This is a genomic window from Rhodanobacter sp. C05 (assembly GCF_002001165.1).
Taxonomy (GTDB): Bacteria; Pseudomonadota; Gammaproteobacteria; order Xanthomonadales; family Rhodanobacteraceae; genus Rhodanobacter.
Window position 1 is genome coordinate 171,202 of the sequence record NZ_MUNQ01000006.1, and the last position, 56,673, is coordinate 227,874.

52 protein-coding genes and 1 tRNA gene (2 of these 53 cut by a window edge) are annotated in these 56,673 nt (G+C 63.6%); 37 read left to right on the forward strand and 16 right to left on the reverse strand.

What is annotated here, in order from left to right:
* From B0E51_RS03405 to B0E51_RS03425, 5 genes are all read left to right on the forward strand, one after another.
* Positions 1-1,009, forward strand: the 3' portion of a protein-coding gene (locus B0E51_RS03405) for an ATP-binding protein (protein WP_077443439.1). 773 nt of this gene lie to the left of the window's left edge; only the last 1,009 of its 1,782 coding nucleotides appear in the window; its start codon lies beyond the left edge, outside the window; it ends in the stop codon at positions 1,007-1,009.
* Between the two features lie 7 nt (positions 1,010-1,016).
* The gene (locus tag B0E51_RS03410) at positions 1,017-1,463 is read left to right on the forward strand and encodes a response regulator (protein WP_077443440.1); all 447 of its coding nucleotides are present in this window, start codon (positions 1,017-1,019) and stop codon (positions 1,461-1,463) included.
* 120 nt (positions 1,464-1,583) lie between these two features.
* A complete protein-coding gene (locus tag B0E51_RS03415; RefSeq protein ID WP_077443651.1) occupies positions 1,584-3,122 on the forward strand; it encodes a response regulator in 1,539 nt (512 codons plus the stop codon).
* 46 nt (positions 3,123-3,168) lie between these two features.
* A complete protein-coding gene (locus B0E51_RS03420; RefSeq protein ID WP_077443652.1) occupies positions 3,169-4,500 on the forward strand; it encodes an ABC transporter permease in 1,332 nt (443 codons plus the stop codon).
* A gap of 10 nt (positions 4,501-4,510) precedes the next feature.
* The gene (locus B0E51_RS03425; protein WP_077443441.1) at positions 4,511-5,755 is read left to right on the forward strand and encodes an FtsX-like permease family protein; all 1,245 of its coding nucleotides are present in this window, start codon (positions 4,511-4,513) and stop codon (positions 5,753-5,755) included.
* Positions 5,756-5,787: 32 nt separating this feature from the next.
* On the opposite strand, the gene B0E51_RS03430 is transcribed toward B0E51_RS03425, so the two are convergent.
* Both B0E51_RS03430 and B0E51_RS03435 read right to left on the reverse strand, forming a co-directional pair.
* Complete coding sequence (locus tag B0E51_RS03430; RefSeq protein WP_077443442.1) at positions 5,788-7,185, reverse strand: sigma-54 dependent transcriptional regulator; 1,398 nt, start codon at positions 7,183-7,185, stop codon at positions 5,788-5,790.
* Between the two features lie 57 nt (positions 7,186-7,242).
* Positions 7,243-8,892, reverse strand: coding sequence for an ATP-binding protein (locus B0E51_RS03435; protein WP_077443443.1), 1,650 nt, complete (start codon positions 8,890-8,892; stop codon positions 7,243-7,245).
* Between the two features lie 284 nt (positions 8,893-9,176).
* On the opposite strand from B0E51_RS03435, the gene sucC reads away from it, so the two are divergent.
* From sucC to B0E51_RS03450, 3 genes are all read left to right on the forward strand, one after another.
* Positions 9,177-10,340, forward strand: a complete 1,164-nt coding sequence (sucC, locus tag B0E51_RS03440; RefSeq protein WP_077443444.1) for an ADP-forming succinate--CoA ligase subunit beta — start codon at positions 9,177-9,179, stop codon at positions 10,338-10,340.
* A gap of 11 nt (positions 10,341-10,351) precedes the next feature.
* Complete coding sequence (gene sucD, locus B0E51_RS03445; RefSeq protein ID WP_077443445.1) at positions 10,352-11,224, forward strand: succinate--CoA ligase subunit alpha; 873 nt, start codon at positions 10,352-10,354, stop codon at positions 11,222-11,224.
* 76 nt (positions 11,225-11,300) lie between these two features.
* Positions 11,301-12,932 carry an NAD+ synthase gene (locus B0E51_RS03450; RefSeq protein WP_077443446.1) on the forward strand — a complete coding sequence of 544 codons (1,632 nt, stop codon included), beginning with the start codon at positions 11,301-11,303 and terminating at the stop codon, positions 12,930-12,932.
* Between the two features lie 31 nt (positions 12,933-12,963).
* Here B0E51_RS03450 and yedA read toward each other — a convergent pair whose 3' ends face one another.
* Together yedA and B0E51_RS03460 are read right to left on the reverse strand one after the other, a co-directional pair.
* Positions 12,964-13,872 (reverse strand): drug/metabolite exporter YedA, encoded by a 909-nt coding sequence (gene yedA / locus B0E51_RS03455; RefSeq protein WP_077443447.1) that lies wholly within the window; start codon positions 13,870-13,872, stop codon positions 12,964-12,966.
* Positions 13,873-13,981: 109 nt separating this feature from the next.
* Complete coding sequence (locus tag B0E51_RS03460; RefSeq protein ID WP_077443448.1) at positions 13,982-14,257, reverse strand: hypothetical protein; 276 nt, start codon at positions 14,255-14,257, stop codon at positions 13,982-13,984.
* Positions 14,258-14,347: 90 nt separating this feature from the next.
* On the opposite strand from B0E51_RS03460, the gene B0E51_RS03465 reads away from it, so the two are divergent.
* From B0E51_RS03465 to cysN, 3 genes are all read left to right on the forward strand, one after another.
* Positions 14,348-14,698, forward strand: coding sequence for a Rieske 2Fe-2S domain-containing protein (locus B0E51_RS03465; protein WP_077443449.1), 351 nt, complete (start codon positions 14,348-14,350; stop codon positions 14,696-14,698).
* Between the two features lie 130 nt (positions 14,699-14,828).
* Positions 14,829-15,749 carry a sulfate adenylyltransferase subunit CysD gene (gene cysD, locus B0E51_RS03470; protein WP_077443450.1) on the forward strand — a complete coding sequence of 307 codons (921 nt, stop codon included), beginning with the start codon at positions 14,829-14,831 and terminating at the stop codon, positions 15,747-15,749.
* A complete protein-coding gene (gene cysN / locus B0E51_RS03475; protein ID WP_077443451.1) occupies positions 15,749-17,638 on the forward strand; it encodes a sulfate adenylyltransferase subunit CysN in 1,890 nt (629 codons plus the stop codon). The genes cysD and cysN overlap by 1 nt, the downstream gene beginning before the upstream one ends.
* An 82-nt stretch (positions 17,639-17,720) precedes the next feature.
* On the opposite strand, the gene B0E51_RS03480 is transcribed toward cysN, so the two are convergent.
* On the reverse strand, positions 17,721-19,103 hold the full coding sequence (locus tag B0E51_RS03480) for an L-serine ammonia-lyase (RefSeq protein WP_077443452.1): 1,383 nt from the start codon (positions 19,101-19,103) through the stop codon (positions 17,721-17,723).
* Between the two features lie 77 nt (positions 19,104-19,180).
* Here B0E51_RS03480 and B0E51_RS03485 point away from each other — a divergent pair, with 77 nt between their 5' ends.
* Complete coding sequence (locus B0E51_RS03485; RefSeq protein ID WP_077443453.1) at positions 19,181-19,417, forward strand: glutaredoxin family protein; 237 nt, start codon at positions 19,181-19,183, stop codon at positions 19,415-19,417.
* A gap of 126 nt (positions 19,418-19,543) precedes the next feature.
* Here the strand turns inward: B0E51_RS03485 and B0E51_RS03490 are convergent, their stop codons facing one another.
* The gene (locus B0E51_RS03490) at positions 19,544-20,902 is read right to left on the reverse strand and encodes a 3-oxoacid CoA-transferase (RefSeq protein ID WP_077443454.1); all 1,359 of its coding nucleotides are present in this window, start codon (positions 20,900-20,902) and stop codon (positions 19,544-19,546) included.
* Positions 20,903-21,069: 167 nt separating this feature from the next.
* Between B0E51_RS03490 and B0E51_RS03495 the strand changes: the two genes are divergently transcribed.
* From B0E51_RS03495 to B0E51_RS03505, 3 genes are read left to right on the forward strand one after another with little or no spacing between them, the layout of a single operon-like run.
* Positions 21,070-21,441 carry a BlaI/MecI/CopY family transcriptional regulator gene (locus B0E51_RS03495; protein WP_077442124.1) on the forward strand — a complete coding sequence of 124 codons (372 nt, stop codon included), beginning with the start codon at positions 21,070-21,072 and terminating at the stop codon, positions 21,439-21,441.
* Complete coding sequence (locus B0E51_RS19445) at positions 21,428-23,107, forward strand: M56 family metallopeptidase (protein WP_168172566.1); 1,680 nt, start codon at positions 21,428-21,430, stop codon at positions 23,105-23,107. The genes B0E51_RS03495 and B0E51_RS19445 overlap by 14 nt, the downstream gene beginning before the upstream one ends.
* Before the next feature lie 57 nt (positions 23,108-23,164).
* Entirely contained in the window at positions 23,165-24,208 is a 1,044-nt protein-coding gene (locus tag B0E51_RS03505; protein ID WP_174570592.1) for an isoaspartyl peptidase/L-asparaginase, read from the forward strand.
* A gap of 10 nt (positions 24,209-24,218) precedes the next feature.
* On the opposite strand, the gene B0E51_RS03510 is transcribed toward B0E51_RS03505, so the two are convergent.
* The 4 genes from B0E51_RS03510 to B0E51_RS03525 all read right to left on the reverse strand — a co-directional run bounded on the left by B0E51_RS03510 (position 24,219) and on the right by B0E51_RS03525 (position 29,212).
* Positions 24,219-24,680 carry a hypothetical protein gene (locus B0E51_RS03510; RefSeq protein ID WP_254424392.1) on the reverse strand — a complete coding sequence of 154 codons (462 nt, stop codon included), beginning with the start codon at positions 24,678-24,680 and terminating at the stop codon, positions 24,219-24,221.
* Positions 24,677-25,849: a sialidase family protein gene (locus B0E51_RS03515; RefSeq protein WP_077443455.1), complete on the reverse strand. Its 1,173-nt coding sequence runs from the start codon at positions 25,847-25,849 to the stop codon at positions 24,677-24,679. Before B0E51_RS03515 ends, B0E51_RS03510 begins: the two co-directional genes overlap by 4 nt.
* A gap of 35 nt (positions 25,850-25,884) precedes the next feature.
* Positions 25,885-28,044, reverse strand: coding sequence for a TonB-dependent receptor (locus B0E51_RS03520; protein ID WP_077443655.1), 2,160 nt, complete (start codon positions 28,042-28,044; stop codon positions 25,885-25,887).
* A gap of 310 nt (positions 28,045-28,354) precedes the next feature.
* Positions 28,355-29,212 carry an outer membrane protein assembly factor BamD gene (locus B0E51_RS03525; protein ID WP_254424393.1) on the reverse strand — a complete coding sequence of 286 codons (858 nt, stop codon included), beginning with the start codon at positions 29,210-29,212 and terminating at the stop codon, positions 28,355-28,357.
* 71 nt (positions 29,213-29,283) lie between these two features.
* Here B0E51_RS03525 and rluD point away from each other — a divergent pair, with 71 nt between their 5' ends.
* From rluD to clpB, 3 genes are all read left to right on the forward strand, one after another.
* Positions 29,284-30,258: a 23S rRNA pseudouridine(1911/1915/1917) synthase RluD gene (rluD, locus tag B0E51_RS03530; protein ID WP_077443456.1), complete on the forward strand. Its 975-nt coding sequence runs from the start codon at positions 29,284-29,286 to the stop codon at positions 30,256-30,258.
* 81 nt (positions 30,259-30,339) lie between these two features.
* Entirely contained in the window at positions 30,340-31,089 is a 750-nt protein-coding gene (gene pgeF, locus B0E51_RS03535) for a peptidoglycan editing factor PgeF (protein WP_077443457.1), read from the forward strand.
* A gap of 127 nt (positions 31,090-31,216) precedes the next feature.
* Positions 31,217-33,829 carry an ATP-dependent chaperone ClpB gene (gene clpB, locus B0E51_RS03540; protein WP_174570586.1) on the forward strand — a complete coding sequence of 871 codons (2,613 nt, stop codon included), beginning with the start codon at positions 31,217-31,219 and terminating at the stop codon, positions 33,827-33,829.
* A 237-nt stretch (positions 33,830-34,066) separates the two neighbouring features.
* Here the strand turns inward: clpB and B0E51_RS03545 are convergent, their stop codons facing one another.
* Both B0E51_RS03545 and B0E51_RS03550 read right to left on the reverse strand, forming a co-directional pair.
* On the reverse strand, positions 34,067-34,798 hold the full coding sequence (locus B0E51_RS03545; protein WP_077443459.1) for a CsgG/HfaB family protein: 732 nt from the start codon (positions 34,796-34,798) through the stop codon (positions 34,067-34,069).
* Between the two features lie 159 nt (positions 34,799-34,957).
* A complete protein-coding gene (locus B0E51_RS03550) occupies positions 34,958-35,347 on the reverse strand; it encodes a DUF805 domain-containing protein (RefSeq protein WP_254424394.1) in 390 nt (129 codons plus the stop codon).
* A 593-nt stretch (positions 35,348-35,940) separates the two neighbouring features.
* Here B0E51_RS03550 and B0E51_RS03555 point away from each other — a divergent pair.
* The 19 genes from B0E51_RS03555 (at position 35,941) to B0E51_RS03645 (ending at position 51,740) form a co-directional block, all read left to right on the forward strand.
* Positions 35,941-36,264: a zinc ribbon domain-containing protein gene (locus B0E51_RS03555; protein WP_077443460.1), complete on the forward strand. Its 324-nt coding sequence runs from the start codon at positions 35,941-35,943 to the stop codon at positions 36,262-36,264.
* Positions 36,265-36,366: 102 nt separating this feature from the next.
* Entirely contained in the window at positions 36,367-36,924 is a 558-nt protein-coding gene (locus B0E51_RS03560) for a DUF3011 domain-containing protein (RefSeq protein WP_077443461.1), read from the forward strand.
* Between the two features lie 114 nt (positions 36,925-37,038).
* Complete coding sequence (aspS, locus tag B0E51_RS03565) at positions 37,039-38,811, forward strand: aspartate--tRNA ligase (protein ID WP_077443462.1); 1,773 nt, start codon at positions 37,039-37,041, stop codon at positions 38,809-38,811.
* A gap of 105 nt (positions 38,812-38,916) precedes the next feature.
* Positions 38,917-39,546, forward strand: coding sequence for an alpha/beta fold hydrolase (locus tag B0E51_RS03570; protein WP_077443463.1), 630 nt, complete (start codon positions 38,917-38,919; stop codon positions 39,544-39,546).
* A gap of 105 nt (positions 39,547-39,651) precedes the next feature.
* The gene (locus B0E51_RS03575) at positions 39,652-40,386 is read left to right on the forward strand and encodes a YebC/PmpR family DNA-binding transcriptional regulator (protein WP_077443464.1); all 735 of its coding nucleotides are present in this window, start codon (positions 39,652-39,654) and stop codon (positions 40,384-40,386) included.
* Positions 40,387-40,431: 45 nt separating this feature from the next.
* On the forward strand, positions 40,432-40,953 hold the full coding sequence (gene ruvC, locus B0E51_RS03580; protein WP_077443465.1) for a crossover junction endodeoxyribonuclease RuvC: 522 nt from the start codon (positions 40,432-40,434) through the stop codon (positions 40,951-40,953).
* A 25-nt stretch (positions 40,954-40,978) separates the two neighbouring features.
* A complete protein-coding gene (gene ruvA / locus B0E51_RS03585; RefSeq protein ID WP_077443466.1) occupies positions 40,979-41,575 on the forward strand; it encodes a Holliday junction branch migration protein RuvA in 597 nt (198 codons plus the stop codon).
* A gap of 19 nt (positions 41,576-41,594) precedes the next feature.
* Positions 41,595-43,481 (forward strand): potassium transporter Kup, encoded by a 1,887-nt coding sequence (locus tag B0E51_RS03590; protein WP_077443467.1) that lies wholly within the window; start codon positions 41,595-41,597, stop codon positions 43,479-43,481.
* A gap of 70 nt (positions 43,482-43,551) precedes the next feature.
* Positions 43,552-44,601, forward strand: a complete 1,050-nt coding sequence (gene ruvB, locus B0E51_RS03595) for a Holliday junction branch migration DNA helicase RuvB (protein WP_077443468.1) — start codon at positions 43,552-43,554, stop codon at positions 44,599-44,601.
* Positions 44,594-45,013, forward strand: coding sequence for a tol-pal system-associated acyl-CoA thioesterase (ybgC, locus tag B0E51_RS03600; protein ID WP_077443469.1), 420 nt, complete (start codon positions 44,594-44,596; stop codon positions 45,011-45,013). Before ruvB ends, ybgC begins: the two co-directional genes overlap by 8 nt.
* A 33-nt stretch (positions 45,014-45,046) precedes the next feature.
* A complete protein-coding gene (gene tolQ, locus B0E51_RS03605; protein WP_077443470.1) occupies positions 45,047-45,733 on the forward strand; it encodes a protein TolQ in 687 nt (228 codons plus the stop codon).
* 14 nt (positions 45,734-45,747) lie between these two features.
* Positions 45,748-46,200 (forward strand): protein TolR, encoded by a 453-nt coding sequence (gene tolR / locus B0E51_RS03610; protein WP_077443471.1) that lies wholly within the window; start codon positions 45,748-45,750, stop codon positions 46,198-46,200.
* The gene (locus B0E51_RS03615) at positions 46,187-47,122 is read left to right on the forward strand and encodes a cell envelope integrity protein TolA (RefSeq protein ID WP_077443472.1); all 936 of its coding nucleotides are present in this window, start codon (positions 46,187-46,189) and stop codon (positions 47,120-47,122) included. Before tolR ends, B0E51_RS03615 begins: the two co-directional genes overlap by 14 nt.
* A complete protein-coding gene (tolB, locus tag B0E51_RS03620; protein WP_174570588.1) occupies positions 47,122-48,447 on the forward strand; it encodes a Tol-Pal system beta propeller repeat protein TolB in 1,326 nt (441 codons plus the stop codon). The genes B0E51_RS03615 and tolB overlap by 1 nt, the downstream gene beginning before the upstream one ends.
* A gap of 248 nt (positions 48,448-48,695) precedes the next feature.
* Positions 48,696-49,205 carry a peptidoglycan-associated lipoprotein Pal gene (pal, locus tag B0E51_RS03625; protein ID WP_077443473.1) on the forward strand — a complete coding sequence of 170 codons (510 nt, stop codon included), beginning with the start codon at positions 48,696-48,698 and terminating at the stop codon, positions 49,203-49,205.
* Between the two features lie 42 nt (positions 49,206-49,247).
* On the forward strand, positions 49,248-50,060 hold the full coding sequence (gene ybgF / locus B0E51_RS03630; RefSeq protein WP_077443474.1) for a tol-pal system protein YbgF: 813 nt from the start codon (positions 49,248-49,250) through the stop codon (positions 50,058-50,060).
* A gap of 31 nt (positions 50,061-50,091) precedes the next feature.
* Positions 50,092-50,763 carry a 7-carboxy-7-deazaguanine synthase QueE gene (queE, locus tag B0E51_RS03635; protein ID WP_143525788.1) on the forward strand — a complete coding sequence of 224 codons (672 nt, stop codon included), beginning with the start codon at positions 50,092-50,094 and terminating at the stop codon, positions 50,761-50,763.
* 163 nt (positions 50,764-50,926) lie between these two features.
* Positions 50,927-51,601, forward strand: a complete 675-nt coding sequence (gene queC / locus B0E51_RS03640) for a 7-cyano-7-deazaguanine synthase QueC (protein ID WP_174570594.1) — start codon at positions 50,927-50,929, stop codon at positions 51,599-51,601.
* A 63-nt stretch (positions 51,602-51,664) separates the two neighbouring features.
* A tRNA-Lys gene (locus tag B0E51_RS03645) sits at positions 51,665-51,740 on the forward strand.
* Between the two features lie 69 nt (positions 51,741-51,809).
* Here B0E51_RS03645 and B0E51_RS03650 read toward each other — a convergent pair.
* The 4 genes from B0E51_RS03650 to B0E51_RS03665 form a co-directional block, all read right to left on the reverse strand.
* Entirely contained in the window at positions 51,810-53,645 is a 1,836-nt protein-coding gene (locus B0E51_RS03650; RefSeq protein ID WP_254424395.1) for a hybrid sensor histidine kinase/response regulator, read from the reverse strand.
* A 210-nt stretch (positions 53,646-53,855) separates the two neighbouring features.
* Positions 53,856-54,572 (reverse strand): VTT domain-containing protein, encoded by a 717-nt coding sequence (locus B0E51_RS03655; RefSeq protein WP_077443477.1) that lies wholly within the window; start codon positions 54,570-54,572, stop codon positions 53,856-53,858.
* The gene (locus tag B0E51_RS03660; protein ID WP_077443478.1) at positions 54,569-55,126 is read right to left on the reverse strand and encodes a nucleoside deaminase; all 558 of its coding nucleotides are present in this window, start codon (positions 55,124-55,126) and stop codon (positions 54,569-54,571) included. Before B0E51_RS03660 ends, B0E51_RS03655 begins: the two co-directional genes overlap by 4 nt.
* Positions 55,127-55,138: 12 nt before the next feature.
* Positions 55,139-56,673: the 3' portion of a glutamine--tRNA ligase/YqeY domain fusion protein gene (locus B0E51_RS03665; protein ID WP_077443479.1), read on the reverse strand. The gene runs 226 nt beyond the window's last position; only the last 1,535 of its 1,761 coding nucleotides appear in the window; its start codon lies off the right edge, out of view — the gene reads right to left on this strand; it ends in the stop codon at positions 55,139-55,141.

The window sequence follows — 56,673 nt, forward strand, 5'->3', positions numbered from 1 at the left end:
GGATCAGCAACAGCGTTCGCAGCCGCTGGCGCAGATGGGTGAAGGTGCCTGGAGCGACAGCGTGTTGCTGCAGAAGCTTACCGATGTGTTGCTGCGCGACCGCGAATTGTGGGACTACGACATGATCCAGCGCACGGTCGACGGGGTCGATCGCCACGTGGTGATCAATGCGCGCCGTCTGCAGCAAAGGGAATCGGATGCGCCGGCATTGTTGCTGACGGTGAGCGATGTCACCGTGCGCGCGCTGGCCGAGCAGAAGGTGAATGAGCTCAATCGCCAGCTCGAGGGCAAGGTGACCCAGATTTCCGATGTCAATCGCGAGCTGGAGGCGTTCAGTTATTCGGTGTCGCACGATCTGCGTGCGCCGCTGCGCCATATCGCAGGATTTTCGCGCAAGCTCGAGCATCATCTGGGTGAGCGCGTCGATGACAAGGCGACTCACTATCTCGAGGTGATCTCGGGTTCCGCGCAGCGCATGGCCTTGCTGATCGATGATCTGCTGGTGTTCTCGCGACTCGGTCGTGGCGCGCTGCGCCTGCAGGCGGTTGACATGCAGTCGCTGGTCGACGAAGCGCGTGCCTTGGCCGAATCGGGGTTGCAGGAACGACGCATCGTGTGGACTGTTGCGCCGTTGCCGATGGTGATCGGCGACGAGAACATGCTGCGCACGGTATGGCAAAACCTGCTCGGCAATGCGGTCAAGTACACCGGCCACTGCGAGGTGGCCCGCATCGAAGTGAGCACGCAGCAGGGCCGCAATGGCGATTACGAATTCACCGTGGCCGACAATGGTGCGGGCTTCGACATGCAATATGCCGACAAATTGTTCGGTGTATTCCAGCGGCTGCATCGGGCCTCGGAGTTTCCCGGCAACGGCATCGGTCTGGCCAATGTGAGGCGAATCGTAGTGCGTCACGGTGGGCGCGTCTGGGCCGATGCCGAGCTTGGGAAGGGCGCCCGTTTCCATTTTTCGCTGCCGGCCACCGATCTGGCCGGGGCACGTACCTGAGACCGATATGATCAAGAAAGAGCTGCGCACCATCCTGCTGGTTGAAGACAGCCGTGCCGATGCCGAGATGGCGATCGACGCGCTGAACGAAGCTCACCTGGCCAATCCGGTCGTGCACGTGGAAGACGGCGTGGAATGTCTGGACTATCTTTACTCGCGTGGGACGTGGGCCACGCGCGAGCCCGGCGATCCGGCCGTGGTATTGCTGGACATCAAGATGCCGCGCATGAACGGGCTGGACGTGTTGACCCACATGCGCGAAGACGAGCGGATGCGACGGATTCCGGTGGTGATCCTGTCGTCCTCGCGCGAGGAAAGCGATCTGGCGCGCAGCTGGGATCTGGGTGCCAATGCGTATGTGATCAAGCCGGTTGACGTGGATCAGTTCTTCGAGGCGGTACGCACATTGGGGCAGTTCTGGGCGGTGTTGAATCAGGCACCCGAACAGGAGTGAAAAGGTTGCGAAGTTACAGGGGACGCGAGCGGCACAGGTGCAGCTCGCGACAGGCGCACAGCGCCGATGCAGGCAACTGAAGTCGTGAGAATTACCATGCCAAACCAGCAGCTTCGTACCATGCCGACTATTCGTGTGCTGCAGGTCGAGGACAGTCAGCTTGATGCCGAGCTTGTGCTGGCCGAGCTCGATAACGATGGCATCGCCTACGAGGTGCAGCTTGTCGATGATCAGGCGCATTTCGTCGCGGCGCTGGATGTGTTCAAGCCGCACATCGTGCTGTCCGATCTAAGCATGCCCGGCTTTTCCGGTGAGCACGCACTCGAGCTGCTGCGCCAACGTGACGAGGAACTGCCGTTCATCTTCGTCTCCGCCACGCTGGGCGAAGAGGCGGCGATCGAAGCATTGCGCAAGGGTGCTACCGATTACATCCTCAAGCAGAACCCGGCCCGGCTGGCTAGTGCTGTGCGCCGTGCTCTGGCTGAAGTCGAAGCGCGCAAGGCGAGCCGCCGCGCCGAGTCGGAGCTGATCCGCGCACAGCGTTTCGAGAGCCTGGCGATGCTGGCCGGCGGCCTCAGCCACGATTTGCGCAACCTGCTGCAGCCGTTGCTGCTGGCCGGCGACAGCCTGCAGGACTACCAGGACGATCCGCGCCTGGCACGACTGGGCAAGCTGGTGCGCGACTGCGGCAAGCGCGGCTTGGACATGGTGCACTCGATGCTGTCGTTCGCGCGCGGCGCGCGGCGCGCGGAGCAAGTGCGGCTGGGCGCGTTGTTCAGTGCATTCGATCTGCTGATGCAAGGCAGCGTGCCGCGCACGGTCGCGATGGAACTGGTGATCGACGATCCGGAACTGTCGTTCGAGGGTAACCATACCGAGCTGCAGCAATGCCTGCTCAACCTGTGCCTGAACGCGATCCAGGCGATGCCGGATGGCGGCAATCTGCGCATCGAGGCCGCGCAGACGCAACTGGCAGCGGACTTCTTTCTGCCGGAGGAGCAGCCGCGGCTGGGTCATTACCTGCGGATCAGCGTGGTCGACAGCGGCCCAGGCATGGATCAGTCCGTGCTGGAGCATCTGTTCGAGCCGTTCTTCACCACCAAGGAGGCCGGCACCGGGCTTGGTCTGCTGTCATGCAAGCGCATAGTCAGCAGCCACGGCGGCGTGATGCGTGTGGATAGCGCACCGGGCCGTGGCACCCGTTTCGACCTGTATATCCCGCTGGAGGAGCTGGCCGCCGACGCCGATCAGCTGGATGAACAGGACAGTCTGGAAGGTGCAGCCGAGCGCGTGCTGGTCGTGGTTGAAGAGGCCGGTCAGCTGTCCCTGCTGGCCGACATGCTGGATGCCTACGGCTATCAGGCGCACGCCAGCCAGAGCGGTACTGCGGCGCTGCAATGGATCGAGGCTGGTGGCCTGCCCGATCTGGTCCTGCTGGATGCGGACATGAACCTGTTCACAGGTGTGCGTACGCTGGCCGCGCTGATCGAGCAGGGTTATACCGGCGCCGTGATCCTGCTGGCGCGTCCAGGCGAGACACCCGATCTGCATGAACTGCCACCGCTGGAACATCTCTATGTAATGGACAAACCGGTCACCACCCTGGTGTTGTTGCGTACACTGCGCAAGGCGCTGCGGGCGGCCGACAGCGGCAGCTAGGCCAGCCGTTTCGTGCGCATGCGGGCGCGTCATCCGGGGGGTGTTCTTGCTGGCGTATTACTTCGACCTGGCCCTGCGCAGCTGTCGGCGCAGCAAGGCCTTGACGGCACTCGTGGTGCTGCTGATGGGCTGCGGTGTAGCCACCTGCATGATCACCTTCGCGGTGTTTCGCGTCACCGCGGCCGATCCGATCCCGTGGAAATCGAACCAGCTGTTCGTGCCGCAGATCGACAACTTCGGGCCGGTGCACGACTGGCAGGGCGAGCCACCGATCCTGCTCAGCTACACGGATGCCGAGGCGTTCCTGCACGCGCGGCAGGCGCGACGACAGACGCTGATCTACGGGAGCAAGTGGACCGTGCTGCCGGACGACGCGCGGCGGCAGCCGTTCTCGCAGGAAGGTGACGCGGTCGGTCGCGATTTCTTTGCGATGTTCGACGCGCCGTTCCGTTACGGCGGCGGCTGGTCGGCCAGCGATGACGATCAACGCGCGGCCGTGGTGGTGATCAGCAGTGCACTCAATCAGAAACTGTTCGGCGGCGCCAACAGCGTGGATCGCGAGATCAACCTGGACACGCACACCTATCGCATTGTCGGCGTGCTGGACGACTGGAATCCCAGCCCGCGCTTCTTCGATGTGAGCAGCACGTTCCATCCCTTCAGCCATCCGCGGCAGCTCTACCTCCCGTTCAGTCGCGCCATCGACTTGCAGAAGGCCACCAGCGGCAGCTTCTATTGCAGCGCGGACGCGCCCAACCCCGACCTGCCGAACTGGGACAGCGTGTTGCACAGCGAATGTGCATGGATCGATGCGTGGGTGGACCTGCCCACGCGCGCCGACGTCGAGAACTACCGCGAGTATCTGCACAACTATGCGGCCGAGCAGCAGCGTCTCGGTCGTTTCACGTGGCCGCCCAACGTGCGCTTGCCGAATGTCAGGCAGTGGCTTGGCTTGCACGACAACCATGTGGTGCCGAAGGCATCGGCGCTGTCCATGATTGTCTCGGTCAGTTTTCTGCTGATCTGCCTCGTCAACGTGGTGGGGCTGATGCTGGCCCGCTTCATGCGCCGCGCGCCGGAGATCGGCGTGCGCCGTGCACTGGGTGCGTCGCGCGGAGCGATCTATGGCCAGTTCCTGACCGAGGCGGCGGCCATCGGGCTGGCCGGTGGCGTGCTGGGACTGCTGCTGACGACGCTGGGCATGGCCGGCATCGGTTCGGTATTCGAGCCGGAGGTTGCCCGGCTGGCGCGACTGGATGCGTCGCTGTTGCTGCTGACGGTGCTGGTCGCGGTGGCTGCCACCTTGATTGCCGCGCTCTATCCCACCTGGCGCGCAGCCCAGGTGCAGCCGGCGTGGCAGCTGAAGTCGAACGGATGAGGGCATCCCGATGAATTCGTTTCGACAGATCCGACCGATCCTCGCCGCGCTGCGTCGGCACAAGACGGCCACGCTGCTCATCGTGCTGCAGATCGCGCTGACCCTGGCGGTGGTCAGCAACGCATTGTTCATCGTCCAGACGCGGATCGTGCATCTGTCGCGACCGACCGGTACGGACGAGGCGCATCTGTTCGTGATCAGGAACGAATGGATCGGGCAGCCGGATCTGCCGCATATCGATGCGCAGATGCGCGCCGACCTGACGACGTTGCGCAATCTGCCGGGCGTGCGCAATGCGTTTGCCAGCCAGGCTTATCCGTTCGGTGGCTGGGGCGGATTGGCCCGCATCAAGCTTCGAGTCGAGCAGACGGTGAAGCCGCAATTGGCGATCACCTATTTTGCCGATCAACACGCACTCGACACGTTCGGCCTCGCGCTGGTGGCCGGCCGCAACTTCCGCGCCGACGAGATCGGCAGCCTCGGCCCGTACGACAAGTCGATGCCGGCGGTGGTCATCATCACGCGCGATCTGGCTCACAAGCTTTTTCCCGACGGCACGGCCGTGGGCAAGGCGATCTATCTGACCGATGACGGCCCGAGCACGGTCATCGGCGTCGTCGATCGCCTGGAAGGTGCTTACATCGGCAGCACGACGCGCTCGATCGACGAGGACACCATCCTGGTGCCTGCGCGCTACGCGAATCCTGAAGGCGTGGTCTATCTGGTGCGCACGCAACCGGGCGAGCTGGCCGCCGTATTGCACGCGGCGCCGGCCGCATTGTCGGCGCAGAATCGCCTGCACCTGATCAGTCCGGAGGATGGTGTGATCACGCTGGGGCAGGCACGTGCGCAGGGTTATGCCACCGATCGCGGGGTGGCGATCATGATGGCCGTGGTCTGCGTGCTGCTGTTGCTGGCGACCGCTGGCGGCATTGTCGGCTTGAGCAGCTTCTGGGTCAGCCAGCGCCGTCGGCAGATCGGTATCCGACGGGCGCTTGGCGCGACGCAGGACGATATCCTGCGCTATTTCCAGGTCGAGAATTTCCTGATCGTCGGTATCGGCGTCGCATGCGGTGCCATGCTTGGCATCGTGTCCAACCTGCAGCTGATGAAGCGCTACGAATTGCCGCGGATGCCGGTGTGGATGCTGATGCTTGGTGCCGTGCTGCTCTGGCTGCTCGGACAACTGGCCGTGCTCGGGCCGGCGCGGCGTGCTGCTGCCGTGTCGCCGGTGGAGGCGACACGGCAGCTGTGACGAAGTCGTCGCGCGCAGCTCACTGCCGCGCGTCAGTCGATGCCGAGCTTCTTCAGCTTGTAGCGCAGCGCGCGGAACGTGATACCGAGTTTCCGGGCGGCGGCGGTCTTGTTGTAGCGCGATTCTTCCAGCGCCTTGACGATGGCGGTGCGCTCGATATTGCTGATGTAGTCGTCGAGGCCGCCATCGGCGCCGGCGGCTGCGGGCTGCGGCGCAGCCGGGGCTTCGCGGCCTGGTACCGGCAGGTCCGGACTGGCTGCGCGCGCGTTGCGTTGCGGGAGCATCAGGTCCGGTGCATCGATGCTGTTGCCGTCGCACATGGCCATGGCGCGTTCGAGGATGTTTTCGAGTTCGCGCACGTTGCCCGGGAAGTCATACCCTTCCAGTGCATCGCGTGCGGCCTGCGACAGCTGGCCGACGCTGTCGCCGCTCTTGCCGGCCAGTGCCTTGAGAATGAAGCTGGACAACAGCGGCACATCGCCACGGCGCTCGCGCAGCGGCGGCACGCGCAGCTCGATCACGTTGATCCGGTAGAAAAGGTCCTGGCGGAACTGGCCTTGTTCGACCAGCGCGCCGAGGTTCTTGTGGGTGGCGGATAGAATGCGCACGTCGACCGGAATCTCCTCGCGTCCACCAATCGGGCGCACGGCTTTTTCCTGGATCGCGCGCAGCAGTTTCACCTGCATGTGCAGCGGCAGTTCGGCCACTTCGTCAAGAAACAGCGTGCCGCCCTGAGCGGATTGAAACAGGCCTTCCTTGTCGGCGCTGGCGCCCGTGAAGCTGCCCTTGCGATGGCCGAAGAACTCGCTTTCCATCAACTCGGAGGGAATCGCGCCGCAGTTGACCGGCACGAACGGGCCGCTCGCGCGCGGGCCCTGCTCGTGGATCAGTCGCGCCACCAGCTCCTTGCCCACGCCGGACTCACCAGCAATGTAGACCGGCGCCTGATTGCGGGCGAGTTTGCTGATCGTGGCGCGAACCTGCTGCATCGCGGTTGAGTCGCCGATCAAACGCTCGCCGGAACCACCTGCCTTGGCTGCGCCACCGCCATTGCGCTTTTCCTCGGCCAGCCGCAGTGCGGTGCGTACCAGGCCGCGCAGCATCTGGATGTCGACCGGTTTGGAGACGAAATCGAACGCGCCGGCCTTCAGCGCATTGACTGCCGCATCGACATTGCCATATGCAGTGATCATTGCGACCGGGGTGTCCGGGCAGGTTTCGGCAATCAGTTCGATGATCTCCTGACCATTGCCGTCGGGCAGCCGCATGTCGGTGAAGCACAAGTCGTAGCTGCGATCGGTCAGCGCGCGGCGCGCTTCGGCCACGGTGCCCACGGCGTCGACCTGCAGATCCATCCGGCCCAGCGTGATGGTCAGCAGCTCACGGATATCGCGTTCGTCGTCGATGACCAGGACGGTCTGTGCAGTCATGAGGGGTCTTTGATCCGCAGGTAATTCAGCTGAAGGTTACTAGGGCAGGCCGAAACGTCAACGCGTGGCGACCTGGTCGGTTTCGGCTGCCTCGGCGGGGCTGCGTGCCGGCGGCGTCAGCACCAGCCGGAAACAGCTGCCGCCGCCGGCCACGCGGACATATTCCAGCGCGGCCTGGTTGGCCTCGCTCATCTGCCGGGCCAGGTACAGACCCAGCCCGGTGCCGTATTCGTGGGTGGTGTAGAACGGCTCGAAGATCTGTGCGGCCACTTTCGGCGCGATGCCGGGGCCTCGGTCGATCACTTCGAGGATCGGCACGCCGTGCTCGCCCTGCCGGGTCACCACCATCACCCGCGCCGGCTCACCCGGCAGGCGGCCGTAGCGCAGGGCATTCTGCACCAGGTTCCACACCACCTGCTGCAGCTGCTGCGGATCGGCGACCGCTGCCACCGGCGCGCCATTGCTGGCGATGGCACGCAGCGAATCGATGCCGAGGTCATTGCCCTGGGAGTATTCCTCGACGAAGGCCTGCGCCCAGTGGCCGAGATCCAGCGTTTCCGGCCGCGAACGCTCACGCCGGGAGAGCTGCAGGATGTTTTCGATGATCTCGTTGAGCCGGATGCAATGGTTGTTGATGATCTCGACCATGCGCTGGTCGGTGCTGTCCATGCTCTTCGACTCGGCCAGCAGCTGGGCCGAGTAGCGGATCGCTGCCAGCGGATTGCGGATCTCATGGGCGATCGAGGCAGACAGCCGACCCAACGAGCTGAGCGTGAGCTCCTCCGCGCGGCGCGACAGCAGCGAGGTGTCGTCCAGGAAGATCAGCACGTGTGAATCGTCGTTCGGCGCCAGCCGGCTGAAGCGTGGCACCACCTCGGGCACGCCGTCGGCGAGCTGGGTGGCGGTTTCGTCCAGCTTTCCCGAGGTCATCCAGTGGTACAGCCGGCGCGACAGCTCCGGTGCCAGCTGGCCCAGGTCGCGCTGGTCGGCACGGGGGTTGCCCAGCAGCATCCAGGCCGACTCGTTGATCTGTTGAATGCGGTTGGCGTCGTCCACCAGCAGCACGCCGGTCTTCATGCGACGGATGATCAGTTCGTTGACCTGCGCGAGGTTGGCCAGGTCGGTGCTGCGCTGCTCGGCCAGTGCCTCGGTGGCGCGCAGCTGGCGGCCCAGCACATGGCACAGCGTGCTGCTGGCGAAATAGGCCAGGCCGAACAGTGCCGCTTCCAGCAGGTCGCGGTCGGCGGGATTGCTCGCCGATGAGCCGATCAGGGTGTGGCCGAGGATGCCGAGGGTGGCCAGCGAGGCAAAGAAGCTCGACAGCCGCAGAGGCAGGATCAGCGCGCCCGCACTCAGGTTCACCGCCAGCATCATGGCGATGCCGATGCGCGCATCGTGCATTGCACCGATCGCCAGCACGGCGGCGATGATGTCCACTGCCAGGGTCACCGAGACGGCGGTGCTGACGTAGGCCATGCTGCGCCGGTTGAACAGCAGTGCGATCAGCGCGAACAGCAGATAGGCCGAGGTCACGCCGCGGGCAAGCCCGGGTTTGGCCAGTTCCGGCCAGCCCATCCCGCCCGGACTGAAGGCCAGCCCGGCGTAGACCAGCGCCTGCACCAGCCGGAACGCATTGAGGAAGGTCAACTCGTGGCGAATCGTCGCGGTACCCGCGCGGGTGGCGATGAAGGGCGGTGTGCTGGACACGTGGCGGGCACTCCCTGGCGGTTCCGGTCGAGTATAGACGGGCTGATCGGTGTTGGAACGGGATCGCAAGGCGCATGAAACCGCGCTGCCAGGCGGTCCGGGCACGCCGCTCTTTCCATTACTGCCCGCTTCCGTGAAAATAGGCGGCCGTATTGCACGGTTTTGCCGGTTCACTGGCATGCGCACTGCATTCGGCAGCGCGTCACTCCGCCGTCCGACCTTCCTGACCCACGTCGTGTTCAAGCGTGCGGCCGCCATGTTTTCCCGTTCGCTCGAGGTATCGAATGAATTTCCACGAATACCAGGCCAAAGAACTGTTCGCGCAGTACGGCATCGCCGTTCCGCCGGGCAAGATCGCCAACTCTCCCGACGCCGCCGTCGATGCCGCCAAGCACCTTGGTGGTACGCAGTGGATGGTCAAGGCGCAGATTCACGCAGGCGGCCGTGGCAAGGCCGGTGGCGTGAAGTTCTGCAGGAGCTTCGATGACGTCCGTGCTGCTGCCAAGGGCATGCTCGGCACCCATATGGAAACCTACCAGTCCGCCGGTCGTGCGCTGCCGGTGAACCTGGTGCTGGTCACCGATGCCACCAATATCGCCAAGGAGCTGTACCTGTCGATCCTGGTCGATCGCGACAGCAAGGCGATCTCGTTCATCGCCTCCAAGCACGGTGGCGTGGACATCGAGCAGGTCGCCAAGGAAACACCTGAAGACATCCACACCATCGTGATCGACTTCGTCGAAGGGCTGCAGCCGTACCAGTGCCGCCAGCTCGGTTTCGCGATGGATCTGAACGGCAAGCAGGTCAATCAGCTGACCAAGATCATGCTGGGCCTGTACAAGCTGTTCAACGAGCAGGACCTGGCCCTGGTCGAGCTGAACCCGCTGGCGATCCTCGAGGACGGCAACCTCGCCGCGCTCGACGGCAAGGTCAATTCCGACGACAACGCCGAGTTCCGTCATCCGAACCTGGCCGCGATGCGCGACCTGACCCAGGAAGACGCCGCCGAAGCGGCCGCGCTGCAGAACAACCTCAACTACGTGACGATGGACGGCACCATCGGCTGCATGGTCAACGGCGCCGGACTGGCGATGGCCACGATGGACGTGATCAAGCTGGCAGGCGGCGAGCCGGCGAACTTCCTCGACGTCGGCGGCGGCGCCACCAAGGAGCGCGTGACCGAGGCATTCAAGCTGATCCTGTCCTCGGACAAGGTGCGCTGCATCCTGGTCAACATCTTCGGCGGCATCGTGCGTTGCGACCTGATCGCCGAGGGCATCATCGCCGCGGTCAAGGAAGTGGGCCTGAAGATTCCCGTGGTGGTGCGCCTGCAGGGCACCAATGTCGATCAGGGCCGCGAACTGCTGGCCAATTCCGGCCTGGCGATCACGCCGGCCGATGATCTCAACGACGCGGCGCAGAAAGCCGTGGCTGCGGCCAAGGGCTGAGGAGCAAACGAATGAGCGTTCTCGTCAACAAGAACACCAAGGTGATCGTGCAGGGCTTCACCGGCCAGCAGGGCACCTTCCATGCACAGCAGTGCCTCGACTACGGCACCAAAGTGGTCGGCGGTGTGACCCCGGGCAAGGGCGGTTCCGAGCATATCGGGCTGCCAGTCTTCAACTCGGTCGATGAAGCCGTGCTCGAAACCGGCGCCGACGCGTCGGTGATCTTCGTGCCGCCGCCGTTCGCGGCCGACTCGATCCTCGAAGCGATCGATGCCGGCATCAAGGTGATCGTGGCGATCACCGAAGGCATCCCGGTGCTCGACATGCTGCGCGTGAAGAACGTGCTGCAGCAGCATCCGGAGATCGTGCTGATCGGGCCGAACTGCCCCGGCATCATCACCCCGGACGAGTGCAAGATCGGCATCATGCCGGGTCACATCCACAAGAAGGGCAAGGTCGGCATCGTCTCGCGTTCCGGCACGCTGACCTATGAGGCCGTGTTCCAGACCACCAACGAAGGCCTGGGCCAGTCCACCTGCATCGGCATCGGCGGCGATCCGATCAATGGCCTGAGCTTCATCGATTGCCTGAAGCTGTTCCAGGATGATCCGCAGACCGAAGGCATCATCATGGTTGGCGAGATCGGCGGCAGCGCCGAGGAAGACGCCGCCGAGTTCATCGGCGAATACGTCAAGAAACCGGTGGTCTCGTTCATCGCCGGCGCCTCGGCGCCGGCCGGCAAGCGCATGGGCCATGCCGGCGCGATCATCTCCGGCGGCAAGGGCACGGCGGCAGCGAAGTTCGCTGCGCTGGAGAAGGCGGGCGTCACCACGGTGAAGTCGCCGGCCGATCTGGGCAAGACGCTCGCGAAGCTGATGAAGTAAGTCGGCTGCAGCGCGTAAAATACGAAGGCCGCGACCCCTCTCAGGGTCGCGGCCTTCGTATTTCTGGAGCATGACCATGGCAAGGCTGCGGCTGGCACTGGCCCAACACGATTTCCCGGTGGGTGCGGTGGCGGCGAATGCCGCGAAGACCGGCGACCTGATTGCACAGGCACGTACCGGCGGTGCCGGACTGGTGGTGTTTCCCGAACTCACCCTGAGCGGCTATCCGCCTGAGGATCTGCTGCTGCGGCCGAGTTTCCTGGCGGCCTGCGAGAGTGAGCTCAATGCGCTGGCGCAGGCCACCCATGGCGTTGCCGCACTGGTTGGCCATCCGCAGAGCGAGGGCGAGGTGTACAACGCCGCCAGCCTGCTGCGCGCTGGTCGCATCGAGGCTACGGCACACAAGCAGGCGTTGCCGAACTACGGCGTGTTTGACGACAAGCGCTATTTCCGTCCAGGTCATGCGACGGTCACCACGATGATCGACAGCGTCTGTATCGGGCTGTTGATCTGCGAGGACATCTGGCAGCCCGAGCCTGCGGCGCAGGCGGCGGCGGCAGGTGCCGAACTGATCGTGGTAGTCAATGCCTCGCCATGGGATGACGCCAAGCAGGCTGAACGTGAAGCCGTGCTGATCGAGCGTGCGCGTGAAACCGGGTGTGCGATTGTCTATCTCAACCTGGTCGGCGGTCAGGACGAGGTGGTCTACGACGGTGCTTCGTTGCTGGTCAACGGCGACAGTTCGATCGCCGCGCGTGCGCCGGCCTTTGTCGACGCACTGCTGTGGGCCGAGTTCGATCCGACGACGCGCACGCTGCACGCCGAGGACTGGCCGGTGTCCGCCGATGCCTGCGTCGAGGCTACGCTGTACGCCGCTTTGGTGCGCGGCACCCGCGACTACATCGACAAGAACGGTTTCGGCGGTGTGCTGCTCGGGTTATCCGGCGGCATCGACTCGGCCCTGACCCTGGCGTTGGCCGTCGACGCACTGGGCGCTGACCGCGTCACCGCGGTCATGATGCCCACGCGCTACACCTCGCAGCTGTCGCTGGATGGCGCTCGCGCGCAGGCCGAAAAGCTCGGCGTGGATTACCACGTGATCTCGATCGAGGCGACCTATGAGTCGTTCATCGGTGCGTTGACGCCGGCGTTCGCCGGCAAGGGCGCCGATACCACCGAGGAGAACCTGCAATCCCGCACTCGCGGCGTGATGCTGATGGCGCTCAGCAACAAGCATGGCCGCCTGCTGCTGGCAACCGGCAACAAGAGCGAGATGGCGGTTGGTTACGCCACCCTCTACGGCGACATGTGCGGCGCCTACGCGCCGTTGAAGGATGTCTACAAGACCGTGGTCTACAAGCTGTCGCGTTGGCGCAACGCGCAGGCAGCACGTGCAGGTGAGGGCGACATGATTCCCGCCGCGGTGATCGAGCGTCCTCCGTCGGCCGAGCTGCGCGACAACCAGACCGACCAGGATTCACTGCCACCGTACGATGAGCTGGACGCAATCCTTGCGCGCTTCATCGAGGGTGAACAGTCGCAGGCAGAGATTGCCGAGCAGGGTTTTCACGCCGACACCGTGCGCAGGGTGGTGCGGCTGGTGCTGCTGAACGAGTTCAAACGCCGGCAGTCGGCGCCGGGGCCGCGCGTGACCACGCGTGCGTTTGGCCGCGAGCGGCGTTATCCGATCACGTCCGGCTGGCGTTGAGGCAATGCCTTCGTGAATCGACGGGCTGGCATCAGTGCGCCCGTTTCTGCTTCGCCAACGTGATCACCACCACACCGAGCAGGATGATGGCCATGCCGGCGAGGTCATAGGGACCGACGTGCTCACCAGCCAGCAGCAGGCCGAACAACACGGCCACCGGCGGATTCACATACGCATAGCTGGTGCTCAGTGCCGGTCGCGCATGTTTCAGTACATACAGGTAGGCGCTGAACGCGATAAGCGAACCGAACACTGCCAGATAGACCACCGCCAGAGTGGCGCGCGTGGTGGGATGCGCCGGAAGATGTTCACCGCTGGCAAAGCCGAAGGTCAGCAAGGCAACGCTGGCGCAGAGCATCTGTGCGGCAGTGTTCATCGGCCCTGGCGGCATTTCGCGGCGGCGGCTCCAGGCCGAACCGAACGCCCAGCACATCGCGGCCACCAGCAGCGCCATCGCGCCAAACCGTGACCCGGACAGGCTGCTGCCGAGATTCAGCACGATCACACCGGCGAAGCCGATCGCCAGGCCGATGCTTTCGCGCCGGTTGGGCCATTCGCCATACATGCCGGAGAACAGCGCGGCGAACAGCGGCATGCTGGCCACCGCCACGGCGGCGATGCCGGAGCTCACCCGCTCCTCGGCAAAACAGACCAGGCCGTTGCCGAAACCGAGCAGCAATAAGCCGGTGAATCCGGCATTGCGCCATTGCAGGCGTGTTGGCGGCGCCATGCCGCGCAGGCGCAAGACGCCATACAACGCCATGCCGGCGCACAGGAAGCGGACGCCAGCGAGCAGGAACGGCGGATAGCTTTCCAGCGCGTAGCGGATACCCAGATAGGTCGAACCCCAGATCACGTACAACGCGAACAGCGCCAGCGGTATCAGGATGCGAGGGTCACGGAAGTGATGCGGCGCGGTGGCCACAGAATGGTCGGACATGGAGGCAGATCGTGAGGGGACGGCGCATTATCCGCGAGCTTGGCGGATTTGGTGAGCACGATCTGTGGCGTAATGCGGCGCTGGCCGTGGCGGCCTGCGTGTCGTGCGTTCAGTGCGTGACGGGGCGACCCTGCTGGATCACCACGAACTCGCCTTCCAGCACGTCAGGCTGGTGCGTGGCGCGCGCTGCAGCTGGGCTGGCAGGAGACTTCGCGTGGTGCCATCGACGCCAGGCCAGCAGCAGGCTGCCGCCCACTAGCAAGACGCCGGCGACCATCAGACCGAACACGAGCAGCACGCCGATCAACGCCACGCCGACCAGCAGCGACAGGACGCGAACCAGTGGATGGCGGGAGCGACGGAGGGAAGGCATGGTGACGTACATGTGTTAAAAATCCGTGTGGTAAAATCAACGACTTACGCTTGAAATCGTGCGTACAACCATGGGGCCATCCAGCCCGCGAGGCAAGTGCCGATGGATACAGTGACCTCCGTCCAGTTGTTGTGCCGACTGGACGATATTCCGGACGGCGGAGCCATCGCCGTCGATGCGCTGCTGCCCGGTGGCGAGGAGAGCCTGATCCTGTTGCGGCAGGGTGACCAGGTGCGTGGTTATCTCAATGTCTGCCCGCACACGGGTCGCCGGCTGGACTACGCACCTGGCAAGTTCCTGTTGAAGAACGACACGCTGATCTGCGCCGTGCACGGCGCCACCTTCAATCAAGGCGATGGATTGTGCATCGCTGGTCCGTGCCGGGGCGAGCACCTGCGCGAAGTGAGCATGCGGGTGGAGGGCGGCACCGTTCACCTGACTGCCGGCGCGTAGCCACCTCCGTCATCGGCATGCGGGAAGCATGGGCGTGTCCTGCCGGCTGCCGCATATGGATAAATCCGCTGGTCATTACGCAAACGGTGCGGCCCCGACTAGAATCCGGACGGATATCAACGGCAGCAACATGACAAACTTCGACGCTCTTGCGCACGCCTCGCACCTGAAGCACCTGGAATCGGAAAGCATCCACATCCTGCGCGAGGTGGCGGCGGAGTTCCGCAACCCGGTGATGATGTATTCCATCGGCAAGGACTCCTCGGTGCTGCTGCACCTGCTGCAGAAGGCGTTTTATCCGGCGCCGCCACCGATCCCGCTGCTGCACGTGGACACCACGTGGAAATTCCGCGAGATGATCGCGTTCCGCGATCGCCGTGCGCAGGAAACCGGCTGCCGCCTGATCGTGCATATCAATCAGGACGGCGTGGCGCAGGGCATCGGCCCGTTCGCTCACGGCGCCACCGTGCATACCGACGTGATGAAGACCCAGGCGCTGAAGCAGGCGCTGGACAAGTACAAGTTCGACGCCGCGATCGGCGGCGCACGGCGCGACGAGGAGAAGTCGCGTGCCAAGGAACGTGTGTTCTCGTTCCGAAACGCACAGCACCGCTGGGATCCGAAGAGTCAGCGGCCGGAGTTGTGGAACCTCTACAACGCGCGTATTGCCAAGGGCGAAAGCGTGCGCGTGTTTCCGTTGTCGAACTGGACCGAGCTGGATATCTGGCTGTACATCTATCGCGAGAAGATCGAAGTGCCGTCGCTGTACCTCGCCGCCGAGCGGCCGGTGGTCGAGCGTGATGGCGCGTTGATCATGGTCGACGACGAGCGCATGCCGCTGCGGCCGGGCGAGATCCCGCAAATGCGCAAGGTGCGTTTCCGCACGCTGGGGTGTTATCCGCTGACCGGTGCGATCGAGTCCGAGGCCGATACCTTGCCGGCAGTCATCCAGGAAATGCTGGTGGCCCGCACCTCCGAGCGCCAGGGCCGGGTGATCGACCATGATCCGTCCGCATCGATGGAGAAGAAGAAGCAGGAGGGTTATTTCTGATGCGCACGGAGCATGACGCGAGCACGGCAATCGATACCTACCTGCAGCAGCACGAAACCAAGAGCCTGCTGCGTTTCATCACCTGCGGCAGCGTGGACGACGGCAAGAGCACCTTGCTTGGACGCCTGCTGTACGACAGCAAGCTGCTGTTCGACGACCAGCTGGCGGCGCTGAAAGGCGACAGCCTGCGCCATGGCACACAGAACGGCGAGCTGGATTTCGCCTTGCTGGTCGACGGACTCTCGGCCGAGCGCGAGCAGGGCATCACCATCGATGTCGCCTACCGCTTCTTCAGCACGGAGCGGCGCAAGTTCATCGTGGCCGATTGCCCCGGCCATGAGCAGTACACACGCAACATGGCCACCGGTGCTTCCACTGCAGATCTCGCCGTGGTGCTGGTCGATGCGCGCAAGGGCTTGCTGACGCAGACGCGTCGGCATACCTATATCTGTGGATTGCTCGGCATCCGTCATGTGTTGCTGGCGGTGAACAAGATGGACCTGGTCGATTATTCCGAGGACGTGTTCCACGCGATCGAGGCGGATTATCGCGAGCTGGCTGACTCGATGGGTATCGCGCAGGTCAGCGCGGTGCCGCTGTCGGCGCTGCGTGGCGAGAATGTCAGCAGCCGTTCGGACTGCATCGACTGGTACGACGGCCCCAGCCTGCTGGAACATCTGGAGACGGTACAGGTCGCGCATGTAGCCGATGACGTCGGCTTCCGTTTGCCGGTGCAGTGGGTGTGCCGACCCGATCAGAACTTCCGCGGCTACGCGGGCCATGTCGTCGCCGGTTCAATTGCGCCGGGCGACGAAGTGGTGGTGTTGCCGAGTGGCGCCCGTTCACGGGTGGCGCGCATCGTCACCGCCGCCGGCGACTTGCCGCGTGCCGGCCTTGGCGACCCAGTCACCCTGACGCTGACCGACGAGCGCGACATCAGCCGTGGCGATGTCATTGCCGCGGCCGCACAGCCGCCGCAGGCGGCCGACCAATTCGCCGCGCACCTGCTGTGGATGGACGAGGCGCCGCTGCTGCCGGGGCGATCCTACGGGCTTAAGATCGGCGCGCGCACCGTGAGCGCCCAGATCACCGAGATCAAGCACAAGGTCGACGTCAATACGCAGGAAGCACTGGCCGCCAAGCGACTGGAGTTGAACGAGGTGGGCTACTGCAATATCAGCCTCGATCACGCCATCGCGTTCGAGTCGTATGCACACTGCCGCGAGATGGGCGCGTTCATCCTGATCGACCGGCAGAGCAACAATACGGTCGCCGCCGGCACGCTGAACTTCGCCCTGCGTCGCGCCGACAACATCCACTGGCAGCACATGGATGTCGATCGCATGGCGCGTGCACGGATCAAGGGGCAGGCGCCTGCCTGCCTGTGGTTCACCGGACTGTCCGGCTCCGGCAAGTCGACCGTGGCCAACCTGGTGGAGAAGCGCCTGCACGCGCTGGGCTATCACACCTACATGCTGGATGGCGACAACGTGCGCCACGGACTCAATCGCGATCTGGGTTTCACGGATGAGGACCGCGTCGAGAACATCCGCCGTGTGGCCGAGGTAGCGAAGCTGATGGTGGATGCCGGCCTGATCGTGCTGGTCTCGTTCATCAGCCCGTTCCGCAGCGAGCGGCGCATGGCGCGTGATTTGTTTGCCGAGGGCGAGTTCAGCGAAGTATTCATGGACACGCCGCTGGCGATCTGCGAACAGCGCGATGCCAAGGGGCTTTACGCCAAGGCGCGCGCCGGTGAGATCCGGAATTTCACCGGCATCGATTCACCGTACGAGTCACCGGAGCACCCCGAAGTGCATCTGCACGCGGCTGAGCGCAGCGCTGAGGCGATGGCCCAGCAGGTGGTCGAGGCGCTCGTCGGGCAGAGTTGAGTTGGCAGTTGCGATCCTGCGCAACCACATTCGCGCAGGATTCGCCTTCACCATGCTGCCGCCGGGCAAGCCGGCAGGCAACTCAGCACTCGATGACGTTGACCGCGAGACCGCCGCGACTGGTCTCCTTGTACTTGTCCTTCATGTCGCGGCCGGTGTCGCGCATGGTCTTGATCACCTTGTCCAGCGAGACGCGGTGCTTGCCATCGCTCTTCAGCGCCATGCGGCTGGCATTGATCGCCTTGACCGAGCCCATCGCGTTGCGTTCGATGCAGGGGATCTGCACCAGGCCACCGATCGGGTCGCAGGTGAGGCCGAGGTTGTGCTCCATGCCGATCTCGGCAGCATTCTCGACCTGCATCACACTGCCGCCAAGCGCGGCGGTGAGACCGCCGGCAGCCATCGAGCAGGCCACGCCGACCTCGCCCTGGCAGCCCACTTCGGCGCCGGAGATCGAGGCGTTTTCCTTGTACAGGATGCCGATTGCCGCAGCGGTCAACAGGTAGTCGATGATGCCGTCGTCGTTCGCCTTGGGGCAGAAGCGCAGGTAGTAGTGACCCACCGCCGGCACGATGCCCGCCGCACCATTGGTCGGCGCAGTGACCACGCGGCCACCGGCGGCGTTCTCCTCGTTCACCGCCAATGCGTAGAGGTTGACCCAGTCGAGGATGGTCAGCGGATCGCGCAGTGCAGCTTCCGGCTGGGTGCGCAGCTCTTCGGCCATCGCCGGCGCGCGACGGGCCACCTTCAGGCCGCCCGGCAGCGTACCGGGTGAGCGCAGGCCGCGGTCGACGCAGTCCTGCATTGCCTTCCAGATCGTCAGCAGGCCGGCGCGGGTTTCCGCTTCGGGACGCCACACGCTCTCGTTCGCCATCATCAGCTGGGCGATCGTCATGCCGTGCAGCTTGCACAGCGCCAGCATCTGGTCGCCGGTGGAGAACGGATAGGGCTGCTCGGTGGTGTCGGCGACGATGCGGTCTTCCGCGGCTTCGTCGTGATTCACCACGAAGCCGCCGCCGACCGAGTAGTAATCGCGCGTGGCCAGTTCGTTGCCGTCGGCGTCATACGCACTGAAGCGCATGCCGTTGGTGTGGAACGGCAGCTTCTGGCGCTTGTTGAAGACGAGGTCGCTTTTTTCGTTGAATTCGATCTCGCGCTTGCCGAGTACGCGGATGCGTTGTCCGGTGCGGATCCGTTTGAGGATCTCCGGGATCCTGTCGGGATCGACCGTATCCGGATGCTCGCCTTCGAAACCGAGCAGCACCGCCTTGTCGGTGCCGTGGCCGCGGCCAGTCATCGCCAGCGAGCCGTACAGCTCGGCACGCACCCGGGTCACCCGATCCAGCACGCCTTTCTCTTCCAGCCAGCGTTCGGCGAAACGTGCTGCCGCGCGCATCGGTCCCACCGTGTGCGAGGAGGACGGGCCAATGCCGATCTTGAACAGGTCGAATACGCTGACGGCCATGGGTTTGCTGCCGGGGGAGGGAGTGAACCGGTTATTCTACGCGGCGTCCCCGACTTTGGCAGTCCATTCGCAAGCGCATGTCCGATCTCATCCTGTATCAGCGCGATTACTGTCACCTGTGCGATCTCGCGCTGGCCGTGCTGGCCGAAGCGAGCGCGCCGGAGTTCGACAGTGTGTGGGTGGATGACACGGTCGAACTGGAGCAGCGTTATGGCGCGCGCGTGCCGGTGCTGCGCGATGCACGCGATGCACGCGATGGCCGCGAACTGGACTGGCCGTTCGATGCGGCAGCGGTGCGTGCATTTCTGCGCTAGCAACGCTCCTGTTCGCGAATACTTTTATGAGAACGGTTTAAGAAATCCTTGAGGCCTCACGCTGTCATTCCCGCGAAAGCGGGAATGACAACTCGTGCGAAGTTTCCTGAAGCTGCTTCGCGCCGGTCAGCCAGCCAGTGAAGCAGCCACGCCAAACGCGCAACCCGTCTTCGCCTTCACGTCGGCCAGCGTCACGCCGTCATGCATCTCGATCAGGGTCAGGCCCTGGCCTTTCTCCACCTCGAACACGCACAGATCGGTGATGATCAGGTCGACCACCTGCTTGCCGGTCAGCGGCAGGTCGCAGGCGTCCTTGATCTTCGGCGAGCCGTCCTTCGCGTTGTGTTCCATCAGCACCACCACGCGCCTGACGCCGCTGACCAGATCCATCGCACCGCCAGGACCCTTGACCATCTTGCCCGGCACCATCCAGTTGGCGAGGTCGCCATGCGCGGAGACTTCCAGGCCGCCGAGGATCGACAGGTCGATATGGCCGCCGCGGATCATTGCGAACGAGTCCGCGCTGGAGAAGAAGCTCGAACCGGGCAGGGTGGTGATGGTCTGCTTGCCGGCATTGATCAGGTCGGGATCGATCTGGTCTTCGGTCGGGAACGGACCGATGCCGAGCAGGCCGTTCTCCGACTGCAGGATCACGTCCATCCCTTCGGGAATGAAGTTCGCCACCAGGGTCGGGATGCCGATCCCGAGGTTGACGTAGAAGCCGTCGCGCAATTCCTTCGCCGCGCGCTGCGCCATCGCGGTGCGGATCGGGCTTTCCTTGCCGGTGTTGGCGCCGGCGATGGTGCGGAACTCGATACGTTTTTCGTAGTTCGCGCCCTGGATGATGCGATCGATGTAGATGCCCGGCACGTGGATGTTGTTCGGATCGAGCGTGCCGACCTCGACCAGTTCTTCCACTTCGGCCACGCAGATCTTGCCGCAGGTGGCGATCATCGGGTTGAAGTTGCGCGCGGTTTCGCGGAACACCAGATTGCCGAGGCGGTCGCCCTTCCATGCCTTCACGATCGAGACGTCGGCGTGGATGGCTTCCTCCAGCACATATTCCTTGTCGCCGAAGACCTTGGTCTCCTTGCCCTCGGCCAGCTTGGTGCCGAAGCCGGTGCGCGTATAGAAACCGGGTATGCCGGCGCCGCCGGCGCGCAGCTTCTCGGCCAGCGTGCCCTGCGGGGTCAGGTGCAGTTCGAGTTCGCCGGCCAGCACCTGGCGCTCGAACTCCTTGTTCTCGCCCACGTAGGAGGCATACACGCGCTTCACCTGATGCGTCTTCAGCAGCGGACCCATGCCGAAATCGTCCACGCCGGCATTGTTGCCGACGATGGTCAGGCCCTTGGTGCCGGCTTCCAGCAACGCCCCGATCAGGTTCTCGGGGATGCCACACAGGCCGAAACCGCCGGCGGCGAGGGTCATGTCGTCGAACAGCAGCCCGTCGAGAGCCTTGGATGCGCTTGGGTAAACCTTGTCCATTGCCATGCCTTCCTGCAGGGAGAGTCAGCTGCCAAGGATACGACGGTTTGCCTGTGCACGGCCTTGTACCAAGGTCGCAGGCCCGGTTCCGTGCCAACAAAGCAAGACTTGACGCGATCATTTACGCGTGTAAACATAATTTCACTTACATGTGTAAACGGTGACTCATGGCAATCAGCGAAGCCGAAGCGGTCGTTATGGATGTGTTGTGGCGAGAGGCGCCACGCACGGCCGAGGACATCCTCGCCGAGGTCGGCCCGGCGCAGGACTGGCAGGAGGGCACGGTGAAATCCCTGCTCAATCGCCTGCTCAGGAAAAAAGCCGTGCATGCCGAGCGCGATGGTCGCCGTTACCTGTACACGCCGCTGCTCACCCGAGAGCAGTACGTCCAGCAGGAGAGCAAGGGTCTGCTAGATCGCCTGTTCGGCGGTCGCGTGGCACCGCTGGTCGCGCACTTCTCCGAGCAGCGCAAGTTGTCGAAGAAGGACATCGCCGAACTGAGGAAGCTGCTGCAGGAGCTCGACGATGAACAGCATTGAGTTGGAAGCTATTGACTGGATCCGGCACGGCTGGATGCTTATCGTCGCTTTCACGGCCGCGGTACTTGTCGTTGCAGTGCTACGCAAGCCTTGCCGACGTCTGTTCGGCGCGGAGCGCGCGTTCCAGCTGTGGTTGCTGCCTCCGCTGGTGATGTTGACCACTCAGCTGCCGCACATGTCCACGGCACAGGCGGCCATGCTGCCAGCGATCGTGTTCACGATCACCTCCGCGGCCACCACGCTGCCGGTGCATGTCGCGGAGTCGAGTGGCATCGACTGGCGGATATGGACGGTGCTGCTCTGGCTGGCAGGCATGGCGGTCAGCGCGATACTGGCTGCCATCGCACAGTCGCGTTATCGCGATCGCCTGCGCGGGGCTACAAAGGTGATCGACTTGTCGTTGCGCTGGCCGGTTTGGCGAGCAGCCGGGACGGATGTCGGGCCTGCTCTGGTTGGTGCCTGGCGAACCCGCATCGTGCTGCCGGCCGATTTTGAACGCCGCTACGATGCCACCGAGCGTGCGCTGATCCTTGCCCACGAAATGATGCATGCGCGTCGTCGCGACGGCTGGTGGTGCCTGCTCGCACAGGCGGTTGCTGCGGTGTTCTGGTTCCATCCACTGGCGTGGTGGCTGCTTTCGGCGTTGCGCCACGATCAGGAACTGGCTTGTGACGCCGCGGTGCTGCGCGAACACGGCGCACAGCGACGCAGCTATGCGAACGCGATGCTGAAAACCCAGTCGGCTGCGTTTGCGTTGCCCGTGGGTTGTCCCTGGTCACCAAGTCATCCCATCACGGAGCGTATTGCCATGCTGAAACTCCCTACCCCAGGTCGCATGCAACGCATGATGGGATACTTCGCCGTCACCGGCATCGTGATCGGTGCATCTGCCGCCGTTTACGCTTCCCAGCAGTCGCCACGCACTTATCAGGCCACACCGGAAGCAGTGAAGGAGGCCTTTGCACTATTCGAAGGCAGCAAGATGGCGGTCGAAGAATACGCGCTCCATCATGACTTTCGGATGACTGCGAACAATGACGCGGCAGGCCTGGCGGATGATCCAGATCTCATTAAGGGGAAATTCGTCCGGCGCGTTGTCGTGACCAATGGCGTGATCGCGGCGATGCTGCGCGACAAGCCAGGCTCCATGGCGACGGCCGGTAGCGTGCGTGTAGTGCCGCATCCTGACAGCACCAGGAAGTCGCTGGTGTGGACTTGCGAAAGTCCGGATATTCCCGCGATCGCGCAGCTTGCAGTTGGCTGTGTCTATCGACCTGGCGTGGCAAGCGATGCGCCTGCGGCAGGCATTACCGATAACTACAGCTTGAAGTTGGAAATTGCGTTTGGCGGCAAGCCGGCGCAGCTTCACGAGAGCATGTGCCTCAAGCCGGGTGGGTACCAGGATTATCTGTTAACGGAGAGCAAAATCGGCAAGCTGCCAGTGTGGCATGGGCGCTTTACCGTGGTACCGGCCGAACACGGGCAGCTGGAAGTGCAATCCGACATGAGTGGGGCCTGGCTGAACAAGCCTGTGCATCCGAAGATTCGCACACTGCCCGGTCAGCAGGGCACGATAGAGCTTGGTGTAAAGCATGTGGACAAGAGCGGAAGGATGACAGAAGACGACACCATCAAGATCGATCTGACTCCCAGCATTGGCTGCTGAGCACCGCGAGGCGGCTCGCTATACTCGACTCGGTCACCTCATTGAGAGAGTCACGTGATGCCGCTCCGCCTGTTGCTTGCCCTTGCCACCCTCGGAATCGCCACCATGAGCCACGCCGCCGTCTCACCCGTGCTGGTGATCCATGGCGGCGCTGGCGTGATCAAGCGCGACATGACGCCTGCGAAAGAGAAGGCCGTGCGTGCGGCGATGACGCTGGCGCTGCAGAACGGCTATGCCAAACTCAAGGCGGGCAAGCCGGCACTGGATGCGGTGACGGCGGCGATAGTCGTGCTGGAGGACGATCCGAACTTCAATGCCGGCAAGGGTTCGGTGTTCACGCACGATGGCAAGAACGAAATGGATGCGGCGATCATGGACGGCAATACCCTGGGCGCCGGTGCCGTCGCCGACGTGCAGCGGGTGAAGAATCCGATCCTGCTGGCACGCGCGGTGATGGAGCATTCGCCGCACGTGATGCTGGCCGGCACGGGTGCCGAGGAGTTTGCGAGGGAGCAGGGCATCACCCTGGTCGATCCTTCGTATTTCCGCACCGAGGAACGCTGGCAGCAGCTGCAGAAGGCCTTGAAGGAAGACGCGGCGAAGCAGCCGCATGCGGACGTCGAGACGGCCAAGCATTTCGGTACGGTGGGCGCGGTGGCGCTGGATGTCGAAGGGCATCTCGCCGCTGGCACCTCCACCGGCGGCATGACCGACAAGCGCTGGGGCCGTATCGGCGATTCGCCGATCATCGGTGCCGGCACCTATGCGAACTCCGGTTGTGCGGTATCCGGCACCGGCTGGGGCGAGTACTACATCCGTACTGTCGCCGCCCACGAGATCTGCATGATGGTGACCCAGATGCGCGTGCCGCTGAAGCGTGCCGCCGCCCAGGTGATCAATCAGGAAATCCCGTCGATCGGTGGCAATGGCGGCGCGATCGCGCTGGATGCGGATGGCCATATCTCGATCCCGTTCAACACCGACGGCATGTATCGCGGCTGGATCGGCGCCGATGGTGTGCCGCATGTGGCGATCTATGGTGATGAAGACGACGGTATTGCCGAGCCGCCGGCACCGGCCGAGAGTACCGCACAGCCGTAGTCCCGTGGTTTTAGGGGAGCTTTTTCAGTTGCGCCGGCGTCAACGCACCGCTGATGCCAAGCTGGCTCCCGTCCGCACGGATTACCAGCACGCGCGGAGTCTCGCCGCCCCAGTTCGGATCGAGCAGGAAGTTGATCCGCTCGGGCGAGGCCGCAGCGTAGGCGCGTGCCGGATAGCCGTCCAGCTTCATCTGGTGCAGGCGTGTTTCGATCGCCTCACGCTGTTCGATGCTGTCGGTGGCGACGACCTCCAGCTCGATATCGCGCGGATGCGCGTGCTGCAACGCGGCCAGTGCGTCGAGGTTCTGTTCGCAATAGGCGCAGTCCAGCGACCACAGGGCGATGATCCGTTCGCCGTGCGTCGGTGGCTGCAACAGAGTGGGGATGTCGGTTGCCGTCAACGCGCGCAGTGAGCCGGCAAAGACAGCCACGGGCAGCAGGCAGATGAGCGCAAGCAGCAGGTGTTTCATCATGGAGCATCCAGCGGAATCAGGCGGAAACCATCCACGGTGTTCCATGCCACGAACGCGCGGTCCTGATTCTGCAGCAGCTGCGGCGAGCCGACGGCGTCAACACTCTGGGCGATCTCACGCGCCGCATCGAAATGCGTGCCGTTGTCGAGCGAGCGCTGCAACATCAAGGCATAGCCGTTGGCGTTGACCCGATTCCACGTGATCCACACCGTCTTGCCATGCACGGCCACGTCGGCATGGCTGGCGCCGGCGTTGGCGACCACCTGTGCGTGTTGTGGTGGCTGGCCCGGATCGAGCTGGCCGTACCAGATCGTCGGCTTGTCCTCGGATTCGTACCACACCGCGTGGCGCGTACCGTCGGTACCGATGGCGAGGCCGGGGCCGTGTTCCGGGCAGGCTGCGATCTGCCATTGATTGAAGGTGGCGCGTTCGGCATGGCTGGGCTGGCCATCCGCAGGCAGTACGGCGTAAGCGTGATCGCGGATGTTGTCGCCGAAGATGCTGCGGAAGAATACGGCGACATCGCCCTGCGGCGTGCGCGCGATCGCGATGCGGCAGCACTCGCAGCTCTGGTCGATCAGCTTGCGCTCGGGCACGAAGGTTCGGCCCTCGTCATCCGACCAGCTGTAATACACGGCGGCGCCGAGGTAGCGCTTGCCGTGCGCATGGGCGGCTTCGAGGTCGCGCTTGTCGATCCACGCGATCACCACGCGGCCGCGGCCATCCACCGCCAGCGCGTCGAAGCGGTGCGTGATCTCGGCGCGGTCGTGGTGCACGGTGATGGGAGCGGAGAAATGCGCACCGCCATCCAGCGAACGGACGAAGCGCACGAACCCGGTATACGGCTTCGCGCGCGGCTGCGACCAGCTCACGTACAACTCGTCGTGCGGGCCGAACGCGATCTTCGGCCGGTTCTCGGCAGAGTCGTAGATGGGTTCCGCCTGGGCGTTCACGTCGATCGGCGTGCTTAGCGTTTTGCCGAGATCATCCGAGTGGCGCAGCCGTACATGGCCGTCAGCGGCGTCGGCCAGCCATAGCCGGCCATGCGTGTCGAATGCCGCGCTGGCACCGAGCTGCGGACCCTTGGCCATGTGCATCGCTGCCATGTCGTCATGCGCGATGACAGCCAACGGCAACAGGAAGAGCAGGGCAAGGATCAAATGACGCATGAAATGACGCATGGGATATCTCGGTGGTGCGCGGGTCACAGGTCCCAGCGCAGCTGGCCGAACACGGTACGTCCGGCATAGGGATGGTAGACCCAGTAATGCTCGTTGGTGAGGTTGTCCACGCCGACCGATGCCGTCCATTGCGCTGCGAAACGCCAGCGCAGCTTGGCGTCGGCCACGGTGAAGCTGCTCACCGCGCCGTAGGTATTGACGAAGTCGTTGTTGTTCAGTGTGCCGTACTGGCGGCCGGAGTGGCGGATGCCAAGCGAGACCTCCCATTGCGGCGTGAAGCGGTAGTCGGCAAGCAGGCTGGCGCGAACCTTCGGGATGCGCGGGAAATACTTGTCGTTGGCCAGCGGGTACTGGCGATCCTGCAGCGTCTTCGCGTCGTTGAGGGCGAGGCTGGCCGAGAGATCGAGTCCGGGCATCCATACATCGGTCAGGCTCAGTTCGCCTTCGACGCCACGTACACGCATCAGGTCGATGTTCTGCACGCTGGTGACGGTGGGCGTGACGGTGATGTCGGTCTGCGAGTACAGCGCGTTGGCGATCCGGTCCTGGAATAGCGAGACACGCCAGTGGCCGTTGGCCAGTTGACGGTTCAGCGTGAGGTCGGTGGATTCGTCGATCTCCGGCTTGAGATCGGGATTGTTGTTGACGATGGCGTTAGTCGAGATCGTGCCCTGAAACAGTTCGGCCACGGTCGGGTAACGCACGGCCTTGCCGTGCGCCAGTCGCAGCTGCCAGTCGTCGGCAAAGTCCCAGCTCAGCGACGTCTTCGGCGAGAAATCGGTGCGCTGGCGATCCGCGTAACGCAGTGTGCTGGAGGCATTCGCGAGAAGGCCGCCATACGCACGCCATTGCTCGAGACGGCCGCCGACCGTCAGCGCCCAGGCAGGCGCGAAACTCCACACGTCCTGCAGGTAGGCCGCACGGGTCTGGGTATTTCCTGCGAAGGCACTGATCTGCGGGCCATCGGCATCGCCGAGCCAGTCGCTGGCATTGCGTACCTGGGTATTCAGCTCGTAACGGTCGCCATGCACGCCGGCGTACAGGATGTTTTGCTCGCCGAGCGGGCCGGAACTGCGCAGGTCGAAGCTGCTCCAGTCGGAGCCGCTCATGTTGGCGATGGTGCCAGAACCGCCGACGGGAGCCCCGGGTTCGGCCTGGCTTGCCGTGGCCGCCAGCGAATGCAGGAAATCGTAGCGACTGGCCACGGCCGCCCAGCGCCAGCCATTGTCGAGATGGCCATTCAATTCGGCGCCGTACAGCATGTGCGAGTCGATGCCAGAGGTGGGTGCCAAACCGCTCGGCGTCAGTGTCCAGATCTGGTCAGCTGCGTTGATGACACCCCTGCTGATGGGCTGGCCACTGGCGTCACGGATCAGGCTGCGCGTGCGATCTTCCGCGTTGTCATGCCACCAGCCGAGCGTGAACAACGCGGCGACATGGTCGCTGATGTCCACGCCGAGCTTCAGTTTTGCCTGGGTCTGCACGGTGTGCTCGATGCTGTTGGCGCCGTAGACCAGTCGTGGCGTGCCATTCGGATTGCGATCCAGCGTGGCGCCGGTCACCGGTATCGCTGTCGCCGCATTGCCGCCAGGAGTGGCGGTAGCGTACTGCAGCGGCTGGCCGTCGTTGTTCAGCCGGCTCAATTCCAGCAGCCAGCTCCAGCGGCCCTGTCTGTTGCCCAGGGTGGCGGCGACCTGTCGGCCGTTGTAGTGACCGTTGGCGCCATAGCTGTCGTGATAGTCCTGGCTGAAGAACTGCGTGCTGACGCTGGCTATCAGCCGCTGCGGCAACACGGTGTGGATCAGCACCGTGGTGCCCAGCGAGTTGCCCGGATACAGCGCGGAATACGGTCCGTACAGGATGTCGACCGCGCCGATTTCCTCGGGCGCCACCATGCCCCAGCGCGGTGCGCCGTTGTAGCCGTTGGTCATCAGATTGGACAGCAGCAGGCCGTCGGCATAGACCAGGCTGCGCGCACTCTGCAGGGTGCCGGCGTTGCGCCCGCTGATCACCGCATTGGGATCGCCGATGTAGCGCACACGCACGATCATGTTCGGCACGTACTTCAGTGCATCGGCGCTGCTGGTGACATTCTGCCGCTGCAACTGTTTGCGGCTGACGCGCACCTGCACGCTGGGCGTTTCCGTCACCATGCTGTCGCTGGCGCGCACCGACACCGGCATCAAGGTAGTGGCGGCAGGCACCGGATCGGCCGCCAATAACCGACTGCTGGGCAGGACAATCGTGCCAGCGCAAAGGCCGAGCAGGATAATTTTCAAGAGGTACTCTGGATGCAAGTCTAGGGTTGCAAGGATAGTCAGCTACCGGGTGTGCGACAGATGGCGCGTTGTCGCAGCGAGCTACTGACGGCCCGGTTCGCGTGATGGGATGCGCATCTGCGGCAAAAGGTGCCGGCTTTTGTGCAGGTGGGAGTCATGCACATAAAAAAGCCGGCGATGAATCGCCGGCTTGGACGATGCAAAGGCTGAGGCCTCAGTGATGCCCGGAGAACGGCACCATCTTGCGCAGCGTGGATGGCGCGTGCGGCCATTTGGCGTCAGTCAGGTAAGGGTGGTTCGGGTAATTCAGTGCCAGCACCTGGCGCGTCTGCTCGGCCAGTTCCTTGTGACCCAGTGCGATGTAGCTGCGGGTAAGGATGGCGAGGGCGTCACCGGTCTGTGGCGCCTCCTGGTAATGCTCGACGATATACTGCGCGCGATCGGCCGCCGCGACATAGGCCTTGTTGCGCAGGTAGAACTCGGACACGTTGATTTCGTACTGGGCCAGCGTGTTGCGCAGGTAGATCATGCGTTGACGTGCATCGGCAGTGTAGGCGCTGTCCGGGAAGCGGCGCGACAGCTCCGAAAAGTCGTCGAACGACTGCAGGTTGTAACCTTGGTCGCGGCGGGCCTGGTTGTCGCGGCGTTCGATGTATCGCTCAAGAACGCCGCCGGTGCGATCGAAATTGATCAGACCGCGCAGGTAGTAGGCATAATCCACATGGTTGTTGGTCGGATTCGTCTTGATGAAGCTGTTGATGGTCGACAACGCATCGTCCGGCTGGTTGTCCTTGTACTGCGAATAGGCCAGGTCGAGCTGGGCCTGTTCGTTGTAGGGACCTGAAGGGAAGCGCGCAATGAGGCGCTGGTAAGCCTTGGTGGATGCCGAATAGTCAGCGTTTTCCAGCGAAGTGTGTGCCTTGTTGTAGAGCGCTTCCACCGGCATCGTGTCGACGTTGTCGCGCTTCTTGTGATGAAACATCGAGCAGGCGCTCATGCACACGGCGAGCGCGAGCACGACGAGCACCTTCAGGGCAGGCAATTTGGACATCGGCAACTTGATTACGCGCATGAGGACAGGATTCAGATGTTTGATCGAAAAGGAATGATAGCCGAAACCGGCCACCGCCCGCGGATGCCGGCATGACCACCATCCGGCATGAGGCGACGGTACCGTTGGGCGCGGCAGGACGCAGGTTCGACCAGGCTTTGGCCGAGATGTTCCCCGACTATTCGCGTTCGCGGCTCAGCGGCTGGGTCAAATCCGGTGCAGTGACCCTGGATGGCGTAGTGGCGCCACCCCGCCAGCTACTGCACGGTGGCGAACTGGTGCGGCTCCAGGTTGAACTGGCGGTCGAGGTCACCAGCACGCCCGAGGACATCGAGCTGGATATTGTTCATGAGGACGAGCATCTGCTCGTGCTGAACAAGCCGGCAGGCCTGGTGGTGCATCCGGGTGCAGGCAATCCGGCGGGCACCCTGCTCAACGCGTTGCTGCATCACGATCCGAAGCTGGCCGAACTGCCACGCGCCGGCATCGTGCACCGGCTGGACAAGGACACTTCCGGCCTGATGGTAGTGGCGAAGACATTGCCGACGTATACCGCACTGGTCGACCTGCTGTCGCGGCACGAGGTTGAACGGCAATACGAGGCCGTGGTGCTGGGCACGATGGTGGCCGGCGGCACGGTGGATGAGCCGATTGGCCGCAGCATGGGCGACCGGCTGCGTCAGGCTGTGCGCGACGAGGAGGATGGCAAGCGTGCAGTGACCCACTATCGGCTGCGTGAGCGTTTTCGTGCGCACAGCCTGCTCCAATGCCAGCTGGAAACCGGCCGCACTCACCAGATCCGCGTGCATCTGGCGCATATCCATCATCCGCTGATCGGCGATCCGCTGTACGGCGGTGGCCTGAAGCTGCCCAAGGGTGCCAGTGCAGAGCTGATCGCCATGTTGCGCGGTTTCCGGCGGCAGGCGCTGCATGCCGAGAAACTGTCGTTCGTGCATCCGATCAGTGGCGAGGCCTTGTCGTTCAGCGCCGAGCGGCCGGCTGATCAGTTGGCGTTGATCGAGGCGCTGCGCACGGATCTGCTCGAACACGGTTCGGACGATTATTGAGGTACGGGAACCGGGCTACGGAACAAAGCCGGAGTGTGTGCGATGCTTTGTGTTCTCCGCGTTCCCCGTTCCCCGGAAACCATGACCGATACCTGGATCTTCCCCGACTGGCCGGCGCCGTCGCGTGTCCATGCTGCCATCACCACCCGCTACGGGCCGGGCATCTCGGCGCCGCCGTTCGAGCGCTTCAATCTAGGCCTGCGCAGTGGCGACATGGCCGATGCGGTGGCGACCAACCGCAGCGCGCTGCAGCAGTCGCTGGGCTTGCCGGCCGTCCCACGCTGGCTGCGCCAGGTGCACGGCATCAACGTGGCCGAGCTGGGACCGTTGCCCAGTCCGGACGAACCGCAGGCGGATGCGGCGGTATCGCATATCCCTTGCACCGTGCTGTCGATTCTTACTGCCGATTGCCTGCCCGTACTTTTCTGTGCCGATGACGGCAGTGAGATCGGCGCGTCGCATGCCGGCTGGCGGGGCTTGGCGGCTGGGGTGCTGGAGGCGACGCTTACTCAGTTGCGTTCGCCCCGTGAGCGGTTATTGGCGTGGCTGGGGCCATGCATCGGTGCGACCTCGTATGAAGTGGGTGAGGATGTACGTGCCGCTTTCGTGAAGCCCGATGCAGCGACGGCAGACTGTTTCGTGCCCATGCGGCCGGGCCATTGGCAGTGCGATCTGGCTGGACTGGCCAGGCGACGGCTGGCCGCGGCGGGAGTGACGCAAATTTACGGCGGTGGCTTCGATACATTCAGCGATCCGCGGTTCTATTCTTATCGTCGTGACGGCGCGCGCAGCGGCCGCTTTGCCAGCCTGATCTGGCTGGCCGACAGCTGACTGCCCGCCGGGATCTTGACGCGTCGTCGTCATGCTGTTTGCTTGAATCGTCCGCCGCAGTCCGCATCTTTGCGGGCAGTGGCGGCGGGTCCGCCAAATCCTTTCATCTCTTGCAGGGGATCTCGATATGCGGATGGACAAACTCACCTCGCGTTTCCAGCAGGCGCTGGCCGACGCGCAGTCGCTGGCCGTGGGCCGCGACAACAACATGCTGGAACCGGTGCATGTGATGGCGGCGCTGCTCAACCAGCAGGGTGGCTCGACCGGACCGTTGTTGACCCAGGCGCAGGTCAACGTGCCGGCACTGCAGCCGCGCGTCAACGACATGCTGGAGCGCTTGCCGAAGGTCAGCGGGCAGGAAGGCAACATCCACGCGGGCAACGAGCTGACCCGGTTGCTCAACCTCACCGACAAGCTGGCGCAGCAGCGCGGCGACCAGTTCATCGCCAGCGAGCTGTTCGTGCTGGCGGCGCTGGATGACAAGGGCGAACTGGGCGCGGCGCTGAAAGCGGCGGGTGCGACCAAACCGAATGTCGAAGCGGCAATCGAGAAGCTGCGCGGCGGCGAGAAGGTACAGAGCGAGAACGCCGAGGAGCAGCGCCAGGCGCTGGAGAAATACTGCATCGACCTCACCGCGCGCGCCGAGTCCGGCAAGCTCGATCCGGTGATCGGCCGTGACGAGGAAATCCGCCGCACCATCCAGGTGCTGCAGCGGCGCACCAAGAACAATCCGGTGCTGATCGGCGAACCCGGCGTGGGCAAGACCGCGATCGTCGAAGGGCTGGCCCAGCGCATCATCAAGGACGAAGTGCCGGAAGGCCTGCGCGGCCGCCGCGTGCTGGCGCTGGACATGGGCGCGCTGATCGCTGGCGCGAAATTCCGCGGCGAGTTCGAGGAGCGCCTGAAGGCCGTACTCAGCGACCTGTCCAAGCAGGAAGGCCGGGTGATCCTGTTCATCGATGAGCTGCACACCATGGTCGGCGCGGGCAAGGCCGACGGCGCGATGGATGCCGGCAACATGCTCAAGCCCGCGCTGGCGCGCGGCGAGCTGCACTGCATCGGCGCCACCACGCTGGACGAATACCGCAAGTACATCGAGAAGGATGCTGCGCTGGAGCGGCGTTTCCAGAAAGTCTTCGTGGGCGAGCCGTCGGTGGAAGACACCATCGCGATCCTGCGCGGGCTGAAGGAGCGCTACGCGGTGCATCACGGCGTCGAGATCACTGACCCGGCGATCGTCGCAGCTGCCACGCTGTCGCATCGCTACATCGCCGACCGCCAGTTGCCGGACAAGGCGATCGACCTGATGGACGAGGCCGCCTCGCGCATCCGCATGGAGATCGATTCCAAGCCGGAGGAACTCGACCGGCTGGAGCGTCGGCTGATCCAGCTGAAGATCCAGCGCGAGATGCTGAAGAAGGAGAAGGACAGCGAATCGAAGCAGCGCCTCGCCGATCTGGAAACGGACATCGAGAAGCTGGAGCGCGAGTTCTCAGATCTCAACGAAATCTGGAAATCCGAGAAGGCCACGCTGCAGGGTGCGACCAAGGTGAAGGAGCAGATCGAGCAGGCGCGGCAGGAACTGGACGCGGCGCAGCGCCGGCAGGACTACGCGAAGATGAGCGAGATCCAATACGGCAGGCTGCCGGAACTGGAGAAACAGCTCGCCGCGGCGCAGGCCGCCGAGACGCAGGATTTCAAGCTGCTGCAGGACAAGGTCACGGCCGAGGAGATTGCCGAAGTGGTGGCGCGCTGGACCGGGATTCCGGTCGCCAAGATGCTCGAGGGTGAGCGCGAGAAATTGTTGCACATGGAAGACGATTTGCATCGTCGCGTGGTTGGTCAGGATGAGGCGGTGCGTGCGGTATCCGATGCGATCCGTCGTTCGCGCGCCGGGCTATCCGATCCGAATCGACCAAACGGTTCTTTCCTGTTCCTCGGCCCCACCGGCGTGGGCAAGACCGAACTGTGCAAGGCATTGGCCGAGTTCATGTTCGATACCACCGATGCGATGGTGCGCATCGACATGAGCGAGTTCATGGAGAAGCACTCGGTGAGCCGGCTGGTCGGCGCACCGCCCGGGTACGTCGGTTACGAAGAGGGCGGTTATCTGACCGAGGCAGTGCGGCGTCGGCCATACAGCGTGATCCTGCTGGACGAGGTGGAGAAGGCGCACCCGGACGTGTTCAACATCCTGTTGCAGGTGCTCGATGACGGCCGCCTCACCGATGGCCAGGGTCGCACGGTGGATTTCCGCAACACCGTGATCGTGATGACCTCGAACCTTGGTTCGCAGATGATCCAGGACGCCTCCGAGAACAGCGAAGGCGGCGACGCCGAGGAGCAGTACACGCAGATGAAAGCCTCGGTGATGGGCGTGGTGCAGGCGCACTTCCGCCCGGAGTTCATCAATCGGCTCGACGAGCTGGTGGTGTTCCGTCCGCTGGACAAGAAACAGATTCGCGCGATCGCAAAGATCCAGCTGGCGTATCTGGAGAAGCGTCTGGCCGAGCGTCAACTGAAAATGGAGGTTGGCGACAACGCGCTGGCCCTGCTCGGCAATGCCGGCTTCGATCCGGTCTATGGCGCACGACCGTTGAAGCGGGCGATCCAGCAGCAACTCGAGAATCCGCTGGCAAAGCAGATTCTCGAGGGTCGTTTTCAACCAGGCGATACGATCAGTGTGACTGCCACCGGCGGACATCTCGCGTTCCACAGGATGGAAGCAAGCCGCAGCTGATTTTTGCGTAGCGGTCCGCAGGCCGTGGCAGCGGACTGGATTGGAGCGGCGGAAGGGATACCGCCGCGACCTGCGAAGAGCGTGACCAACAGGATTCCTCCCTGCCGGTTTTCAGGGTACGCATTGCCATGAGCAGGGTTGTCCGGGTCGCAGGGCTGGGTACGCCAGCCCCGCGACGTTCCAAGAAGAGGCAGGGGAGCAAGAGACAGGCCGGTCGTGCTCCGCCTGGACTGTTTGTCACTCGAGATCGAGAGAGTTCTTGTCGTTCTGACGACGGCGCTGTTCCTTCTGCTGGAACCGGGTCTCGCAGTCGTCGCGTTTGACCATCACGCAATCCAGGTAATCACTGGCTTCGATCAAGGCTGCACGTATCGCCTTGCTGGCCGGAGTCTTCTGTGAATGCTGCACATCGCTACCTATCCCATGGCCGAAATAGCCGCCGGCATTGACTGCACTGTCGGTGCTGTGGCCTTCGACGGTGCGTGAGTACACGACTTCGGAAGTTTCCGCGTCGATCACCCGCAGGTCGATGGCGACATAGGCCTGCTTCTGGCCACCGCCCAGATGAAAGCCGGCGATGTTGACGCCACCGCCAGTGCTGGATGCGTCCTCGGTATATGCGCTGACCGAGCCGGTGACCAGATACTGCGCACCGGTGATGTTGCCGGTATGCGGCGTGCTGCCAGGACGCATGCGGTACGAGCTGGCAAGATCTTGCTCGGACAGCACGGCGTTGATCTTCTGCCGCTCGATCACTTTGAAGTCGCCGGTAGCGCTCAATTCATTGCTGAGCATGTCGGCGAGCTGGGGGCCGACATCGCCGCCCCACCAGGAAGCGGAACTGGTCTGGTTGGTGAAGTCGATCACGGCAACGGCCAGGGTTGGTGCTTCGCGGGCCATCGCCGTGCCACTCGCAGTCAATGCCAGCGTGAGTGCGGCACTGATGGCGATGCAATTCATGCGTTTCATGAGATTCCCCTCCGGTTTGTGGATATGACACTGCCCCAACTTCAGTCCCGGCGCCGATCTTGCGGCCCCGCATTGCGGTCGCGACGCGGGCCGGCTCCCCCATTTTGCCGACCCGTGGCGGATGCCATCATGCTCCAGTCAGGACTTTCCTGCCTGTGGTCAGACCACCATGTTCTTGGGTGAAGGCCCGTACTGGTTGTTCCCCGGGCTGCTATCCAGGACGGCGAACACCAGCAGCACGAGACCGCCGATCGCCGGTACCAGTGAAATCCAGAACCACCAGCCACTGTGATCCGTGTCGTGCAGACGACGCACCATGACTGAAATGCCCGGTACGAGAATCGGCAGTGCGAAGACTGCATGGACGACGGTGAGTACCAGTGGCGAATGCCCGGCGCTGGCGGTCATGGAGATGGCGATGGCCGGCCCGATCAGGATGGCCGCATTGATCAGTCCGAAATACCAGTATTCCTTGCGTGGCGCGCGGCCGGCGAAGGTGGCGTATTTACCCAGTGCCCTGAAGTACCAGTTCATGATGATGGCTCCCATTCGATCCTCCGTGGATAGGGTCAGCGGCTGCTGGAGCGAAATGGCCGTCGATGGATGGTGTTTGCCCCTGAACGAATGCCACCGGTCTTGCTTGCCCTGTCAGCCGAAACCTGCACCGATGTCGTGGTGGGTCCGCGGGAAAATGGCGTTGTGTCTCGTCTTCTGCAGGGACCGTTGCCGGGACGTATCAGTAACTCGGTATTTTCAATGGCCGGATTCCGACAAGGTGTAGTCGCAGACACCCATACGTTGAGCGGCATGGCCGACATGGATGGTCAGGATCGAACTGGCGACCTTGCCACCGCGTGAAGCCCCGTTGGTTGCGCCATGTTTTGCGCGGCACTGTGCCAATCTCAGGTCACGAAGTGTTATGCAGCGTTATGCCGTGTTACGTGTGTTCCAAGAGCGTGTGGCGGTCGGCCAGGGCACACGGAAAAGTTGCGCAGAGGTCAAAAGGTGGTGCGCTGACTCAGCAAGAGCCCGCTCGACGTGACGAGAAGGCACAATGGCTGGCCGTACGTTGAAATCCTGGCGGATGGCCTGATAATGGGGCGCTGCCGGCCTCAGGCAGGGCCGGCAAGCCAGGAGTATCCATGCCCATCTACGAATTCGAATGCAGTCATTGCGGTCATCGTTTTGATCGCCTGCAGAAGTTGTCCGATACCGACCCATCGATCTGTCCAGCCTGCGATGCGCCCCAGTTGCGTCGGCGCGTCAGCGCACCGTCGTTCCGTCTGGCCGGCAGTGGCTGGTATGAGACCGACTTCAAGAAGGATGGCGACAGGAAGCGCAATCTGGCCGATGCGGCGGGTGGCGATAAATCCACCTCAAGTGGCGATAGTGCGACCGCCGTGACGCCTGCGTCGGCACCAGCCGCACCAGCAGCGCCAGCGAGCAAGGTCGCCGGCAGCGAATGAGCGGTGCCAACGCCAGCCGTCCGGGCTGGTGAAGGCGGTCGATGTTCAATACGGTTGGTGTGGCCCACGATTGACATGGCGGTATTCACCACGGAGTGATCTATGCATCTGCTACATGGAATTACTGGCGGCATCGCAGCGAGTCTGGTTGTCGCGCTGTCCCTGACAGTCGTCGCGCCGGTCGTACATGCACAGTCAGCGGGCAGGGTGATTCGCTGCGAGAGCAGCAATGGCCAGTTCAATCGTTGCATGGTGCCCTGGCGTGATGCCCAGCTGGTTCGACAGGAGTCGAAGGGCGCATGCATCCGCGGTCAGAGCTGGGGAATGGATCGTCAGGGCCTGTGGGTGGATCGCGGCTGTCGCGGCCAGTTTGCCGAAGTGGCCTACGGTGGACGCCCCGGCTGGGACGATCATGGCCAGAACAATGGTGGCTGGCGCCCTGGCCCTGACTGGAACCGGCAGATACGACTGCAATGCGACAGCAACGGCAAGCGCTATTCCTTCTGCCAGGTCGATGTCGGTGGGCATGGTCGTGTGCGGCTGTTGAATCAGTTGTCGGACACGCGCTGCAGCGAGGGTTACAGCTGGGGCTGGAATCGCGCTGGCGTCTGGACCGACCACGGTTGCCGTGGCGTGTTCGTGGTGGATCGACGCTGGTAAGCCTCGTCGGCGTGGCATTGCCGGGTTGCAGGCAGCCCGGCAATGCGGGGCGGTGGTAAGATTGCCGGTCTTTTTCATCTGTTTTGCCGCCCCGCGGCCCGGAGCTCCAAGCGCATGCGCACGCATTACTGCGGCCTCATCGACGAATCGCTGATCGACCAGACCGTCACCCTGTGCGGCTGGGTCAACAGCCTGCGCCTGCAGAGTCACGTCGCCTTCGTCGACCTGCGCGATCATGAAGGGTTGGCGCAGGTTGTGATCGAACGTGATAACGCGGCGGCATTCGCAGTGGCCGGCGAGATCGGCAACGAATACTGTTTGCGCGTTACCGGCACATTGCGCAAGCGCATCGCCGTCAACGACAAGCTGAAGACCGGTAACGTCGAGCTGCTGGCCGACACGGTCGAGATTCTCAACGCTGCGAAGGACCTGCCGTTCGCGCTGCACGAGAATCCGAACGAAGACATGCGGATGACCTACCGCTACCTTGATCTGCGCCGACCCGAGATGCAGGCGATGATGCGCAAGCGCATCAAGCTGGTGCAGGCGCTGCGTCGTTATCTCGACGAGCGTGGTTTCCAGGACGTCGAGACGCCGATCCTGACCAAGGCCACGCCGGAAGGCGCACGCGATTACCTGGTGCCGAGCCGCGTGCATCCGGGCCAGTTCTATGCGTTGCCGCAGTCGCCGCAGCTGTTCAAGCAGATCCTGATGATGGCCGGCTTCGACCGCTACTACCAGATCGCGCGCTGCTTCCGCGACGAGGACCTGCGCGCCGACCGCCAGCCGGAATTCACCCAGCTCGACCTGGAGTTCGCCTTCGTCGAGGAAAAGGACGTGCAGGACTTCGTGGAGGAATTGATCCGCCACGTATTCCGCGACGTGCAGGGTGTGGAACTCGATGCGAGCTTCCCGCGCATGACCTGGGCCGAAGCAATGCGTCGTTTCGGTTCGGACAAGCCCGACCTGCGTATCGCGCTGGAACTGGTCGACATCGCCGAGGCGGTGAAGCACGTCGAGTTCAAGGTGTTCGCCGAGCCGGCGAATGATGCGGATAGTCGCGTTGCCGCGCTGCGTGTACCGGGCGGCAGTGCGTTGTCGCGCAAGGACATCGACGGGCTGACCGAATACGTGTCGCGTTATGGCGCGAAGGGTCTGGCCTGGCTGAAGGTCGAGGATCTGGCCAAGGGCCGCGACGGTATCAGTTCGCCGGTGGCGAAGTTCCTCGACGACGCGGCGCTGGACGGTGTGCTCAAGGCCACCAGCGCGCAGTCGGGTGACATCGTGTTCTTCGGTGCCGGCAAGTGGAAGACGGTCACCGACTTCATGGGCGCGTTGCGCCTGAAGGTCGGCAAGGATCGCGGTCTGGTGGAGAACAGCTGGAAGCCGCTATGGGTCACCGATTTCCCGATGTTCGAATACGACACGGAAGAGCGGCGCTACGTCGCCCTGCATCATCCGTTCACCGCCCCCAAGGTGGACGATATCGGCGACCTGCGCGCGAATGCGGCCACGGCGGTGAGCCGTGGCTATGACATGGTGCTCAACGGCAACGAGATCGGCGGTGGTTCGATCCGTATCCATCGACCGGAGATGCAAAGCGCGGTGTTCGAGCTGCTCGGCATTGGCGCGGCCGAGGCCGAAGCGAAGTTCGGCTTCCTGCTCAAGGCGCTGAAATTCGGCGCACCACCGCATGGCGGCCTCGCGTTCGGCATCGATCGCATCGCTGCGCTGATGGCCGGTACCGAGTCGATCCGCGACGTGATCGCGTTTCCCAAGACCACCAGCGCGCAGTGCCTGATGACCGATGCGCCATCGGCGATCGCAGCGGTGCAACTGAAGGAGTTGCATGTGCAGGTGCTGGATGACGAGGCTCACGGCGCTTGAGTCTGTGCGCGGATGCAGTTGGCTGGCATCGGAAGGTCATGCTGACACGCTTGCGTGCGGCGGCGTTGCCGTTAATTTCACTTCGCGTCAGGCTTCGTTTGCGCCATGTCTGATCATGTGATCCTTCTGCACGGTCTGTGGATGCGCGGTTTCGCGCTGTCCATGCTGCATCGTCGGCTGATCGAGGCAGGCTTTCGCGTGCACCGCTTCGACTACCTCAGCGTGGCGGCCACCCAGCAGCGCATCCTGGATCGGCTGCAGGCGCGCATGAACGGCCTGGCGGCGGAGACCGATACGGTGCATCTGGTCGGTCACAGCCTTGGCGGCCTGCTGGCCTTGCGTGCCTGTCTTGATGGCGAGTTGCCACCCGGACGCATCGTCTGTCTGGGTTCGCCGTTGAAGGGCAGTGCCGCCGCGCGTGGATTTGCCGCATGGGGTCGTGGTGGTGAGGTGCTGCTGGGGCACAACCGCGAATTGTTGCAGCAGGGTTTCGAGCGCTGGGACGGGCCACGCGAGGTCGGCATGATCGCCGGTCGCATGCCGCTCGGCCTGGGTGCCATGCTCGGCCATCTTGCCGGCGAGCACGATGGCACGGTGGCCGTGGAGGAAACCCGCCTGGCTGGTCTGGCTGCGCATTGTGTAGTCGAGGCCAACCATACGGGACTGCTGTTTTCCTCCGAAGTGGCTCAGCGCACGGCCCGATTCCTGCGACAGGGCCGTTTCGAGGCCGACTGAGCAAGCTTGCCTGCGCCCTGCCGCCTGTTGTCGCGGTTCCGGCACGCGGCCGGAAATCAGGTAAAATTTGCAGTTCATTCATCTGATCCGAGTGCAGGCATCGTCATGGGTAGAGGCCCGTCCATCGAAGGTCGCAAGAACGCCGAAGACGCCAAGCGCGCCAAGGTGTTCACCAAGCTGATCCGTGAAATCACCGTCGCGACCCGCGCCGGCATGGCCGATCCTGCGGCCAACCCGCGACTGCGCTCAGCGGTCGACAAGGCGCTATCGGCGAACATGACGCGCGACACCATCGACCGTGCGATCAAGCGCGGTTCCGGTGCCGACGGCGGCGCCGATATGCACGAGCTGCGCTACGAAGGCTATGGCCCGGCCGGCATCGCGCTGATCATCGACTGCGTCACCGACAATCCGGTGCGCACCGTCGCCGACGTGCGTCATGGGCTGACCAAGCATGGCGGCAACCTCGGTACCAGTGGTTCGGTGGCGTTCCAGTTCCATCGTTGCGGCGAGCTGGTGTTCGAGACGGCGGGTGACGCCGCCCAGGAAGAGAAGATCCTCGAGGCCGCACTCGAGGCTGGTGCCGACGATGTAGTGAACGAGGCGGGCGAGAGCAGCGTGCTGTGTGCGCCGGAAAGCTTCGAGGTGGTGCAGCAGGCGCTCGCCGCGGCTGGCCTCAAGGCGGCACGTGCCGAGGTGGTGATGCGGCCGGCCAATCGGGTGGCTATTCCCGCGGAAGCGCAGGAAACCCTGCTCGATTTGATCGACTGGCTGGAAGAGCTCGACGACGTGCACGAGATCTATCACAACGCCGCGCTGCCGGCCGAGGCCCATCCGTAAGCGTCGGCCGGCAGGCTCGCCTGCCACCGCGCCTGGCTGCACTCCATGACCAGAATCATCGGCATCGACCCGGGCAGCCAGCGCACTGGCGTGGGCATCATCGACGTGGACGATACGGGCAAGCTCAGCCACGTTTTCCATGGGGCACTGGCCGTGGCTGGCGAGGCGACGTTTCCGTTGCGCCTGAAACGCATCTTTGACGAGCTGTGTGACATCATCGCCGCGCATCAGCCGGTCGAGTGCGGGATCGAGCGTGTGTTCATGGCGCGCAATCCCGATTCGGCGCTGAAGCTGGGGCAGGCGCGTGGCGCCGCGATTTGTGCGGTGGTCAGTCAGGGGATCGTGGTGCACGAATACGCAGCAACCGAAGTGAAACAGTCCGTGGTCGGCAGTGGCCGCAGCGACAAGACCCAGGTACAGCACATGATCGGCGTGCTGCTCGGCCTCAAGGGCCCGTTGCAGGCCGATGCGGCCGATGCGCTGGCGATCGCGGTGACCCATGCGCATACCCGCGCCAGCCTGGTCCGTGTAGGCATTCCGCGTACGGCCTGGAGACGGCGGCGATGACGAATATGGATTGGAGACGGCGTCGATGATCGGACGTCTGCGCGGCATCCTGATTTCCAAGCAGCCGCCGTCGCTGCTGGTCGAGGTCGGTGGAGTCGGTTATGAAGTCGAGGCGCCGATGTCGACCATCTACGACCTGCCAAGCCTCGGCAAGGAAGTGATTCTGCTTACCCATCATGCAGTGAAGGAAGACAGCGTGACGCTGTATGGCTTCCTGCACGAGGCGGAGCGCGCGCTGTTCCGCAACCTGCTGAAAGTAAGCGGGATCGGCGCGAAGATCGCACTGGCGGTATTGTCCGGGGTTTCAACTGATCATTTCGCGCGACTGGTGCATGCCGGCGACGTGGTTGCATTGACCAAGATTCCAGGCATCGGCAAGAAGACTGCCGAGCGCATCGTGGTCGAGTTGCGCGATCGCCTGGATGGGCTGCCCAGCCTGCATGGTGGATCCAGACAGGATGCCGGTGCGCCACTCGATGCGGCCGGCGAAGCCACCGTGGCGCTGCAGCAGCTGGGCTACAAGCCGGTCGAAGTGACCCGGCTGGTACAGAAGGTTGCTGCCGAAGGCGACAACGCTGAAGCCATCATCCGCAAGGCGTTGCGCGCTGCGCTCGGGAGTTGAATTCGTGAGTCAGGAAACCATGCACGGAACAAACGAGACTGAAACCAGGCGGCGCCTCGCCGCACTCGCGCTGGGCGCGATCGGCGTGGTCTATGGCGATATCGGTACCAGCCCGCTTTACACCTTGCAGACCACGCTCAGCCACGACGGCATGAGGCCGACGCCGGAAAGCATCTACGGTGTGCTCTCGTTGATCTTCTGGGCGCAGATTGTGGTGGTATCGCTGAAATATGTAGTGTTCATCATGCGCGCCGACAACAAGGGTGAGGGCGGCATCATGGCGCTGATGGCGCTGGCGCAACGCAGTGTGCGCGAGCAGCCGAAGTTGCGCTGGGTGCTGGCCATCCTCGGCATCTTCGGTGCCTCGCTGTTCTATGGCGACGGCGTGATCACCCCGGCAATTTCCGTGTTGTCGGCGGTAGAAGGTGTCAAGGTGGCAGCGCCCGGTCTGGCGCATTGGGTGGTGCCGGTGACGGCGGTGATCCTGTTCTTCCTGTTTGCGATGCAGCGTCATGGCACCGCACGCGTGGGCAATGTGTTCGGGCCGGTGATGGTGGTCTGGTTCATTGTAATTGCGTTGCTTGGCATACATCTGATCGCGAAAAATCCCCAGGTATTGTGGGCGATCAATCCGATGCATGGCGTGCGTTTCTTCTTTACCCATGGGATGCAGGCGTTCATCGCGCTTGGTGGCGTGGTGCTGGCGCTGACGGGTGCCGAGGCGCTGTATGCCGATATGGGGCACTTCGGCAAGCGGCCGATACGGCTGGCCTGGTTCAGCTTCGTGCTGCCGGCGCTCGTGCTCAATTATTTCGGGCAAGGCGCGTTGCTGCTCGCCCACCCTGAGGCGATCGACAACCCGTTCTTCAAGATGGTGCCGCAGGTCCTGCTGTATCCAATGATCGGTCTGGCCTGCATCGCCACCGTGATCGCCTCGCAGGCGGTGATTTCCGGCGCGTTCTCGATGACCCGTGAGGCAATGTCGCTGGGTTACTCGATGCGCATGCAGGTGGTGCACACCTCGCGCGAGATGTCCGGGCAGATCTTCGTGCCCTGGGTCAACAGCTTCCTGCTGGTGATGGTGCTGGTGGCGGTGTTCGGCTTCCGCAGCTCCGACAGCCTCAGCGCGGCCTATGGCATTGCGGTGACCGGCACCATGACGATCACCACCATGCTGGCCCTGGTGGTGGCACGGCACCAATGGGGTTGGAGTCGCTTTGCGGTGATTGTGGCCGGTGTGCTGCTGCTGACGATCGACCTGTCCTTCCTCGGCGCGAACCTGATCAAGGTCGAGTACGGCGGCTGGTTCCCGCTGGTGCTGGGTCTGGGTGTATTCGTGCTGATGACCACCTGGCGCCGTGGCCGTGAACTGGTGGTGCGTGAGATCAAGCAGGGCGGCCTGGCGCTGGCGCCGTTCATTGCGAACATTTCCGAGCATCCGCCGCTGCGGGTGCCAGGCACGGCAGTGTTCCTCACCGCGAACCAGAATTCCGTGCCGCACGCACTGCTGCACAACCTCAAGCACAACAAGGTGCTGCACGAGCGCAACGTGATGCTGACGGTGGACATGCTGGAAACGCCGGTGGCGGATCCCGGCGAGCGAATCCACATCACCGCCATGGGCAACGAATTCTTCGGCCTGGAGCTGCGTTTCGGTTTCGCGGAGGATCCGAACATCCCACTGGCGTTGTCGCTGTGCTCGTCGGCCGGCATGCCGTTCGACCTGATGGATACCACCTTCTTCCTGTCGCGCGAGAACATTGTCGCCGACAAGCGTCGTCCCGGCATGGTGCTGTGGCGTGACAAGCTGTTCGCCTTCATGGCGCGCAATGCCGTACCGGCCACGGCGTTCTTCCAGATTCCAGGCAACCGGCTGATCGAGCTGGGCGCGCAGGTGGAGATCTAGGGCGCGCGTGGCACGGGGTGGGCGTCCTTAGTCCAGCCGGCCACGCTTCGTTCCTGCCATAATTCGCTGCATGACCGAGCATCGCATCATCACCGCCGCCGCGCAGCTCGACGACGAAGCGCTTGAGGCCACCATCCGCCCGAAACGACTGGCCGAGTATCTCGGTCAGCAGGCGGTACGCGAGCAGCTGTCGATCTACATCGAAGCGGCCAGGAAGCGTGGCGGAGCGCTGGATCACGTATTGATCTTCGGGCCGCCCGGCCTGGGCAAGACCACGCTCAGCCACGTCATTGCGAACGAACTGGGCGTCAACCTGCGTTCCACCTCCGGTCCGGTGCTGGAGCGTGCCGGCGACCTCGCCGCGCTGCTGACCAACCTCGAGGCGAACGACGTGCTGTTCGTCGACGAGATCCATCGCCTGTCGCCGGTGGTCGAGGAAGTGCTGTATCCGGCGATGGAGGATTTCCAGATCGACATCATGATCGGCGAAGGGCCGGCTGCGCGTTCGATCAAGCTGGACCTGCCGCCGTTCACGCTGATCGGCGCCACTACTCGCGCCGGCATGCTCACTGCACCGTTGCGCGACCGCTTCGGCATCGTGCAGCGGCTGGAGTTTTATACAGCCGAAGAACTCGCTGCGATCGTGCGCCGCGCCGCACGTATCCTGGGCATCGTCTGCGCGCCGGAAGGCGCACAGGAAATCGCCCGCCGCTCGCGCGGCACCCCGCGCATTGCCAACCGCCTGTTGCGCCGCGTGCGCGATTACGCCGAGGTGCGCGCCGGTGGCGAGATCACCCTGGCGGCGGCGCAGGCCGCGCTGGACATGTTGAAGATCGATCCGGAAGGTTTCGACGAACTGGATCGACGCCTGCTCAGCCTGATTATCGAGAATTTCGACGGCGGACCGGTCGGGGTGGAATCCCTGGCTGCTGCATTGAGTGAAGATCGCGGCACGCTGGAGGACGTGGTCGAGCCCTATCTGATCCAGCAGGGTTATCTGGTCCGCACTGCGCGTGGCCGCATGGTCAGTGCCAAGGGCTGGCGTCATCTGGGCTTGACCCCCCCGCCGCGTCAGACACAGGTGGTCGATCTGTTCAGTGCCGAGGCCGGCGATGTCTGAGCCAGCATCAAAACCGCCTTTCAGCTGGCCGGTGCGGGTGTATTGGGAAGACACCGACGCCGGCGGCGTGGTCTATCACGCGGGCTATCTGCGCTTCATGGAGCGCGCCCGCAGCGAGTGGATGCGCACGCTCGGCGTCGACCAGATGGCGTTCAAGCAGTCCACCGGACTGGCCTTCATGGTGCGTGACATGCGGATCGACTTCCTCAAGCCAGCCCTGCTGGATGATGAACTGTCGGTGACGGTTGAAGTCAAAGAACGGCGCGCAGCCAGTATCCTGTTCACCCAGACAATCACCCGGATGGACGGCAGCTGCCTGATTCGCGCACTGGTGCGTGTGGCGTGCGTGGATATCCAGCGCATGCGCGCGGCGCCGATTCCCGCCGATCTGATTCCCGAACCTGCCCCCTGACAACCAAGCCGACTGGCGGAGAACCTTCAAGCAATGAACGGTGGACTGAACATTTTCACGCTGATCGCGGATTCGAGCCTGCCGGTGCAACTGGTGCTGGCGGTGTTGCTGGTGGGCTCGTTCATGTCATGGGTGATCATCATCCGCAAGTACTCGCAGACCAAGGCTGCGCTGCAGGATGCCGAGGCGTTCGAAGAGCGCTTTTGGTCCGGCGGCGATCTGGCCCAGCTTTTCCGCGAGGTCAGCAATCGCGGTGCCGACAACGGCGGTATCGAGAACATCTTCGAGTCGGGCTTTCGCGAATTTGCGCGCCAGCGTCAGCGCAAGACGCATGACGTGCGCAGCGTGATGGAGAGTTCCGAACGTGCCATGCAGGTCGCCGGCACCCGCGAAATCGGCCGGCTCGAGCGCAATCTGGAGTTCCTCGCCAATGTCGGTTCGATCAGCCCGTACGTGGGCCTGTTCGGTACCGTGTGGGGCATCATGGGCGCGTTCCAGGGCCTGGGCGAAATGAAGGATGTGACCATCGCGGTGGTTGCCCCGCACATCTCCGAAGCATTGATCGCCACCGCGATGGGTCTGTTCGCGGCGATTCCGGCGCAATGGGCGTACAACCGTTACGCCACCAAGGTTGAACGCATCGCCTCGCGTTATGACGTGTTCCAGGAAGAGTTTTCCTCGGTGCTGCAGCGGCAGATCCAGACCGACGACGCGGCTTGAGCGGGAGCACAGCCATGCGCAAGTCCGGGCGCCAGAAGCGCTACAAACTCAAATCCGAAATCAACGTTGTGCCGTACATCGACGTGATGCTGGTGTTGCTGATCATCTTCATGGTCACCACGCCGATGATGAATTCCAGCGTCGACGTGCAGTTGCCGCAGGCCAATGCCAAGTCGCTGCAACAGAAGAAGGATCCCGTGCTGGTCTCGGTGCTGCAGGATGGTCAGTTGTACCTGACGCTGAGCGGTGCCCGGAAGGAACTCGTCGACGAGGACGCCCTCAAGCTCAAGGTGGGCGCGTTCGTGCGCGAGAACCCCGAAGTCAGCGTGCTGGTGGGTGGCGACGAGCGCGGTGCCTACGGCGGCGTGTTCAAGGTGCTGGCCGATCTGCAGCAGGCCGGCGTCGCCAAGGTGGGCTTGATGGGTCAACCCGAGCAGGGCAAGAGCACGTCCAATGGACGAAAGTAAGGGGACGTCGAAGGCGGTTGTACTTTCCGCCATCCTGCACATCGGCATCGTGGGGTTCCTGTTCCTCGCGATCCTGCCGTGCTCGAGCTACGAGAGCGTCTTTGACGCCCTGCACCTGCCGACCTGGATGAACCCGATCACCTGTTCCAAGCCGCTGGAGCTGCAGGGTCAGGTCATCGAGGCGACCCTGATCGGCACGACCGGCAGTCCGCCGCCGAAGGCCGTGAAGGTCAAGCCGGTGCCCAATACCGTGCCGCCACCGCCGACGGTGCCGCCACCGACGCCACCGGTCGAGGCGCCACAGGTGAAAACCCTGCCACCGCCGCCCGAGCACCCGGACGTCAAGGATCAGGAGCGGGTGGTCGAGGACGCGGCGGAACAGGCCGACGCCAAGCAGCTGCAGGAAGAGAAACAGCGGCAGCGTCAGGCTGAAATCGATGCACAGGCGGCCAAGCAGAAAGAAGAGAAACAGAAACAGATCGATGCGTTGTTCGCCAAGATGGATGCGGCGGCACAGCAGACGAAAAATCTCGACAGCAAGGCGAAACAGGCCAAGCAGCAGATGGAGGATCTGGCGAATGCCAAGGACGACGCTCAGCCAGACCTGCCCAAGGCCGATCAACGCCAGACCGGCAACAACAGCGCAAACAGCAGTCTGGCCGACGAATATGCCGCGGCCATTCAGAATGCGGTCACGCCTAATTGGTTGCGTCCGGATAACATGCCGGGTGTTCCATGCCAAGTTCATATCGTGCAATCACCTGGCGGTGACGTGTTGAGTGCCACGGTTGATTCCAGTTGCCCCTACGATGATGCCGGTCGACGTTCGGTCGAAAATGCAGTGCTGCGAACCCAGACCTTGCCTTACAAAGGTTTTGAAAGCGTGTTCCAGCGCAACCTTACCTTCACCTTCAGGCCGTAATGATCAAGCCCATGCACAAATTCAGCTCAAGTCTCGCTGTCATCCTGCTGGCTGTGGCGGCATTGTTCGCTGGCCCTGTCACAGCCCAGTCACTCAACATCGACATCGTCAAAGGCACCTTGACCGCTACGCCGATCGCGGTCGTGCCGTTCGCCCAGCAGGGTGGTACGCCGCCGTCAACCGACGTTGCCGACGTGATGCGTAACGATTTCAACCGCTCCGGCAAGTTCCGTTCGCTGGCCAAGAGCGACGTGGTGGAATTCCCGGCGCAGGGGTCGGACATCAAGTTCGCTACCTGGCGCTTGCTCAAGCAGGACTACATCGTGGTCGGCCGCATCAAGGATGCCGGTGGCGGCATGTTGCGGGTCGAGTACGAGTTGTGGGACGTAAACAAGCAGCAGAGCCTGCTGGCGCAGGCGTTCACGGCCCCGGCGGGTGATTTGCGCGGCGTGGCCCACCAGATCGCCGATCAGATCTACGAGAAGATCACCGGTGTGCGTGGCGCATTCTGGACCCGCATCGCCTATATCACGGCCGTGGGCCTGGGTGACAACACCACGTATTCGCTGATCGTGGCCGATTCGGATGGCTTCAATCCGCAGGTGGTGGCCCGTTCGAAGGAGTCGCTGTTGTCGCCGGCGTGGTCGCCGGATGGCCGGAAGATTGCCTATGTGTCGTTCGAAGGCGGCAATTCGAACATCTACATCCAGGACATCACCACCGGCTCGCGCCAGCTGGTCTCTTCCCACAAGGGCATCAACGGCGCGCCGGCGTTTTCGCCGGACGGCAGCAAGCTGGCGCTTTCGCTGTCCTATGTCGGCAACCCCGAGATCTTCGTGCTTGATCTGGGCAGTCGTCAGGAGACCCGCCTGACCAACAACCTGGCGATCGATACCGAGCCGGTATGGGCGCCGGATGGCCAGAGCATCTATTTCACCTCCGACCGTTCCGGTCGGCCGCAGATCTACCAGACCACGGTCAGTGGCGGTTCTGCCGATCGAATAACCTTCCAGGGTCAGAACAACCTCAAGCCCTCGGTAAGCTACGACGGCAAGCAGATCGCGATGGTGCAGGGCAACGGGAACGTGTATCGTATTGCCATTCTGGATCGCGGTCTGGGCGGGCAGCTGCGCTTTGTCTCCCCGGGTCCGATCGACGACGCCGTCAGTTTTGCGCCTAATGCAAGCATGCTTCTGTACGCCACTACCGAAGGCACTCGCGGGGTTCTGTATTCAGTATCCAACGACGGGATGGTCCGGCAGCGGCTCGCACTTGCCGATGGCAGTGTGCAGGAGCCAGCTTGGGGCCCTTACCGGCAACGCTGATTCTTCATGTTGCTTCGCATCAAATGTAGCGACATGATGCTCAAGTATTGGGCCCGAACAGCGCCACTGGCGTATTTCGGTTTCCGGTTGTGACGCTTTGCCGCGTCATCGCCAGTCAGGTCGATTGTGCATTGTCACGCACGATCGATCTTTCACGTGTCAAAATAACAGCCGGTTAACCGGCGTCAGCTGTCCCGTAATCCATATCGTCATCGTTAGTCGGAACTCAACCCGTAAGGAACGTCATCATGAATAAGACCGTTCGCGTCGCCCTGGTCGCCCTGCTCTGTGTTGGCGCGGCCGCCTGCTCCAAGAAGCAGGAAGTCAAGCCGCAGGCTCAGGCTCCTGAGTCGATGGCCCAGACCGAAACCAACCAGACCACCGGCAAGTACACCCCGGCCGATCTCGATACCGATGCCTGCCTGCGTCAGCGCGTCGTGTACTTCGATTTCGACAAGACCGAGATCAAGCCGGAATTCCAGCAGATCATGGCGTGCCACGCCAAGTACCTGCAGGATCGCCCGATGTCGCACATCCGTCTCGAAGGCAACACCGACGAGCGCGGCACGCGTGAGTACAACCTGGGCCTCGGCGAGCGTCGTGGCAATGCCGTCTCCAGCGCGCTGCAGGCAGCTGGTGGTTCGGCCAGCCAGCTCGAAGTGATCAGCTACGGCAAAGAGAAGCCGGTGTGCCGCGAGCACAACGAGGATTGCTGGAGCAAGAACCGTCGCGTCGAGATCGTCTACACGGCGCAGTAAGTGATGAAGCGACTGGCTAACAGCTTTGCAGCCAGGATCAGCATGGCGGGCGCAATCGCGTCCGCCATGCTGTTCGCGTTACCGGTATGCGCGCAGGATTCACGGCTGAGTCTCGCCGATCGTGTCGCAGCGCTGGAACAGCAGGCACAGAACAAGGACCAGTCCGGTGTCGGCATGGTCAACCAGGTCCAGCAATTGCAGGCGCAAGTGCAGCAGTTGCAGGGACAGATCGAGGAATTGCAGCATCATCTGCAGGAACTCGAAGACAAGAACAAGGCCCAGTACACCGATCTCGATGCACGGCTGGGACGCATCGAGAGTGGCAGTGCGGGCGCCCCGGCTGCTGCCGCAACAGGTGCCGGCAATCCACCGGCTCCGGCCAACAACCCGGTGCCTGCGGCCGCAAGCGCTGGCGACAATGCGGCGAGTGCCCAATCTGCCGTCGCGGGCAGTGCTGCCGATCCGGCTGCCGCCCAGGCCGCCTACGACGTGGCTTTCAAGGCGATCCGCGCCGGTGACTACGTGCTGGCATCGCGTGAATTCCGCGGCTTCATCAAGCAATACCCGAATCATGCACTGACTCCCAATGCCTGGTTCTGGCTGGGTCAGTCGTACTACGCCACCACCAATTATTCGGTGGCGCTGGAGTCCTTCCAGCAGCTGCTCAACCAGTTTCCGCAAAGTGACAAGGCACCCGAAGCGTTGCTCAAGGTGGGTTACAGCCAGCTTGAGCTGAAGCAGAACGCGGCGGCCAAGGCCACGCTGACGCAAGTGACCACCAAGTATCCCGGCTCCAAGGCTGCCAGCCTGGCCAAGGAACGCCTGCAACGCATCCAGTTGCAGTCGGCCAACTGAGGTCGTTGCAGTGAACGGCAACAGCGCAAGCGTGGACGTTTCCACGCCTGCACCAGCGGCGACCGAGCGGCTGCGCATCACCGAGATCTTCCACTCGATCCAGGGCGAGGCCGATGCGATCGGCTGGCGCACCGTGTTCGTGCGGCTGACCGGTTGCCCGCTGCGCTGCGTCTGGTGCGATACCGAATATTCGTTCTACGGCGGCGACTGGCATGCGATCGACGACATCCTCGCCGAAGTGGCCTCACATGGCGCGAAGCATGTCTGCGTGACTGGCGGCGAGCCGCTGGCACAGAAGCGCTGCCTGATCCTGCTGCAGAAACTGTGCGATGCCGGTTACGAAGTGTCGCTGGAAACTTCCGGCGCGCTCGATGTCTCCGCGGTCGATCCGCGCGTGCACAAGGTGATGGACCTGAAGGCGCCCGATTCCGGCGAGAGCAAGCGCAACCTGTGGTCGAATCTCGAGCATCTGCTGCCGCACGACCAGATCAAGATCGTGATCGCCAGCCGTGCCGACTACGAGTGGGCGCGCGCGATGCTGGACGAGCACGCGCTGGCTAATCGCTGCATGGTGCTGTTTTCACCGGTGCACGGCGCGGTGCAGCCGCGTGAACTGGCCGAATGGATCATTGCCGACAAGCTGTCAGTAAGGTTTCAGTTGCAGCTGCACAAGCTGCTGTGGAATGACGCAGCCGGGCATTGAGGCGAGGAATGAGTGAAGAGGCGTGAGAAGTGAGAGAAAAGCGCGCAGCACGTACTCTTTCTCCACTCACTCCTGTTTTATGCGCGCCGGCCTGTGTTGCCGGTGGCGTTTGCGGCCGGCAACCGGTCACTTTTGTGTGGAATACATCATGTCTCAAAATTCATTGCGCAAGGCCGTCGTGCTGGTTTCCGGCGGCATGGATTCGGCCGTCACCATCGCACTGGCGCGCGAGCAGGGCTATCAGGTGCATGCCTTGAGCGTGGCCTATGGCCAACGCCACAACTCCGAACTGGCTGCGTCCGACCGTGTCTCGCGCATGCTCGGTGCGGTGGAACACAAGACCGTCAGCATCGATCTGCGCAGCATCGGCGGCTCCGCGCTGACCGCCGACATCGACGTGCCGCTGGATACCGCCGAGGGCGGCAGCGACATTCCGGTGACCTACGTGCCGGCACGCAACACCATCATGCTGTCGATTGCACTGGGCTGGGCCGAGGTGCTCGGTTCGAGCGACATCTGGTGCGGCGTCAATGCGGTCGATTATTCGGGTTACCCGGATTGCCGCCCTGCCTTCATCGACGCCTTCGAGACGCTGGCGAATGTCGCCACCAAGGCCGGTGTCGAGGGTGCGGGCATCCGCATCCACGCCCCTCTGATGCGCATGAGCAAGGCCGATATCGCCCGCGAAGGCCAGCGCCTCGGCGTGGATTTCTCGGCCACGGTAAGTTGCTACAAGGCAGACGACGGAGGGCGCGCCTGTGGCCATTGCGATGCCTGCCGTTTGCGTGCGCAGGGTTTCCGCGAGGCAGGCCTGCCCGATCCTACGCATTACGTCTGAACCGGTTCTTGCTTGTGCCGTTGTCGCCCAGCCCGTAAAATTGTCGGCTTGAGTTTTGCAAATGGGTCGTTAGCTCAGTTGGTAGAGCAGTAGACTTTTAATCTATTGGTCCCGGGTTCGAATCCCGGACGACCCACCAAGTTGCGGAGCGCCCCATGGGCGCTCTTTTTTTGTCCATCGCCTGGGTGCGGCTGCAAGGGTTCGATGATCACCCGCGCGCGGACTTCCATGCAGCCACGATGGTTTCGCGCAACTGCTGGGGCGAGGCGGGCTTGTACAACAGCGGGATGCCTGCGGCGATGATCTCGCGCAGCCGGTCGTTGCGGGTTTCGCCCGTGATCAGCAGTCGCGCGAACGGCGCTTCGCCATCGCGCAGGTAGTGCTGGTCGATGGCGGCAAACACATCGAGCGCACGTTCGCCGTGGCGCAGGTGCAGGTCGGATATCACGATATCTGCCGGGGCAGGCCAGTTCTCGATGGCCTCCAGCGCCTGCAGCCGGTCCTCGGCGACAGCTACTTCGCAGCCCCAGCTGTGCAGCAGGAAGCGGATGCCGGAGAGTGTTGCCGGGTCGTCGTCCAACACCAGTACGCGCTTGCCGGAAAGGTCGGCCGAGATGTCGTCGCTGGGCGACGTCAGTTCTTCTCGCGCAGGAGCGCTGTGCAGCTTGAAGTGGAACACGCTGCCGCGCCCGAGCCGGGACTTTGCCCGTACTTCGCTACCGAGCAGCTCAGCCAGACGTTGCACCGTGGCCAGGCCAAGGCCGAGACCACGCGAGGAACTGTCGTCATGGTGGTCATCGATGCGATAGAACTCGTCGAACACGCTCGCAAGGTGCTCGGGGGCAATGCCGCGGCCGGTGTCCCACACCTCGACGCGCACATGATCCGCGCCATCGCGGCGTGCGCCGAGCAGCACGCCACCGAGGTGTGTGTAACGCAAGGCATTGCTGATCAGGTTGCTGAGCATGCGTATCAGCATGGTGCGATCGCTGCGCACCCACAGTCCGGTGTGGCGTGTAGTCAGCTGCAGTCCGCGCTGTTCGGCCACCATGTCGAAATTGCGGCAGGCCTCGATGAAAACCTGATCGAGCGGGAACTCGCTGAGTTCGATCTGGACCGCCCCCGATTCCAGCCGCGACAGGTCAAGCAGCTCACTGAACAGGTGATCGAGCGACTGCACGCATTCCTGGATATGCGCGATGCGGTCCAGTCGCCGCGGATCGGTTTCGTCGACGGCGAGTGCTGCGGAGAACAGGGTCAGCGCGTACAGCGGCTGGCGCAGATCATGCGAGGCCGCGGCGAGAAAGCGTGCCCTGGCCACGCTGGCCGCTTCCAGCGCGGCGTTCTTGTGCGCCAGTTCCAGGGTGGCCTGTTCGATCTGCTGTTCCATGCCGCGCTGTATGTCGAACAGCGCAGCCGACGCATGATTGAAGCCCTGCTGCAGTTCGCCGATTTCAGTGCGATCGGTCACGGCTACCACGACCTTGCGGTTGCCGGCACCGAGTTGCTGCACGGCATCGGCCAGGTGGCGCAGCGGTGCGCTGATCCAGCGCGCGGCTAGCCAACCGATCACCCCGGCGACCACCAGGCTCAGCAACAGTACGAGCAGGGCGTGGCGCAGGCTTGCATGCTGGGCGGCGATGGCCTCGTGCAGGCTCACGCCTACCAGCACCGAGCCGAGTAGGGTCTGCTGCCCGGACGGGACGCGATCGATCACATCGCGCATCACGGTAAGGATTTCCTGCGGATGGTGGCTGTCTTCAGGTGCGCGATGGTCGGCAAGAATCTGCCCGGCGGCTGTGCGGATCTGCACCCGCGTCACATGAGGCAGTTCGCCGACCGAGTCGGCGATGTGCAGCAGTTCGCGCAATTGCTGGTTGCGCAATGGCTGCACGCAGATCGAGGCGGTCTGGGTGGCGATGCTGTCCGCATTGCTCTGTGCCATGCGGTGCAGGTTGACCAGCTGATGCCGGGTCAGCAGGGTCACCAGCAGGGCGGCGGTAATCAGCGTGGGCAGCATGGCGACCAGGGCCAGGCGCTGCATCAGCGACGTCCGCTGCCATAGCCGTGCGGGCCAGGAGTTCGTCGCCATCTTCATTTGCCGGATGCCTCCCCCTGGATCGACTCGCATGCGAGCGCGTCTAGCTGCTTCAGCGTTTAGTCACCTGATGCCGGTGTGGCGCAGGTGCGCATCACACTAGCGCGAAACGGCCAGGTTGGCAGCTGTCATATGGACAGTGTCGTCCGGAGGGGCTCAGTCGACGTGGTGATTGATCCGGCGATACCGCCGGGTCAGCCGTTCGATCAGCAGTGGCAGCAACGCGAGCAGGGCGATCGCCCCCAGCGGCAGCAGCACTTCGCGGTGCATGAACAGGCCCAGGCTGAACGTGTCGCTCCGGCCCATGACGTTGCCGAGGCCGGCGCCGATCGAGGTTTCGAAGAGCAGGGTGATCGTGCCGCCGAGCCAACTGGCACCGATGAACAGCCAGAGCGGGCAGCGCAACCAGGCCAGCGCAACCGTGACCGCGCCGAACGGCACGACCGGCACGAAGCGCAGGAACAGGGTGTAGCTCACCGGATGCCGTTCGAAGCCGTGGTGCAGCTTCGCCACGATGGCCGGAGGATGCCGGCTGCCGGCACCAAACGCGTAGCGGCTGGCCAGGTACAGGATCAGCGAGCCCAGTGTCAGCCCGACCGATGAGCACAGCGTGCCGTCGATCACGCCAAACGCAAAACCGCCTGCAAGAATCACCACGATGGTGCCGGGCAGTCCGGTGGACATGGTCAGGGTCAGCAGGCCGACGAAGGCCAGTCGGCTCACCCACGGATGCTCGGCGATATGCGCGTGCAGTTCGTTCTGGTGCGCCACCAATTGCTGCGGAGTCAACTGGTCCAGCCAGCCGGAACTGAACAGCACGATGCCGGCGAGCACCAGCAGGATGAGTGGCAGCGCGGCGCGCCAGCGGCTCAATACGATGTGCCGCCGGCGCCGTAGGCGGCCAGCACGTTGCGCGCCTGATCGCGCAGGATGTCGCGACGGACCGCGATGTTTCGGCGCTGCAGTTCGCCGATCCAGTCGGCCGGCAACGGGCCTTCGTCGAACTCGGTGAGTTCCTCCACATCTTCCGCGCGCGCGCCGATCAGCAGTTCGTCGATGCCGGCCCAGATCGTGGCGCCATAGCACTGGCAGCACGGCTGCGCGCTGGTGGCCAGAATGTAGCGGCCACCCTGCTCGTTGAGTCGGAACGCAGCGAGCCGCTGCTGCGCGGTCATGTACGCCATCATTTCCGCATGGGCCACCGAACAGGTCTGCGGTACCACGCGATTCACGCCGACCGAGATCAATCGGCCCGTTTCGTTGAAGACTGCCGCGCCAAACGGGCCGCCATGGCTGCGTTCGACATTGTGTTTCGACAACTCGATCGCCAGGCCGACCTTGTCCTCGTCGGTGCGATAGGCCCGGCTCTCGTCGGCCACGTCACCGATCCAGGGCGGCAGGGTCAGATGGATTTGCTGAGGCAGCATGATGCTCTCCGCTTACTGGCCGGCCGGTTTTGCCCACACGTCGCGCAGGGTCACGGTGCGATTGAACACGGGTGCCGTGGCGCGATGATCGACGCGGTCGGCCACGAAGTAACCCAGCCGCTCGAACTGGAAGCGCTGTTCCGGTTCGACGTTGGCGGCCGCCGGTTCCAGCCACGCCTGCACCACGCGCTTGGCGTCCGGGTTGACGTGTTCGAGCCAGCTCTTGCCGTCTTCCTCGTTCTCCGGCGCCGCTACGTTGAACTGGCGGTCGTACAGGCGTACCTCGGCGGCTACCGCGTGCTGCGCGCTGACCCAGTGGATCGTGCCCTTCACCTTGCGATCCGCGCCGGGCAGGCCGTGGCGCGTTTCCGGATCGAGCGTGCCATGCAGCTCGGTCACATTGCCGGCGGCATCCTTGATGACCTGCTCGCACTTCACGATGCCGACGCCGCGCAGGCGCACTTCGCCATCGGGTTTCAGGCGATGGAAACCCTTCGGCGGCACCTCGGCGAAATCCTCGCGCTCGATCCACACTTCGCGCGAGAACGGTACTTCGCGCGTGCCGAAGCTTTCATCCTTCGGATGATTGGCGAAGACCAGCGTTTCCTCGTGGCCTTCCGGCAGATTGGTCAGCACCAGCTTCAGTGGATCGAGCACCGCCATGCGGCGCGCCGCAGTGGCGTCCAGATCCTCGCGGATGCAGCCTTCCAGCACCGCATAGTCGATCACGCTGTTCTGCTTGCTCACCCCGACGCGCTCGATCAGCAGGCGCAGACCGGCCGGGGTGAAGCCGCGCCGGCGCAGGCCACGCAGCGTGTTCATGCGCGGATCGTCCCAGCCGTCGACAAAGCCTTCGCTGACCAGCTGCGCCAGCTTGCGCTTGCTGGTGATGCAGTAGCTGAGGTTGAGGCGCGAGAACTCGATCTGCCGCGGCTTGGCCGGCTTCGCCTCCAGACCCGCGGCGACCACCGACTGCCACAGTTCCGGATGATTCGGCAGATCGACTTTGTCGACGAACCAGTCGTACAGCGGGCGGTGATCCTCGAACTCCAGCGTGCACAGCGAATGGGTAATGCCTTCCATCGCATCCGACAGGCAGTGCGCGTAGTCGTACATCGGGTAGATCGGCCACGCATCGCCGGTGTTCTGATGGGTGACCTTGCGGATGCGGTAGATCGCCGGATCGCGCATATTGATGTTGCCGGCGCTCATGTCGATCTTCGCGCGCAGCGTCTTGCTGCCGTCGGCGAACTCGCCCGCGCGCATGCGGCGGAACAGGTCGAGGTTCTCCTCCACGCTGCGCTCGCGGTACGGCGAGTGGCGGCCGGGCGCGGTGAGCGTGCCGCGGTACTCGCGCATCTCCTCGGCGTTGAGGTCGTCGACATAGGCGACGCCATTCTCGATCAGCTTGAGCGCCGAGCGGTAGAACACCTCGAAATAATCCGAGGCGTGGCGGAGCGAATGCCACTCGAAGCCGAGCCAGCGCACGTCGTCCTTGATGCCCTCGACGAACTCCGGGTCTTCCTTGCCCGGATTGGTGTCGTCCA

Excerpts from the sequence above, each read along its gene's own strand:
- B0E51_RS03410 (WP_077443440.1), top strand. The coding sequence starts at position 1,017 with ATGATCAAGAAAGAGCTGCGCACCATCCTGCTGGTTGAAGACAGCCGT.
- B0E51_RS03415 (WP_077443651.1), top strand. The coding sequence starts at position 1,584 with ATGCCGACTATTCGTGTGCTGCAGGTCGAGGACAGTCAGCTTGATGCC.
- B0E51_RS03425 (WP_077443441.1), top strand. The coding sequence starts at position 4,511 with ATGAATTCGTTTCGACAGATCCGACCGATCCTCGCCGCGCTGCGTCGG.
- B0E51_RS03430 (WP_077443442.1), bottom strand. The coding sequence starts at position 7,185 with ATGACTGCACAGACCGTCCTGGTCATCGACGACGAACGCGATATCCGT.
- sucC (WP_077443444.1), top strand. The coding sequence starts at position 9,177 with ATGAATTTCCACGAATACCAGGCCAAAGAACTGTTCGCGCAGTACGGC.
- sucD (WP_077443445.1), top strand. The coding sequence starts at position 10,352 with ATGAGCGTTCTCGTCAACAAGAACACCAAGGTGATCGTGCAGGGCTTC.
- B0E51_RS03450 (WP_077443446.1), top strand. The coding sequence starts at position 11,301 with ATGGCAAGGCTGCGGCTGGCACTGGCCCAACACGATTTCCCGGTGGGT.
- yedA (WP_077443447.1), bottom strand. The coding sequence starts at position 13,872 with ATGTCCGACCATTCTGTGGCCACCGCGCCGCATCACTTCCGTGACCCT.
- B0E51_RS03460 (WP_077443448.1), bottom strand. The coding sequence starts at position 14,257 with ATGTACGTCACCATGCCTTCCCTCCGTCGCTCCCGCCATCCACTGGTT.
- B0E51_RS03465 (WP_077443449.1), top strand. The coding sequence starts at position 14,348 with ATGGATACAGTGACCTCCGTCCAGTTGTTGTGCCGACTGGACGATATT.
- cysD (WP_077443450.1), top strand. The coding sequence starts at position 14,829 with ATGACAAACTTCGACGCTCTTGCGCACGCCTCGCACCTGAAGCACCTG.
- cysN (WP_077443451.1), top strand. The coding sequence starts at position 15,749 with ATGCGCACGGAGCATGACGCGAGCACGGCAATCGATACCTACCTGCAG.
- B0E51_RS03480 (WP_077443452.1), bottom strand. The coding sequence starts at position 19,103 with ATGGCCGTCAGCGTATTCGACCTGTTCAAGATCGGCATTGGCCCGTCC.
- B0E51_RS03485 (WP_077443453.1), top strand. The coding sequence starts at position 19,181 with ATGTCCGATCTCATCCTGTATCAGCGCGATTACTGTCACCTGTGCGAT.
- B0E51_RS03490 (WP_077443454.1), bottom strand. The coding sequence starts at position 20,902 with ATGGACAAGGTTTACCCAAGCGCATCCAAGGCTCTCGACGGGCTGCTG.
- B0E51_RS03495 (WP_077442124.1), top strand. The coding sequence starts at position 21,070 with ATGGCAATCAGCGAAGCCGAAGCGGTCGTTATGGATGTGTTGTGGCGA.
- B0E51_RS19445 (WP_168172566.1), top strand. The coding sequence starts at position 21,428 with ATGAACAGCATTGAGTTGGAAGCTATTGACTGGATCCGGCACGGCTGG.
- B0E51_RS03505 (WP_174570592.1), top strand. The coding sequence starts at position 23,165 with ATGCCGCTCCGCCTGTTGCTTGCCCTTGCCACCCTCGGAATCGCCACC.
- B0E51_RS03510 (WP_254424392.1), bottom strand. The coding sequence starts at position 24,680 with ATGATGAAACACCTGCTGCTTGCGCTCATCTGCCTGCTGCCCGTGGCT.
- B0E51_RS03515 (WP_077443455.1), bottom strand. The coding sequence starts at position 25,849 with ATGCGTCATTTGATCCTTGCCCTGCTCTTCCTGTTGCCGTTGGCTGTC.
- B0E51_RS03520 (WP_077443655.1), bottom strand. The coding sequence starts at position 28,044 with ATGCCGGTGTCGGTGCGCGCCAGCGACAGCATGGTGACGGAAACGCCC.
- B0E51_RS03525 (WP_254424393.1), bottom strand. The coding sequence starts at position 29,212 with ATGCGCGTAATCAAGTTGCCGATGTCCAAATTGCCTGCCCTGAAGGTG.
- rluD (WP_077443456.1), top strand. The coding sequence starts at position 29,284 with ATGACCACCATCCGGCATGAGGCGACGGTACCGTTGGGCGCGGCAGGA.
- pgeF (WP_077443457.1), top strand. The coding sequence starts at position 30,340 with ATGACCGATACCTGGATCTTCCCCGACTGGCCGGCGCCGTCGCGTGTC.
- clpB (WP_174570586.1), top strand. The coding sequence starts at position 31,217 with ATGCGGATGGACAAACTCACCTCGCGTTTCCAGCAGGCGCTGGCCGAC.
- B0E51_RS03545 (WP_077443459.1), bottom strand. The coding sequence starts at position 34,798 with ATGAAACGCATGAATTGCATCGCCATCAGTGCCGCACTCACGCTGGCA.
- B0E51_RS03550 (WP_254424394.1), bottom strand. The coding sequence starts at position 35,347 with ATGGGAGCCATCATCATGAACTGGTACTTCAGGGCACTGGGTAAATAC.
- B0E51_RS03555 (WP_077443460.1), top strand. The coding sequence starts at position 35,941 with ATGCCCATCTACGAATTCGAATGCAGTCATTGCGGTCATCGTTTTGAT.
- B0E51_RS03560 (WP_077443461.1), top strand. The coding sequence starts at position 36,367 with ATGCATCTGCTACATGGAATTACTGGCGGCATCGCAGCGAGTCTGGTT.
- aspS (WP_077443462.1), top strand. The coding sequence starts at position 37,039 with ATGCGCACGCATTACTGCGGCCTCATCGACGAATCGCTGATCGACCAG.
- B0E51_RS03570 (WP_077443463.1), top strand. The coding sequence starts at position 38,917 with ATGTCTGATCATGTGATCCTTCTGCACGGTCTGTGGATGCGCGGTTTC.
- B0E51_RS03575 (WP_077443464.1), top strand. The coding sequence starts at position 39,652 with ATGGGTAGAGGCCCGTCCATCGAAGGTCGCAAGAACGCCGAAGACGCC.
- ruvC (WP_077443465.1), top strand. The coding sequence starts at position 40,432 with ATGACCAGAATCATCGGCATCGACCCGGGCAGCCAGCGCACTGGCGTG.
- ruvA (WP_077443466.1), top strand. The coding sequence starts at position 40,979 with ATGATCGGACGTCTGCGCGGCATCCTGATTTCCAAGCAGCCGCCGTCG.
- B0E51_RS03590 (WP_077443467.1), top strand. The coding sequence starts at position 41,595 with ATGCACGGAACAAACGAGACTGAAACCAGGCGGCGCCTCGCCGCACTC.
- ruvB (WP_077443468.1), top strand. The coding sequence starts at position 43,552 with ATGACCGAGCATCGCATCATCACCGCCGCCGCGCAGCTCGACGACGAA.
- ybgC (WP_077443469.1), top strand. The coding sequence starts at position 44,594 with ATGTCTGAGCCAGCATCAAAACCGCCTTTCAGCTGGCCGGTGCGGGTG.
- tolQ (WP_077443470.1), top strand. The coding sequence starts at position 45,047 with ATGAACGGTGGACTGAACATTTTCACGCTGATCGCGGATTCGAGCCTG.
- tolR (WP_077443471.1), top strand. The coding sequence starts at position 45,748 with ATGCGCAAGTCCGGGCGCCAGAAGCGCTACAAACTCAAATCCGAAATC.
- B0E51_RS03615 (WP_077443472.1), top strand. The coding sequence starts at position 46,187 with ATGGACGAAAGTAAGGGGACGTCGAAGGCGGTTGTACTTTCCGCCATC.
- tolB (WP_174570588.1), top strand. The coding sequence starts at position 47,122 with ATGATCAAGCCCATGCACAAATTCAGCTCAAGTCTCGCTGTCATCCTG.
- pal (WP_077443473.1), top strand. The coding sequence starts at position 48,696 with ATGAATAAGACCGTTCGCGTCGCCCTGGTCGCCCTGCTCTGTGTTGGC.
- ybgF (WP_077443474.1), top strand. The coding sequence starts at position 49,248 with ATGGCGGGCGCAATCGCGTCCGCCATGCTGTTCGCGTTACCGGTATGC.
- B0E51_RS03650 (WP_254424395.1), bottom strand. The coding sequence starts at position 53,645 with ATGCAGCGCCTGGCCCTGGTCGCCATGCTGCCCACGCTGATTACCGCC.
- B0E51_RS03660 (WP_077443478.1), bottom strand. The coding sequence starts at position 55,126 with ATGCTGCCTCAGCAAATCCATCTGACCCTGCCGCCCTGGATCGGTGAC.